This is a genomic window from Isoptericola sp. NPDC056578, assembly GCF_042793275.1.
Classification (GTDB): Bacteria; Actinomycetota; Actinomycetes; order Actinomycetales; family Cellulomonadaceae; genus Isoptericola.
Window position 1 is genome coordinate 56357 of sequence record NZ_JBHTVC010000005.1, and the last position, 56695, is coordinate 113051.

Genomic DNA, 56695 nt, shown 5'->3' on the forward strand with positions numbered 1-56695 from the left:
ACCACCTGCTGTCGGTACTGGTGGACGAGGGTTTCGTGACCCACCTGCCGGAGGAGCACCGGTACGGCCTCGGGACGGCGTCGCTGTCGCTCGGCTCGGCGTACGCGCGGCAGGCGCCCCTGGCCCGGCTGGCGCGCCCCGTCGTCGCGCGGCTGGTCGAGACGACGGGCGAGAGCGCGCACCTCGCCGTCCTGCACGGGCGGGAGGTGCTGTACCTCGTGGAGCAGCGCGCCCCGCACCGGCCCAGCCTCGTGACCGACGTCGACGTGCGCCTCCCCAGCCACCTCACGGCCAGCGGGCGCGCGGTGCTGGCGCTGCTGCCCGCCCCGCAGGTGCGGGCGCTGTTCCCGTCGGCCGCGGCGCTCGCCGACCGCACCGGCGTCGGGCCGCGCACCTTGCGCGACCTGCGCGAGGTGCTGCGTGACACCCGCCGCCGCGGCCACGCCACCGAGGACGGCGAGGTCACGACCGGCCTCGCGTCCGTCGCCCACGCGGCGCTCGATCACACCGGCCACCCCGTGGCGGGGGTCGCGCTGACGTTCTGGTCCGACGACGTCGACGCCGCCCGGCGCGACGAGCTCGCCGCCGCGGCCGGCCGTGCCGCCGCCGAGATCAGCCGCCGCCTGGGCGCGCGCTGACCCACCCGAGGAGCATCGAGCGGTTCAGTCCAGCCACTCCTGGGCGGCGGCGACGAGGGTCGCGACGCCGAGGTCGAGGGTCGGCTCGGGCGTGGGGGCGAAGAACGGCGAGTGGTTGGACGCGACGCCCTCGGGGAGCCGGCCGGCCGCCAGGTCGACGCCCGCGAACCGGGCCGGGTCGAAGCCACCCAGGAACCAGTACACGAGGGGCGCCCCGGCGTCGGTGGCCAGCTCGCCGACGTCCTCCGACGCCGCCATCGGCGGCAGGGTGAGGACGACGGGCCGGCCGCCGACGGCCTCGATCAGCGCCCGCTGCCCCTCGAGCGCGGCGGCCAGCACCGGCCGGGTGCGCTCGGCCGCCTCGGGGTCGTTGACCATGGCCGCGAAGGTGGTGATCGTCTCGACGTCGGGGTCCTCGGTGGCGCCCGAGGCGGCGGCCTCGGCCGCCACGATGCGACGGATCGCGCCGAGCACGCGCTCGCGCACCGGCTCCGTGAAGGTCCGCACGTTGACCAGCAGCTCGGCCCGGTCCGGGATGATGTTCGGCTGGGTCCCGGCGCGGATCGCGCCGACCGTCACGACCGCCGAGTCGCCCGCCGCGACCTCGCGGGACACGACGCCCTGCAGCCGCTGCACCGTCGCCGCGGCCATGAGCACCGGGTCCACGGTGGTCTCCGGCATCGACCCGTGCCCGCCGCGGCCGTGCAGCGTGATCCGCAGGGAGTCCGTGGCCGACATCGCGACGCCCGGGGTCACGCTCACCACGCCGGCGGGCGTGGGCATGACGTGCTGGCCGAGCACGACGTCGGGCGCGCCGCCGACGGTCGCGTACAGGCCGTCGTCGAGCATGGCCCGCGCGCCGTTGCCCAGCTCCTCCGCCGGCTGGAAGACGAGCAGGAGCGTGCCCGACCACTCGCCCCGGCGCGCGGCGAGCTCGGCCGCGGCACCGAGCAGGCAGGTGACGTGCACGTCGTGGCCGCAGGCGTGCATGACGCCGGTCTCCTGGCCGTCGGCGGCCGTCGTGACCTGGGTCGACGCGTACGGCAGGCCGGTCCTCTCGGTGACCGGCAGCCCGTCCATGTCTGCGCGCAGCAGCACGCGCGGCCCGGCGCCGTTCGCCAGGACCCCGGCGACGCCGGTCCCGCCGATGCCCTCGTGCACGTCGTAGCCCCAGCCGCGCAGCCGGTCGGCCACGATCCCGGCCGTGCGGTGCTCGGCGAACCCGAGCTCCGGGTGGGCGTGCAGGTCGGTGTAGAGGTCCGTCAGCTCGGGCGTCGTCAGCGCGGTCATGGCGTCATCCTGCCGCCGCGCGGCGCTGCCGTCCTGGTCAGCCGGGAGGGCCACCTGTGTGCAAGATCTCCACGGCCCTATAAGGGAATGTTCAGGTTGGCAGGGCAGAATCGTGGCCATGACGTCAGCGACGACGAGCACCACGAAGGGCAAGACGACGACCCGTCTCGCCGCGGCGAGCCTCCTCGCCCTCGCGATGATGCTCGGCGCGTGTTCCGCGCCCGCCGACGTCGAACAGTTCATCGCCGACGCGCAGAGCCAGGCGGAGGCCATCGACTCCGACCTGCAGCGCATCGAGGAGCAGGTGACCGGTATCCCCGACGAGCTCCGCACCGACGTCACGAACGCGATGGCCTCCGCCCAGGCCGCGACCGACGAGGCGCGCGACGCGCTCGCGCGGGCCGAGCAGTCCCAGGACGGCGCCGTGGTCGCGCTCGAGGACGCACAGGTGGCGCTCGAGGCGGCGTCCGCCGAGGTGAAGCACGTGACCGACGAGGCGCGGGAGAGCGGCTCCGAGAAGGTCGCCGACCTGCTGTCCACGCTGCAGGAGCAGATCGACGCCCTGCGCGGCGAGACGGAGAGCGCCGCAGCCTGACTCCTCGCCGGCTCAGTCCGGGTCGCTCGGGTCGAGGGGCAGGTGGTGGTCGAGGTTGACCGTGCCGCGCCGCCAGTAGCCGGAGACGTGCACCTGCTCGGCAGGCAGCCCCAGCTCGCGCCGGAGGTAGCGGCGCACGGGCACGAGGTCGTCCGCCTCGCCGAGCCCCACGAACAGCTCGTCGGGCTCCAGCCCGCCGAGCGAGCGCACGGCCTCCGCGAGCTGGCCGGGGCCGTCGGCGCGGTAGAGGATCTCGACGTCCGCGCGCCCCAGCTCCCCCTCGACGACGTCCTCCTCGACGTCGTCGCCGATCTCGACGATCGCGGTCACCGGCACGTCGGCCCCGACGGCGGCCACCCAGCGCGCGAGGGCCGGCAGGCCGGTCTCGTCGCCGGCCAGGGTCAGCCGGCCGATCCCGTCCGGCACGCCCACGCTGCCGCGCGGCCCGACGAGCACGACCTCGTCGCCAGCCGCCGCCCGCGCCGCCCAGGCGGACGCCGGCCCCTCGTCGCCGTGCAGCACCCAGTCGACGTCGACCTCGGCCGCGCCGTCGACCGTCCGCACGGCACGCACGGTGAGGTCCCGCGAGATGGAGACGACGCCGGTCGGGCGCTGCAACCCGCCGTCCGCGGCCAGGACCGGCGCGTGCAGCTCCCCGGTGGCGGGGTCGGGCAGGAAGACCTTGACGTGGTCCTCCGGTCCGGGCGCCCGGAGCGCCGCGAGCGACGTCGGCGCGCCCGGGTCCGCGCCGTCGACGTCGCGGAACGCGATGCGGCGCAGCGTGCCGGTCAGCTCGGTGACGGCGTGCACGCGCACGCGCCGGGGGACCAGGTCGAGCGGGGTGCGGGGTCGCGTGAACACCCGTCGATTCCACCACGACGATCTGCTCGGCAAGGAGTGGATCTGTTCGGCACGTCGCCCTGCCGAACAGATCCATTGCCTGCCGAAGTGACGGTCCGGCCGGCTCAGCCGAAGAACACCCGCAGGTCGGCGACGACGTCGTCGGGCACCTCCAGGGCGGCGTAGTGGCCGCCGCGGGGGAACTCCGACCAGTGCTCGATCCGCGCGTTGTCGCGCTCGGCGAGGGCCCGGATCGTCTGGAAGTCGTCCTTGAAGACGGCGACGCCGATCCGCCCGGTGCTCACGACCGGCTCGGCGCCGGAGCGCTGCTCCGCGTAGTGGTACCGCGCGGCCGTCGCATAGGTGTTGGTCAGCCAGTACAGCGTGGCCTGGGCCAGCACCTGCTCCGGGCGCACGAGCGACGTCCCGTTGCCGAAGCTCTCGAAGAGCTCGTGGTACGCCAGCGTCGCGACCGGCGAGTCGGCCAGGCCGGCCGCCATCGTCTGGGGGCGCGACGCGTTCATGACGTTGTACCCGCCGACCGACTGGAACCACTGGAGGTGGCCGAGGGCCGCGAACTCCTTCTCGCCGAACCCGTCCATCTCCCCCTCCGCGCCGGACGGGAACGAGAAGAGCTGCAGCACGTGCGCCCCGAGGAAGCCCTCGGGGTCGAGGACCGCCAGCTCGCGCGAGACCATCGCCCCGCCGTCGCTGCCGTGGATGCCGTACGCGTCGTAGCCGAGCCCCCGCATGAGCGCGTCGTAGGTGCGCGCGACGCGCGCCATCGTCCAGCCCTCGCCCACCAGCGGCGTCGAGAACCCGAAGCCGGGCATGGACGGCACGACGACGTCGAACGCGTCCTCGGCGCGCCCGCCGTGGGCGACCGGGTCGACGAGCGGGTCGATCATGTCGAGGTGGTCGAGCACCGAGCCGGGGTAGGTGTGGGCGAGCAGCAGCGGCGTGGCGTCCGGGTGCGGCGAGCGCACGTGCAGGAAGTGCAGCGGCTGGCCGTCGATCTCGGTGGTGAACTGCGGGAAGGCGTTGAGCCGGCGCTCGACGGCGCGCCAGTCGAAGGCCTTCCAGCGCTCGACCATGTCGCGCAGGTACGACTCGGGGGTGCCGTACTCCCACGAGTCGCCGGGGGCGGCCGGAGCGAAGCGGGTGCGCTCGAGGCGCTGCTGCAGGTCGTCCAGGTCGGCCTGCGGGACGGCGACGGTGAAGGGGCTGGTCTCGAGGCGGATGGCGTTCATGGCGTTCTCCCGAGGTCGTGAGCGGGGCCCGTGCCCCTGCTCCTGAACCCCACGATAGGAACGGTTCAGGAAGGGTTCTTTCCTCTACTCTGGACGAGTTCCGACGAGTTCTCGGCACGTCCCCGGCGACCCTCCCGGAGGTCACGATGGGCTCCACGTCCGCACGGCTGCTCGCCCTGCTCGGGCTGCTCCAGTCGCGTCCCGACTGGTCGGGCGCCGAGCTCGCCGAGCGCCTCGACGTCACCGGCCGCACGGTGCGCAACGACGTCGCCCGGCTGCGGGAGCTGGGCTACCCCGTCCACGCCGTGCGCGGCCCGGGCGGGCGCTACCGGCTGGGCGCGGGCGCGCGGCTGCCCCCGCTCCTGCTCGACGACGGCGAGGCGGTCGCCGTCGCCGTCGGGCTGCGCGCCGCGACCGGCACCGCGGGCTTCGAGGAGTCCGGGCAGTCCGCGCTCACCAAGCTGGAGCAGGTGCTGCCGGACCGGCTGCGGCGGCAGGTCTCGGCGCTCCGGACGGCGTCGACGGCCGGCCCGGCGAACACCGGCCCGTACACCGACGAGCCCGAGGTCGACCCGGAGGAGCTGACCGCGCTGGCCGCGGCGATCCGCGACCACCAGGGCGTGCGCTGCGACTACCAGGGCGAGCCGCTGGAGCTCGAGCCCCACCACCTGGTCGCGTGGCAGCAGCGGTGGTTCCTCGTCGCCCGCGACCCGGCCACCGGTGCCTGGGCGCCCTACCGCGTCGACTGGCTGCGGCTGCGCACCCCCGGCGGGCGACGGTTCGCCCCGGCCCCCTTCCCCGGCGACCTCACCACGTTCGTCGTGCAGGAGGTCGCGCGCACGGGGTGGGCGTTCCACGCGCGCGTCGTGGTCGACGCGCCGGCGCAGGAGGTGCTGGCGCGGATCAACCCCGCCGTCGGCACGGTGCAGCCCCTGCCCGACGGGCGGTCCGTGCTCGTCACCGGCGGCGACAGCGCAGAGGTCGTCGCGGTCTGGATCGGCCTGCTCGGCCTCGACTTCCACGTCACCGGACCGCCCGAGCTGGTCGAGCACCTGCGCGTGCTGGCGGCGCGCTACGCCCGCGCCGTCCCGGGCTGACGGCGCCCTCGACCTGCACCCCGCGCTGCGTCAGACTGTGCCGGTGAGCGATCCGTACCAGCCCGGCCAGCCGTACCAGGAGCCGAGCCAGCAGCAGCCCCAGCCCGGCTACGCCGAGCAGCCCTACCCGCAGCAGGCGTACGGGCAGCAGGGCTACCCGGCCGCACCAGGCCAGCACCCCCAGGGCCAGTACCAGGGCCAGTACCCCCAGGCGCCGTACCCGGCGTACCCGGCCTACGCCCCGGAGCCTCCGGGCCGCACGATGGGCATCGTCGGCTTCATCCTCGCCTTCGTCATCTCCCCCGCGGGCATCGTCGTGTCCGCGATGGCGCTGTCGGAGTCGAAGAAGGCCGGCGTCGACAACCCCCTCGGCAAGTGGGGCCTGTGGCTGTCGATCATCTTCACGTCGCTCGCGGTGCTCTACGTCGTGTTCGCGATGCTGTTCGTGTTCGGCGGGCTGCTCACCGTCTTCTCCACGGGCACCGCGACCCTCGACAGCGCGGGCATGTCGGTCTGACGCCTACGTCAGCACCCGTACCGGCGCGCCCGCCGCCCAGGCGGCGACGTCCTCCACGGCCTGGCCGTAGAAGGTGCGGTACGTCGCCTCGGTGACGTACCCGAGGTGCGGCGTGAGCACGGTGCGCGGAGCGGAGCGCAGCGGGTGGTCGGCGGGCAGCGGCTCGACGTCGTACACGTCGAGCCCGGCCCCGCCGAGGCGGCCGTCGTGCAGCGCGGCGAGCAGGGCGTCCGTGTCCACGAGCGGTCCTCGCGAGGTGTTGACGAGCACGGCGGTCGGCTTCATCCGGGCCAGGTCGTCGGCGCCCACGATGCCGCGGCTGCGGTCGCTCAGCTTGTAGTGCACGGTGACGACGTCCGACGTCGCGAACAGCTCGTCCTTCGCGACGGCGCGCACCCCCGCCTCCGCGGCCTTCGCCGGGTCGAGGCGCTGGCTCCAGGCGACGACGTCCATCCCGAACGCCCGCCCGACCCGCGCCACGCGCGCGCCGATGCGCCCGAGCCCGACGATGCCCAGACGTCGACCCTCCAGGTCGCCGCCGACGGTGTGCTGCCACCCGCCCTCGCGCATCGCCCGGTCTTCGGCCGGCACGTGCCGTAGGACGGCGAGGACCAGCGCCCAGGTGAGCTCGGGCGTCGCGTTCGCCGGCGACTCCGTGCCGCACACGACCACGCCGCGCTCGCGTGCCGCGTCGAGGTCGATCGCCGCGTTCTGCCGCCCCGTGGTCACGAGCAGCCGCAGGTCGGGCAGGCGGGCCAGCCGGGCGGCGGTGAACGGCGTGCGCTCCCGCATCGCGACGACGACGTCGTACCCCGCGAGCGCCGCGGCCACCGCGTCGTCGTCGGGCAGCGGGCGGTCGAGGAAGTCGACCTCGGCCCCCAGGCTCGCCCAGTCGGCGAAGCGGTGGGCGACCCGCTGGTAGTCGTCCAGGACGGCGACGCGCACGGTGACCTCCTCGTTCGGCCCGGCCCTCGGGCGGTGCCGACGCTACCGGGGAAATGGCGGCGCGCTCGCGGGCGTGCGTGGCTAGCCTCGCCGGATGACGACGACCGTGCCGACGACCGTGCCGACGACCTGGTGACCAGGCTGGTCGACCTGTACCGCCGCACGACCATGGTCGGCTGGGACTTCGCCGCCCTCGCGGGCGCGACGACCTCCGACGACCCGCCGTGGGACTTCGAGGCCGACTGCCTCGCCTCGATGCAGCACGCGGGGCGAGGCACCGTCGTGGACCTGGGGACGGGCGGCGGCGAGCGCCTGTCCGCGCTGCTGGACCGGCTGCCGACCGGGTCCGGGGCAACGGTCGTCGCGACGGAGGGCTGGGCGCCGAACGAGCCGGTCGCCCGGGAGCGGCTCGCGCCCTACGGCGTGCCGGTGCTCGCGTACGACGCCGAGGCGGACCCGCGGATGCCGTTCGCCGACGGCTCCGTCGACGTCCTCATGGCGCGGCACGAGGCGTACGACGCCGCCGAGGTGGCGCGCGTCCTGGCCCCGGGCGGCGCGTTCCTCACCCAGCAGGTGGACGGGCGCGACGCGTTCGAGCTGCGCGACGCGTTCGGTGCGGAGCCCCTCTACCCGCACGTCCGCCTCGACCGTGCGCGCCCTGACCTGGAGCGGGCGGGGCTGACCGTCGACGCCGCCGACGAGTGGCGGGGGCGGCTCCGCTTCGCCGACGTCGAGGCGGTGGTCGCCTATCTCGCCCTCACCCCGTGGACCGTGCCGGGGTTCGACGTCGCGACGCAGGTCGAGCGGCCCGTGGAGCTGCACGGCTCCGGCCCGGTCGACGTCACGCAGGTCCGCTTCCGCTGCACCGCCCGCAAGCCCTGACCTGCGGGCACCGCCGGCTCAGGCCGGCTGCGCCACCGCCAGGTTCGCCTCCCCGACGAGCTCCAGCAGGCGGGCGGCGGTCGGCTCGGCCGTCGGCGCCGCGATCGCGGCGACCACCCACTCGGGCGTCCCGCGCTCGGGCAGCTCCAGCACCGCGAGGCCCGCGGCCTGCGGCTTGGTCGCGACGTGCTGCGGGACGACGGCGATGCCGAGGCCGCGCTGCACGAAGTCGAGCAGCGTGTGCACGTCGTCGACGCTCATCCGCACCCGGCGCTCGAGGTGCCGGGCGCCGAACGCGTCGTCGGCGAGCCGCCGGATGGCCCACTGCTCCCGGAAGTCGACGAAGTCGCGGTCGACGAGGTCCTCCCACGCGACCTCGGGGGCCGAGGCGAGCGGATCGGTCGCGTGCGTGAGCAGCACGATCGGGCGGCGGCCGAGCTCGAGCCGGCGCAGGGAGCCGAGGTGCTCGGTGGCCGCGACGAACGCGACGTCGAGGTCGCCCGCCCGCACCTGCGCGGTGAGCTCGCGCGATCCGGCCTGGGTGAACTGGACGTCCACGAGCGGGTAGCGCAGGCGGAACCGCTCGAGCAGCGGCGCGACGTCGACCACGCCGAGGCACTGCTCGGCGCCGAGCCGCAGCCGGCCCGAGAGCTGGTGGCTCGCCCGCACGACGGCGTCGCGGCCCGCGGCGGCCTGGGCGAGCATCCGCCGCGCGAACGGCAGCAGCGCCCGCCCGGCGTCCGTGAGCGCGACCTGCCGCGTGGTGCGCGCGAACAGGTCGGCCCCGAGCTCGCGCTCGAGGTTGCGGATCGCGGCGGACAGGCCGGACTGCGTGACGCCGCAGAGCGCCGCGGCGTGCGTGAAGTGGCCCTCCTCCGCCACCGCGACGAGGTACTCCATCTGCCGCAGCTCCATTGATCGCTCCCGGTGCTGAAACCCATGACGTCCAGTTGTTGGACTCATCAACCGCCCTCTTCCTATCGTCGGAGGCACCGACGACACAAGGAGAGCCGTGGAAACTCGCACGATCGGAACCCAGACCGTCAGCGCGATCGGGCTCGGCGGCATGCCGATGTCCATCGAGGGCCGCCCCGACGAGGCACGCTCGGTCGCCACGATCCATGCGGCGCTCGACGCGGGCGTCACCCTGATCGACACCGCCGACGCCTACCACCTGCACGCCGACGAGGTCGGCCACAACGAGGAGCTCATCGCCCGCGCGCTGCGCTCCTGGGGCGGCGACGCGTCCGCCGTCCTGGTCGCCACCAAGGGGGGCCACCTGCGCCCCGGCGACGGGTCGTGGAGCCAGGACGGACGCCCCGAGCACCTCAAGAAGGCCGCCCGGGAGTCCGCGCGACGCCTCGGCGTCGACGCGATCGGGCTCTACCAGTTCCACCGCCCGGACCCCGCCGTGCCCTACGCCGAGTCGATCGGCGCGCTGGTCGAGCTGCTCGACGACGGCGTCATCGTCCAGGCCGGCATCTCGAACGCGAACGTCGCGCAGATCGACGAGGCGAACGAGGTGCTGGGTGGGCGCCTCGCGTCCGTGCAGAACCAGTTCTCGCCCGCGTTCCGCTCCAGCCTCGTCGAGCTGGAGCACTGCGCCGCCCTCGGCATCGCGTTCCTGCCCTGGTCGCCGCTCGGCGGGATCCGCCGGGCGGGCGACGTCGGCACCGCACACGCCGCGTTCGGCCGCGTCGCGGAGACCCACGGCGTCAGCCCGCAGCAGGTCAGCCTCGCGTGGGAGCTCGCGCTCGCGCCCGTCGTCGTCCCCATCCCGGGGGCGTCGCGGCCGGCGAGCATCGAGGACTCCGCGCGGGCCGTCGACCTCGTCCTCACCGCCGACGAGTTCGCCGAGCTCTCGGCCTCCTGACCTGGCCGCACCCCCACCGACCCACCTCTCCCCCCCGATCGAGGAGGATCCATGCGAACCGTCCCCCTGGGCCCCACCGGCCGCCAGGTCCCGAACGTCGTGCTCGGCCTCATGCGCATCCAGCAGCTGGACGACGACGCCGTCCGCGAGCTGGTCCGCACCGGCCGGGACGCCGGCATCGACTTCGTCGACCACGCCGACGTCTACGGCGACGACCTGCACGGCTGCGAGCGCCGCTTCGCCGAGGCCATGCAGCTGACGCCGTCCGAGCGCGAGCAGCTCACCATCCAGTCCAAGGCCGGCATCGTGCGCGAGGGGCCGTACTTCGACTTCTCGTACGAGCACCTGGTCGAGTCCGTCGAGGGCTCCCTCACGGCGCTCGGCACCGACTACCTCGACGTGCTCCTGCTGCACCGCCCCGACGCGCTCGTCGAGCCGGACGAGGTGGCCCGCGCGTTCGACGAGCTGGAGTCGTCCGGCAAGGTGCGCTCCTTCGGCGTCTCCAACCACACGCCCGGCCAGATCGAGCTGCTCAAGCGCTCGGTGCGGCAGCCGATCGTCGCCAACCAGCTCCAGCTCTCGATCACGCACGCGCCGATCGTGGCGCAGGGCGTGGCGGCCAACATGGCCGGCGAGGACCAGTCGCTCACCCTCGACGGCGGCGGCATCCTCGACTACTGCCGCCTGCACGACATCACCGTGCAGGCCTGGTCGCCGTTCCAGGCCGGGTTCTTCACCGGCGTGTTCCTCGGCTCGGACGACTACCCCGAGCTCAACGCGGTGATCGACCGCCTCGCGGCGAAGTACGACGTGCCGCCCATCGCGATCGCGGTCGCGTGGATCACGCGCCACCCGGCGGGGATGCAGGTCGTGCTCGGCACGACGACGCCGGAGCGCGTCGCGGGCGCGGCGCAGGGCTCGGACCTCCCGCTCACGCGGGCCGAGTGGTACGAGCTGTTCCGGGCCGCCGGGTACCGCGTGCCCTGAGCACGCGGGCGGGCCGGGGCCGTGCTCCCGGGCACGAGCCTGGCGCTGGAGGTCGCCCAGTACGCGCTTGCCGTCGGCAGCAGCGACGTCACCGACGTCGTCATCGGCTGCCGCGGCCCGGCGGCGGACGGGCACCGATCGCCGTGCGCGGGTCAGACCGGGGCCGCCGCGCGCGACGCTCTCGCCTCCGCGGACCGCGCGACGTGGCGGGAGTTCGCCCAGGCCACGTAGAGCAGCGGTGCGGCCAGGACGCCGACCGCCAGCGCCGGCCGCAGGGCGAACGCCCCCGCGAGCGTCGCGAGGCTCGCCGCGCTCAGGACGCCGAGGTACCACCGGCGCACGCCGAGGTAGAACGCGGCCGTGAGGACCGCGCGCAGGCGCAGCCCCGGCCGGTCCACCACGAGGACCAGCGCCACCGGCGCGCAGACGAGGGTCAGGACGACGAGCATCACCAGCACGGGGATCACGACGGCCCCCAGCCGCTCACCCCAGAGGCCCACGGCGTCGACGACCACCACCACGCCGACCGCCGCCACCGCCGCCCCCACGGCCGCCGCGCGGGCGCCGGAGTCCCGCAGGGCGCGCAGGTACGTCCGCACGACGCCGATCCGGCCCTGCGCGGAGAACTCGCGGAACACCGTCATCGCCGCCGCGACGCCGGGGAAGGCGAGCGCGAGCGCGACGGCCAGCGCCGGCCACGACGCCAGCGGGTCGGTCGTCACCAGGAGCACGAGCAGCGGGAACGACGACACCGCCAGGAGCGCGTTCGTCGCCAGGACGACGTACGCGAACTCGAACACGGTCGTCAGGGTCGCGTGCGAGAGCAGCGTGCGAGCGCGCATGGTCCGTCACCCCTTCAGGCCGCTGGTGGCGATGCCCTCGATGAAGTACCGCTGACCCAGCAGGAAGACGATCGCGATCGGCAGCACGGAGATCACCGAGCCGGCCATGATCAGCGCGTAGTCCGCGTTGTACTGGCCGATGAAGGTCTTCAGCCCGATCTGCAGCGTCCACAGCTCGGGGCTGCGCAGGTAGATCAGCGGCCCGAGGTAGTCGTTCCACGTGTTGGTGAACGTGATGAGCACGAGGCTGGCGATGGCCGGGACGGAGAGCGGCACCATGATGCGCCGCCAGATCCCGTACTCCGACAGACCGTCGATGCGTGCGGCCTCCGACAGCTCCTCCGGCACCGTCTCGTAGAACTGCTTCATGAGGAACACGCCGAACGCGCCGAACGTCTGCAGCGCCAGCATGGCCCACAGCGTGTTCGACAGCCCCATCTTCGAGAGCATGACGAACTGCGGGATCATGTACGCCTGCCAGGGCACCGCGATCGTGGCCACGTAGAGCAGGAACAGGGCGTCCCGCCCCGGGAAGCGCGTCTTCGAGAAACCGTAGGCGGCGAAGCTGCCCGTGAGCACCTGGAGGAACGTCACGCCCACCGACAGGATCAGCGTGTTCTTGATCCAGGTCGCCATGTCCGACCTCTGCCAGATCTCGACGTAGTTCTGCCAGACCACCGGGTCCGGGACCCACTGGATCGGGACCGTGAAGACGTCGTTGTTCTCCTTCAACGACGAGATCACCATCCACACGAACGGCAGCAGGACGGCCGCGGCGGCGACCACGAGCGCCACGTGCGCCAGCACACGGCCCGCGCCGGGGCGCGTGCGGGAGGGGGTGACGGGGACGGCGGGTGCCGCGGCAGGGGCCGGGCGTCGGACCTCGGTCGTCGTCGACATCAGTCCTGCCTCCTTCGGTTGATCACGAACTGCACTGCGGTGACCGCCAGGCAGAGGAGGAACAGGGCCACCGAGACGGCAGACGCGTAGCCGAACTCGTTCTCGACGAAGCCCTTCTTGTAGATGTACTGGGACAGCACGAGCGTGGACTGGCCAGGTCCACCGTCGGTCATCAGCAGGATGAGGTCGAGCACCTTGAGGCTGCCGATGGTGAGCATGACGGTGACGAAGAACATGGTCGGCCGCAGGCACGGCAGCGTGATGTTCCAGAACCGCTGCCACGCGCCCGCGCCGTCCATGCGACCGGCCTCGTACAGCTCCCGCGGGATCGTCTGGAGCCCGGCGAGGAAGAGCACCATGAAGTAGCCCATCTCCCGCCAGACGCCGACGATCACGATGGCGGGCATGGCCCAGGTGGCCGACGTCGTCCAGCCCGGTCCCTCGATCCCGAACAGCCCGAGGAACTGGTTGATCGGGCCGGACTCGGGGCTGAACAGCATGTTCCACACGACGGCGATGGCCACCATCGACGTGATGTAGGGGAAGAACGCGGCCGTCCGGAAGAACGCCACGCCGCGCAGCTTCTGGTTGAGCAGCAGAGCGAGCCCGAGCGACGCCACGAGGGTCAGCGGGATGTGCAGGCCGGAGTAGTACAGCGTGTTGAGCAGCGCGCGGTGGAAGCTCGCGTCGCCCAGCATCCGGGTGTAGTTGTCCAGCCCGACCCAGGGCGCCTTCCCGAAGACGTTCCACCCCGTGAGGGACAGGTAGAACACCGCGATGACGGGGATCAGGGTGAGGATCGCGAACCCGAGGAAGTTCGGCAGGACGAAGGTCCAGCCGATGAGGGCGTTGCGTCGCTTGAGCCGGGCGCCGGGGCGCCTGGCGCCGCGGACCGGCGTCGGCGCCGGGGCGGCGGGGGAGGTCGTGGTCGCCATGGGAAGCTCCTTCGAGAGCGCGTGGGGCCGGCGGGCCGGCCCCACGCTGCGTCCGGTCAGCCGGTGATGCCGGCCTCGTTCGCCGCGCGCTGCTCCGCCTCGGCGATGGCGTCGTCGACGGGCGTGCTCCCGGACATCACGGCCGAGTGGAGGTCGCCCAGGATGGTCTGCACCGCGGCGATCTTCGGGTCCACCGGGTTCTCCGGACGGGTGTCGTGCACCTGGAAGGCCTGCCGGGAGAGGTCGTCCTCGGGCGCTCCCTTCGCGCTGAAGTACGCCTCGGTGACGGCGTCCGACTGGTAGGCGGGCGTGATCCCGGTCGACGCGAGGGCGACGGCGGCGTCCTCGCCGGCGATGAAGGCGAGGAACTCCTTGGCCGCGTCGAGCTTGCCGTCGTCGATGGCGGCGTTGACCCCCACGGAGGTGGGGTCGCCGAACGTCACGGGTTCGTCGGTGGTGCTCTCGTCGTACTGCGGCACGGGGGCGATCCCCCAGGCGAAGTCGTCGGCGTCGCCGTCGGCCTGCTGCGACAGGAGCATCGCGACGTACCAGCTGCCCATCGGCATCATGGCGGCCTTCTGCTTCCCGAACTGGGCCTGGTAGGTGAGGCTGTTCGTCGTCGCCGTGCCGTAGTCGGTCTGCGCCCCGGAGTCCTGCATGGCCAGCGCGCGCTCGTAGTACGGCTTGAGATAGCCGTAGTCGCCCGAGAGCAGGTCGGCGCCCGGCGTCTGGTTGTTGGCGAAGCCCTGCACAGCGGCCTGCCACACGTGCTGGTAGGCGCCGTCGGCGTCGGTCGCGTCGCTGAGCTCCTGCGCCGCGTCGGCGTAGTCGTCCCAGGTCCAGGTGCCGTCGGGAGCGTCGACCCCCGCCTTCTCGAAGAGGTCCTTGTTGTAGAAGAGGAACCACGAGTCCTGCCGGAACGGGACGGCCCACGTGCTGCCGTCGACCTGCCACGAGCCGAGGCCGGTCGTGTGCTCGTCGAGGCCGTCGGCCACGTCCGAGACGTCCACGAGCTGGCCGCCCGCCTGGTAGGTGACGAACGCGGACACGGTCTTCTGGGCGTAGAGGTCCGGCGCCGCGCCGGCCGCCAGGTCGGCCGTCATCTGCGTCTCGTAGTTGTCGGTGTCGTACTCCCGGATCGAGACCTCGACGTCGTCGTGCGACGCGTTGAACTCGTCGACGAGCAGCTGGAACTCGGGCGCGTTGCTGAGGGCCCAGGTGCCGAGGGTCAGGTCGACGACGCCGTCCGCGTCGGCGGCGGAGTCGGAACCGCCGCACGCGGTGAGGGTCAGGGCGACCGCAAGGATCCCTGCGGTCGCGGTGAGGGGACGCTTCATGTCGATTCTCCTTCGAATGCGATCGGTGGTGCGGGTCACGGGCGACGTCGCCCGTGACCGTCCGACGACGTCTCGGACGCCAGGTCGTGGCGCGTGGTCCGGCCGTCGGGCCAGGTGACACGGATCTGGGTGCCGTCGAGGTCCGCTCGCGCCGGCCCCTCGGCGACGGGCGCCGCGGACAGCCCGAGCAGCACCGCGGACCAGGCCCCGGTCTCGGCGGGCCGGGACGCCCAGGGCACGGCGGCGGGGCCCAGCGGGGAGGCGTCCGGCCGGATGTCGACGCCGCACTCCCAGTTGCCGAGGACGGGCGCCAGGACGGACGCCAGCCCACCGGCGGTCGCGGCGACGGCACCGGGCGCGGCCTCCGCCGGTCCGGCGTCGTCCCCGGACACCGGCCACCCGCCGACCCGGAGCGTCGGGACGGCGGCGCCGGAGGCAGGCGCGAGGTGCTCGACCCGGACGAGCCGGACCTCCCACGGCCCGCGGACCAGGGAGACCACACGCACCTCACCCGCGGGCCGCGGCGTGCCCGGCACCCCGAGGGCGTGGCCCATGCCGAGACCGAGGCTCTCGTCCTCCTCCACCCGATGCACCGGCCCGTGGGAGGAGACGATGCCGACCGCGCCCTCGCCCGACCCGTCGAGCCGGGGGGCGCAGGAACGCATCCCCGTCCGGTGCGTCGGCCGGCCCGCGTCGTCGAGCAGGACGACGGCCTGGTCCAGCGGGGCGGACCAGGACTCGCGGTCGAGCAGAGGGAACGTCGCGGTCGAGTAGCCGAACCGGGCGTACAGCGGGGAGTCCGACCCCGCCTCCCCCTCGACGCCGTGGTCGGTGCCGTGGTTCACCACGCGCACGAGGCCGTCGGAGGCCGTGCCGGAGGCGATCCAGCCGGCCGGCTCGACCACCGTGAGCGTGTCCGCCGCCTCGACGGGCAGAGGCTCCGCGGGGACCGTCCACACCGGGTCGTCCTCGTCCAGCGCCAGACCGAGCAGGCCCTTGGCCGCCCAGTACGGCGACCCCGTGCCCGAGTAGGACTGGGCCAGCGGCCGCCACGGCCCGTACCAGCCGATCGGGAGCAGTCCGTCGGCGTCCGGCGCGCCCCGCGACACGAAGTGGTCGACGGTGCGCAGCGCCGCGTGCCGGAGCAGGCCGGGCGGCGTCGACGGCACGCGCGCGATCGCCCCGGCCCAGAGCGGGGCCGCGGACGCGAAGCGGTAGATGAGGCTGCGGCCCTGGACCAGCGGGGAGCCGTCGGCGCCCAGGAGCCGCACGGCGTCCTGGACGTAGCGGTCCAGGCGCTCGACGTCGGTCGCGCGCCGCGGCGCCGCCAGGTCGTCCGCGCCGCGCATCCGCGCCCACAGCACGGGGTACAGCTGCATGGCCCAGCCGGAGTAGTGGTCGAAGGCGCGACTCGCTCCGTCGGCGTACCAGCCGTCGCCGCGGTAGTAGGAGTCGTGCCGCGCCAGGTCCTCCTCGACGTCCTCGCGCGACCAGGGCCCGCCGACGGAGCGCAGGAACGTCTCCACGGTGATGCGGAACCAGAGCCAGTTGTTCGCCGGGTAGGTCCGGTCCCCGACGACCTCGGACAGGTAGTCGACGACGCGCTCCTGCACGGTGGGGCTCAACCGGTCCCAGAGCTGCTCGCGCGTCAGGTCCAGCACGAGCGCGAGCGAGGCGGCCTCGACCTTCGCCTGGCCGTGCTCCGCGGGGCGGACCCAGCGCTCGGGCGAGGCCGGGTCCGTCCCGGCGTCGAACCCCGCCGCGTACCACTCGGCCAGGCCGTCGGGGTCCTCGCCGCGGGAGCCGGCCAGCCGGAAGCCCGCCACCAGGAGAGTGCGCGCGAAGCCCTCGAGGCCGTCCACGTCGGTGCCGTACCCGCCGGGGTCGCCCGGGAGGGTGATCCGGGCGTGGCCGGGCGACCCGTGGGCGCGGGCCGCACGCAGCATCCGGTCGGCGAGGGCCGTGAGATCGGAGCGGTTCTCGACCCGCGTCGTCGGCAGGGTGCTCGTGCTGCTCACGCGCTGACCTCCAGGTGCTCACGGTGGACCGGGGAGAGGGGGGCGTCGTCCCGCACGAAGCGCTCGAGCTCCCCGAGGGCCGCGTCGCTCATGCGCCGCACCTCCGAGCCGAGCGAGCCGGCCACGTGCGGGGTGATCAGGACGTTCGGCAGCGACATGAGCGGCGAGCCGGCGGGCAGCGGTTCCGGGTCGGTGACGTCGAGCAGCGCCTGCAGGCGCCCCGTGACGCACTCGCGCTCCAGCGCCGCCGTGTCGACGAGCGACCCGCGGGCCGTGTTGACCAGAGTGGCGCCGTCCCGCATGAGGGCGAGCTCCGCGGCCCCGATCAGGTGGTGGGTCGACGGCAGCGCGGGGGCGTGCAGGCTGACCACGTCGGCGCTCGCCAGCAGCTCGGGCAGCTCGACCAGCCGGGCGCCGGCGTCCGCGACGTCCTCGGCGGCGACCGTCGGGTCGCTGACGAGGACGGCGCCGGGTTCGAGGACCTCCTGGACCAGGCGGGTCACGCGCCGGCCGATGCGCGAGAATCCGACGACGCCGATGGTCCGGCCGCGGTTGGACAGGTCGTCGTGCAGCCGCCACCCGCGCGGGGTGGCGCCGGCGCGGGCCGCGACCGCGGGCACGCCCTTGCCCGCCATGATGATGGCTGCGAGCGCGAACTCGGCGACGGGCCGGGCGTTCTCCTCGGCGGCCGTGGTCACGCGGATCCCCCGGTCCCACGCCTCCGGAGGCAGGAGGGACCGCACGCTGCCCGCGGCGTGCAGCACGGCGCGCAGCCGGGGCGCGGCGTCCAGGTGCTCGACGGTCAGCGCGGGAGCGCCCCACGAGGTGAGCAGGACGTCGGCGGTCGCGAGGCGCCGCCGGGCCTCCTCGCTGTCGAGGTCCTCGAGCACGATCGGGTCGCCGACGTGCCCGAGGGAACGCAGGCGCTCCACCTGAGGCGCGTGGAACTGGAGTCCGAAGGTGTGCCGGCTCATCAGGACCACGACCTCGTGCTCGCGTGGGACCACGCCTACCTCCTCGTCCGTGACGACCCCGTCCCGGCATGTTTGGTTTCGATCGACTGCGATCGAACGATGCGTTCAGATCGCTCATGCGATCATGATCGACGAGTGAACCGGAGCGTTTCGGTCCTGTCAAGGGGTCGACTCGCTCCTGTACGATCAGAATCGATCAAGCGTCGGCTGGGGCCGACGACGCCCGACCCGGAGGACCGACGTGACCGCACCCGCCCTCGCCAGCGAGCGCCGCGAGCAGATCCTCGGGATCCTCGCCCGGGAGGGCTCCGCCCGGCTCAGCACCCTCGCCCACCGGCTCGGGGTCACGCCCGTGACCGTCCGCCGCGACGTCGCCCAGCTCGCCGAGCAGGGCCTGGTCCAACGGGTGCACGGCGGCGTGTCGCTCACCGCCGACGTGCGTCCGGAGCCGACGTCGGGGGCCGACGAGCACGAGCCGCACGGCCGACGTGGGCAGGAGGGCACGACGATCGGCATCGTCGTGCCGTCGATGGACTACTACTACCCCGGGGTCCTCAGCGGCGCGCGAGCCGCCGCCGAGGAGCGCGGCATCCGCCTCGTGCTCGGGGTCTCGAGCTATCGGATCGACGAGGACCGTCGCCAGATCCAGCGGCTGGTGGAGGACATCGGGGTGGACGCAGTGCTCACGGCCCCCGCGATCGACCAGCCGGACGGCGGCGAGCTCGCCACGTGGCTGACGGAGCTGCGCACCCCGGTCGTGCTGCTCGAGCGGACCCCGCGGCGGCCGACGCAGCACGCCCTGCTGGAGTCGGTGGTCACGGACCACGCACTCGGTGCCGGCCTGGCCCTCGAGCACCTGGCGAGCCTCGGCCACCGGCGCATCGCCCTCGCGTCGCGCACCAGCCCGACGACGGCCGCCCTGCGGGAGGGCTGGCAGGCGGGCGTGCGCGACCTCGCGCTGCCGGAGGGGCCGGAGCTCGACCTCGTCACGTACAACGAGACGGGTAGCCGCGAGTCGATCGACCGGGCGCTCGACGCCCTCCTCGCGGCCCGGTCCACCGCCGTGCTCGTGCACGCCGACCCCGAGTCGATCGCCCTGCTGGAGCGGTGCGACGAGCGCGGGATCTCCGTCCCCGACGACCTGTCGGTGATCGCCTACGACGACGAGGTCGCGGCGATCGCGCCGCAGCCCATCACGGCCGTCCGCCCGCCGCGCCGCACCGTCGGGCGCACCGCCGTCCGCGTCGTCGCCGAACGTCTCGCCGACCCGGACCGGCCCTCCCAGCGGGTCGTCCTCAGCCCGCAGCTGCACGCGCGGGCGACCACGGCCCCGCCGCGGCGGTGACGCCGTCGCGTCATGCCCGGCCCGCGGCGCCGGCCGGTTCGGGCCGGTGCACCCCGCGCGGCCGGTAGCCGAGCTCGTCGGACAGACCCGCGAGGTCGGCGAGCAGCCACACGATCGCGAGCCACATCTCCGTGCCCTGGAGGCCGGGCGTCGTCGCGGGGGCGCCGGCGGTGGACGGGTGGGCGGCCTGGAAGGCGAACCCCTCGCCCGCCGCCCAGCGCCGCAGCGCGTGCCCGAGGAGCCCTCTCGCCAGCTCGACGACCTCGTCGCCGCGATGGCCGGTGCCCCGGGTGAGCCACAGCGGGTGGGCGACGTCGAGCACGTTGCACGCGTTGTGGCGCTCCGGCCGGAAGAACCGGGGGTCGCGGGCGTGCTCCAGCACCGTGTCGATCACGCGCTCCGGCGTGGGGACGGGCAGCCCGAGCTGCGCGAACGTGCCCCGCGACGCGCGGTAGTAGCCGTTGACGACCTGGAGCAGCCCGTCGGCCCCGCCCGGCTGGCCCCACATGCCCGTGCGCGGGTCCGCCCGGCTGAGCAGCCACCCGAGGAGGGCCTCCTGCGCCCCCGGGGAGCCGGCGACGCCGGCGCGGCGGTTCCAGTGCATCGCGGTGCCGAGGATGTCGACCCAGTGGCCGGCCGACCACGCGCCGGTGCGCCAGTCCTGCCGCTCCAGGCCGGCGATCACCTCGCCCGGGGTCGCGTCCGCCACGACGGCGACCGGGTGCGGGAACGCGCTGCCGAGCAGGTCGAGCGCGTACCCGACGGACAGGACGTGGTAGCCGGCGGCGGGGTCGAACAGGCCCGGCCGCGGGGTCGCGGGCGCGAGGTCGTCACCGTGCTCGCCCACCAGCCCGCCCACCAGCTCGCCCACGAGCCCGGTGACCGGGTCCTGCCAGGACCGCAGCCGCGCGACCTGCTCCTCGGCCGGCAGCTGCGGCGGAGGGCCGCCGAGCAGCAGGTCGGCGATCTCCACGGCGTCGCACTGGGCCCGGACCGTCGGCGTCCTGCCAGGCGCGTCGACGAACAGGCCGGCCGCGGGGTCCCAGCACCGGTCGAGCAGCGCGCGCGCCTCCTCGCGGGCCGTGGCGCCGAGGTCGCGCACCGCCTGCGCGAGGCCGCCGCCGGGCCGCGCCGCGGGTGCCGGCGGCACCCGCCAGCGGATCAGCCGCGCCGGGTTGCCGCCCACGACCGCCCCCGCGGGCACGTCCTTGGTGACGACCGCCCCGGCCGCCAGCACCGCCTTGTCCCCCACGGTGACGCCGTCGAGCACGACGACGTGCGAGCCGATCCACACGTCGTCCCCGACGGTGATCCCCGCGGAGGTCAGCGGCTGGCGGTGCACCTCCGGTTCCGGCTCCATCGAGTGGTTGAAGCCGAGCACGGACGTGTGCGAGCCGATGCGGACGGCGTCGCCGAGCCGCACGTCGCCCCGCACCACCGTGTAGGGGTTGAGGCTGCAGTCGCGGCCGGCCCGCAGCGTGCCGCTGACGTAGGCGCCGGCGGCGACGTAGGTGCGGTCGCCCAGCTCGAGGACCTCGTTCGTCACGGACGCCTGCTCCGACACGAAGCACCGCTCGCCGAGGACGTACCCGCGACCGCGGCCCAGCTCCGCCTGCAGGGCGAGCTGACGCTCCCGCTGCCCGTCGTCGGCGTCGGCCCAGAACCGCCAGGGCGTGAAGTCGAGCGCGCCCCGGTCGAGCTCGGCCGTCACCGGTTCCTGCGTGTGCGTTCGCACGGTCATCTCGACTCCTGTTCGTCGGCCTCCGTCGGCACGGACGTGCCCGAGTCTCGGACAGCGACGGACGGAGAGCTCGCACATCGGCTAGAAACGAACACACTCGAACAGGCAGTTCCGCCGCGCCGAGGAGGCACCCTTGCCACCCACCACGGGGCCCGCGTCCGGCACCGCGCGGCGCGAGCACATCATGCGCGAGCTGCGCACCCGCGGGACCGTCGCGGTCGGCGCGCTCGCCGCCCAGCTCGGCGTGTCCGCGATGACGGTGCGGCGCGACGTGAACGCGCTCGCCGCGAAGGGGCTCCTGGTCCGCGTGCACGGCGGCGCCGCGCTGCCCGAGCCGTCCGCGGGCGTCGCCCCCTCCCCCACGCCCGAGCCCACCGCCCGCGGGTCACGACTGACCGTGGGGCTCGTCGTCCCGCAGCTCGACTACTACTTCCCCCGGGTGGTGGCGGGGGCCCGGGCCGCCGCCGCGCGCGCCGGGGTCAGGCTCGTCATCCGCACCACGGCCTACGACCCCGACGAGGACCGCCACCAGTGCCGGCGGCTCGCGGAGGCGGGGGTGGACGGGCTCGTCGTGACCCCCACGCTGGACGGGCCGCGGGGTGGCGAGCTCCTCGGCTGGCTCGACCGGCTGCGCACGCCGGTGCTGCTCGCCGACCGCCGGCCGCCGGAGATCAGCCCGTTCCGGCGCCTGGAGTGGGTGGTGTCCGACCACGCGTCCGGCGCCGCGACCGCGGTGTGGCACCTGCACGCCCAGGGGCACCGCCGCATCGGGCTGCTGTCGATCGCGGGGACGACGACGTCGCGCGCCGTGGGCCGCGGGTGGCGCGACGCGCTGCGCGCCCTGGGGATCGACCCGGAGGATCAGGTCGTGGGGCACAGCGACGGCTTCGACCGTCCGGGCCGCGCGGAGCGCCTCGCGTCGACCCTCGACGACCTCCGCCGCACGGGGACCACCGCCCTGCTGCTGCACTCCGACCCGTTCGCGCTGACCTTCGCGCAGTACTGCCAGGACCACGGGGTCCGCGTGCCCGACGACCTCGCGATCGTCGCCTACGACGACGAGGTCGCCGAGCTGGGCGACCCGCCCCTCACCGCCGTCCGCCCCCCGACGTACGACGTCGGCCGGCTCGCCGTGGAGACCATGGTCGCCCGGCTCACGGAGGGCGACCGCCGCCCGACGCACCGCCTGCTGCTCGACCCGACGCTCACGGTCCGCGCGTCGAGCGTGAGCTCCCGGCGGTGACCGGCGGGCTCGCGTTCTGCATACGCTCTCGCAACATGGCGACGTGTGGGCTGGGGCGATGACCGCCCCCGTGCCGCGCCCGCGGCTCCTGCTGCCCCTGCTGTTAGCGGCGTACCTCGCCCTGGTCGCCTGGACCGTCCTGTGGAAGCTCGACGTGCCGTTCACCGGCGAGGCGGGACAGCGCGTCGTCAAGCTCGTGCCGTTCGCGGCCACCGCCCACGCGGGCGCCAGCGAACCCGTCGAGCTCGTCCTGAACCTCGTGATCTTCCTGCCGTTCGGCGTCTACCTCGGGCTCCTCGCGCCGTCGTGGCCGTGGTGGCGGGCGGCGGCCACGCTCGCGGGGGCGAGCGCGCTCCTCGAGGTCGCGCAGTACGTGCTGGCCGTCGGGAGCTCGGACGTCACCGACGTCGTCGTCAACACCGCGGGCGGCCTCGCCGGGCTCGGCGTCGTCGTCCTCGCGCGCCGCACGCTCCGGGCCCGGACGTCCACGGTCGTGACCCGGTGGTGCGTCGCCGGGACCGTGCTCGCGCTGCTCGCGGCGGCGCTCTTCGTCGCCTCGCCCGTACGCCTCACCGGGCCGCCGCCGGGCGACGTCGCGGTCAGCCGGATGCCCTGAGGTCCCGGTCGCGCGAGGCGCCGACCACCCCGACGATGAGAGCGCGGCGGCGCGGCCGTGCACGGTCCGGGAACGTCGAGCGGAAGGCGGTGGTGTCGTGCGCGTACGGCCTCGTGCATGGATCGGTGTGGCGGTGCTCCTGGGGTACCTGGTGATCGTCGTGGTGGTGGGCGCGATCGCCGGGGTGCCGTTCGACGAGGTCGGGACGAGTGCGGAGTCGATCTACCGCTCCACGGTGCCGTCGTTCGTGGTCGGCGCGGTCTACCTCGTCGCCGTGACGACCGCCCTCGGCTGGTGGCGGCCCGCCCTGCACGACCGGCACCCCAGCGCGCGCCGGTGGCCGATCGTCGTGCCTGTCCTCATGGCGCTGCTCGCGCTGGTGAGCTTCGCGCAGACCGAGTGGTCCGCGTTCGACGCGTCGTTCCTGATCGCGCTGGTGCTGCTCGGCGTCGGGGTGGGGTTCTGCGAGGAGCTGGCCGCGCGCGGCGTCCTGCTGGTCGCCCTGCGGTCGCGCTACCGGGAGGTCGGGGTGTGGCTGCTGAGCACCCTGCTGTTCGGCGCGATGCACCTGGCCAACTCGCTCTCCGGGCTGGCGCCCGAGAAGGCGCTGCTCCAGGCCCTGATCGCGGCCGGGTCCGGCACGGTGTTCTACATCCTGCGTCGCGTCACCGGCTCGCTGGCGTGGGCGATGGTGCTGCACGGGCTGTGGGACGTGTCGGTGTTCACGGTGAACTTCGTCGACGACGACACGGTCCCGGTCGCCGGGCTCGCCACCCCGCTGATCGGCCTGCTCGGGCTCGCCGTCGTCGCGTGGGTGATCCGCGGCGCCGACGAGCGCACGGGGGCCGACGCGCCCGCTGCCGTCGAGGCGGAGGGCGCCGACCGTGCGCGTCCGTGACCTGCCGTTCGTCCGCGCGATCGACGAGGGGCGACGCCGCACACCGATCTGGCTGACGTACGTCGTCGGCATCCTGCTCGCCGTGCTGGTGGTGCAGGTGCTGATCGGCGCCGGAATCCGGCTCGCGACCGGCCACAGCACCGACCTGTCCAGCTTCGCGTCGCAGGTGATCGAGGGCGTCACCGACCTGTGGCCCATCGTCATCGTGCTGCTGTGGGTGGTGCTCTACGAACGGCGCCCGGCGGGGTCGCTCGGCCTGCGCGACCGCCGGTGGTGGGCCCGCATACTGGTGGGTCTCGTGCTCGGCGGGGTGCTCGTCACGCTCGGTGCGCTGCCGTCGATCCTGTCCGGGCAGCTGGTCGTGACCGAGGGCGGGCCGGGCACCCTGGACGGCACCGCCGCGCTCGGCCTGGTGCTGGCCACCCTGCCGATCTGGCTGATCCAGGGCAGCAGCGAGGAGATCGTGTTCCGCGGCTTCCTGCTGCAGCGGCACCTGTACTCGTGGCCCGCCTGGCTGGCCGTCGTGTTCCTCGCGGCGCTGTTCGCGTTCATCCACCCCGGCGGCAACCTCCTGGCCAAGCTCAACATCACGCTGTTCGGCATCTTCGTGAGCCTGCTCGTGCTGCGGCAGGGCACCCTGTGGACGGCGATGGGGATCCACGCGGGCTGGAACATGGTGCAGGGCAACGTGCTCGGCATCGCGGTGAGCGGTGAGGGCCGGGACAACACCCTCGTGCGGCTCGCCCCCGCGGACGGGTCGAGCGCGGCCCTCACGGGCGGCGAGTTCGGCACGGAGGCGAGCGTGTACCTCACCGTGGTGCTGGTGGTCGTCGTCGCGGTCGCGTTCGTCGCGCTGCGCCGCCACCTGGCCCGGTCCGACGACGGCGCGGCCACGGGCCCGGCGGCCGGGGTGGCGGCCGCCGCGTAGCGGGGCACGAATCACCTTGCGGCGCTTGAGAGAATGGGACGTCGTGAGCACCGAGCCCAGCCCCGCACCGCAGTCGTCGTCGGACGACGGCGGTGCGCGTCGTCCCCAGGACCGGGAGCACGGTCGGGGTCGCGGCCGTGGTCGGAAGCCGGGGCAGGGCCGCGGGAACGCCGGGAACCGGCGCGGCCCGCAGCGCACCGGCCCGCGCCGGGTGAGCCGCGAGCAGCTCGAGAAGGCCGCCGCGCTGCGCGCCGCCGTCGAGGTGCCGCCGATCGTCTACCCCGAGCAGCTGCCGGTCTCGGCGCGGCGGGAGGACATCGCCGCCGCGATCCGCGACCACCAGGTCGTCGTCGTCGCGGGCGAGACGGGGTCCGGCAAGACGACGCAGCTCCCGAAGATCCTGCTCGAGCTCGGCCGCGGCCGGAAGGGCCAGATCGGGCACACGCAGCCGCGCCGGATCGCGGCGCGCAGCGTCGCCGAGCGCGTCGCGGAGGAGCTGGCCACCCCGCTGGGCGGCGTCGTCGGCTACCAGGTGCGGTTCACCGACGAGTCCAGCGACGACACGCTGGTCAAGGTGATGACCGACGGCATCCTGCTGGCCCAGATCCAGCGGGACCCGGACCTGCTCGCGTACGACACGATCGTCATCGACGAGGCGCACGAGCGGTCGCTGAACATCGACTTCCTGCTCGGCTATCTCTCGCGGCTGCTGCCGCGGCGGCCGGACCTCAAGCTCGTCATCACGTCCGCGACGATCGACTCGGAGCGCTTCGCCGCCCACTTCTCCCCGTCGCACCTCGCCGAGGTCGGCGGGGCACCCGAGGCCGTCGTCGACGTGCTGCCGGACGCCGCGCCCGTCGTCGAGGTCACCGGCCGCACGTACCCGGTCGAGATCCGCTGGCGGCCCCTGTCCCCGGACACCGACCCCGACTCCCCCGCCAAGAAGAAGGGCGAGGAGAAGGACCTGGTCACGGGCATCGTCGAGGCCTGCGACGAGCTGATGCGCGAGGGCCCCGGCGACATCCTCGTGTTCCTGTCCGGCGAGCGGGAGATCCACGACGCCGCGGACGCGCTCGAGGGCCACCTCAAGGGCCGCGTCCGGGACGCCAAGCGCCCCGACCACGTCGAGATCCTGCCGCTGTACTCGCGGCTGTCGGCGGCGGAGCAGCACCGGGTGTTCCAGTCGCACCCGGGCCGGCGGATCGTGCTGTCGACGAACGTCGCGGAGACGTCGCTGACGGTGCCGGGCATCCACTACGTCGTCGACCCGGGCACGGCGCGCATCTCGCGCTACTCCAAGGCGACCAAGGTGCAGCGGCTGCCGATCGAGCCGATCAGCCAGGCGTCGGCGAACCAGCGGTCCGGGCGCTCGGGCCGCGTGGCCGACGGCGTCGCGATCCGCCTCTACTCGCAGGACGACTTCGAGAACCGGCCGGAGTTCACCGAGCCGGAGATCCTGCGCACGTCGCTCGCGTCCGTGCTGCTGCAGATGATCTCGGTCGGCGTCGTCACGACGTCCGACGACGTGGCGAAGTTCCCGTTCGTCGAGCTCCCGGACACGCGGGCCGTGCGCGACGGCGTGCAGCTGCTGTCCGAGCTCGGCGCGCTGGAGACGACGGACGGCGCGACGCGCCTCACCGACGTCGGCCGCACGCTCGCGCAGCTCCCGATGGACCCGCGCCTGGCGCGCATGATCATCGAGGGCTCGAAGCGCGGCGTCGCGCGCGAGGTGGCGATCGTCGCGGCGCTGCTGTCCATCCAGGACCCGCGCGAGCGGCCCACGGAGTCGCGCGCGCAGGCCGACCAGCTGCACGCCCGGTTCACCGACCAGACGTCCGACTTCCTCACGGCCCTGAACCTGTGGGAGTACGTGCGCGGCCAGCAGCACGAGATGGGCTCGTCCGCGTTCCGCCGGATGTGCAAGGCCGAGTTCCTCAACTTCCTGCGCATCCGCGAGTGGCAGGACGTCGTCGCGCAGCTGCGCGAGATGGCCAAGCCGCTCGGCATCGACATGTCGTTCAAGCCCCGCGCTGCGTCCTCGGTCGAGGACGAGGCGGTCGAGGTGGACCATCGCCTCACCTGGGACGACGACACCATCCACCGGTCGCTGCTGGCCGGGCTGCTCAGCCAGATCGGCATGCAGGACACGGGCGAGATCAAGGCGTCGTCGGTGGCGCACCTGCGCGGCGAGGCCCGCGCCCGCGCGCTGCGGCAGGCCGCGAAGCGCGCCCGCAACGAGTACGTCGGCGCGCGCGGCGCCCGGTTCGCGATCTTCCCCGGCTCGCCGCTGAGCAAGAAGCCGCCGGAGTGGATCATGGCCGGCGAGCTCGTGGAGACGTCGCGCCTGTGGGCGCGCGACGTCGCCCGCATCAAGCCGGAGTGGGCCGAGGAGCTCGCGGGCCCGCTCGCCAAGCGCACGTACTCCGACCCGCACTGGTCCACCAAGCAGGGCGCGGCCATGGCCACGGAGAAGGTGCTGCTGTACGGCGTGCCGATCGTCGCCGACCGGCCCGTGCTCTTCGCCAAGGTGGACCCGGAGGCGGCGCGCGAGATGTTCGTGCGGCACGCGCTCGTCGAGGGGCAGTGGACCACGCACCACAAGTTCTTCGCGGAGAACCGGCGCCTCCTCGCCGAGGCGGAGGAGCTCGAGGCGCGCTCGCGGCAGCGCGGGCTCGTCGCGTCCGAGGACGACCTGTTCGCCTTCTACGACGAGCGCGTGCCCGACGACGTCGTCAGCGCCGCCCACTTCGACCGCTGGTGGAGGACGGCGCAGCGCGAGACGCCGGACCTGCTGACCTTCACGCTCGACCAGCTCGTCGACTCGGGCGCCGTGGACACGTCCGAGTTCCCGGAGACCTGGACGCAGGGCGAGGTCACGCTGCCCCTGACCTACCAGTTCCAGCCCGGCGCGGCGGCCGACGGCGTCACCGTGCACATCCCGCTGTCGATCCTCAACCGGGTGGCCCCCGAGGGCTTCGACTGGATGGTGCCGGGCCTGCTCGACGAGCTGTGCGTCGCGACCATCAAGTCGCTGCCCAAGGCCGTGCGCGTGCAGCTCGTGCCCGCGCCGGACGTCGGCCGCGCCGTCGCCGGCTGGCTGCGGGAGAACACGCCGGCGTGGGAGGACATGACCCGCGCGGGCGACATGGCCGAGCCGTTCCACGTCGCGTTCTCGCGCGCCGTCCGCGCGCTGCGGGACGTCGTCATCCCCGACGAGGTGTGGGACGCCGAGCGCGTCGAGCGGCTGCCCGCCCACCTGCGCATGACGTTCCGGGTCGAGGACGCCGCCCCCGCGCCGTCGAGGGGCGCCGCGAAGGGCAAGGGACGCGGCAAGGGACAGGGGCGGCGTCCCGCCCCGGCTCCGCTCGACGAGTCCAAGGACCTGCTGTCGCTGCAGAAGCGCCTCGCGGCGCAGGCCGAGGCGGCCGTCCGCGCGGCCGTGAAGGGCGCCGTCGGGCTGGCGCTCGAGGAGGCCCGGCGCTCGGCGGGCAGCCCCGCCTCGCCGACCCCCGCGCCGACGCCGGGACGCCCCGCGCCCCAGCCCGGCGCGTCGTCCTCCGCGCCAGGCGCGAGCTCCGTCGTCCCCGAGCAGACGGACCTGACGACGTGGCCGGAGGGCCTGCCCGACGGGCGCCTGCCCGACGCGGTGTCGACGGACCTCGGGGGCGGCGTCGTCGTGCGCGGCTACCCCGCCCTGGTCGAGGAGGAGGATGCGCGGCGCAAGCCGTCCGTCGCGCTGCGCGTGCTCGCCGACGCCTCGGGGCGCGACGCCGCCCACGCGCGCGGCGTCCGGCGCCTGCTGCTGGCCGAGACCGCCCTGCAGACGGGGCGCGTCACGTCACGCTGGTCGTCGTCGCAGTCGCTGACGCTGGCCGCGGCGCCGTACCGGAACACGGAGTCGCTGGTCGCCGACCTCCGGCTCGCCGCCGTCACCGCGCTGACCAGCCCCGACGCGGAGAAGGCCCCCGGCACACCCACCGGTGGCCCCGTGGCGGCGCAGGTCCGTGACGCGGACGCGTACGCCGAGGCGCGCGCGTTCGTGCGCCGGCACCTGGAGGACGAGGTGCACCGGGTCGTCGGGCACGTCGTCGCCGCGCTCACCGCCTGGCGGACCGTCGAGGGCGAGGTGCGCTCGTCGTCGTCGCTCGCCCTGCTCAACACGCTGCAGGACATCCGCGAGCACGTGGCCGGGCTGGTGCACGACGGCTTCATCGCCCAGACGCCCCCGCGCCGCGTGCCGCACCTGGTGCGCTACCTGCGCGCGGCGTCGTACCGGCTGGAGAAGGCGCAGACCAACCCGGCGCGCGACGCCGAGCTCGCCTGGCGCGTGCACGACGTCACGGAGGCCTACGACAAGGCCCGTGCCGCGTACGCCGCCGGCCCCGCCGACCCGGTCCGGGCGGCGGAGCTGGCCGACGTGCGCTGGCTGATCGAGGAGCTGCGCGTCTCGCTGTTCGCCCAGCAGCTCGGCACCGACGGCGCCGTCAGCGAGAAGCGCATCCGCAAGGTGCTCAGCCCGAACGGCTGGTGACCCGGCCCCGACGCCGCGTCAGCTGCGGTAGGCGGCCCTCCCGTACCCGCTGCGCGGCGCGGCCTCGCCCTTCGGCACCAGGAGCACCTGCACCGCCGTCGGCCGCGCGGTGTACGACGACGTGCCGGACGCCGCGCCGTCGTGCGCCCAGCCCAGCCAGCCGACGCCCTGGACGTACGTGCGGTAGTAGAGGCGGTAGTGGTCCGCCATGCTCCCCGTGAGGCGCATGCGGTAGGCCGAGGTCGGCGAGCCGTAGCCGGTCGACCCGGCCGTGCGGTCGTTGCCGACGTACGGCCGCCATCCGTCGCCCTTGACCTTGGCGGAGACCTGCACGCTGCCGGAGTACCGGCCGTCGAGGTCCACCCGCACGGCGTTGAGCCGCTGGGGCGCGCTGACGCTGTCGGCGCGACCCGCCGTCGAGCCCCCGCCCATGGGCACGCGCCACACGTTGCTCGGGTGCATGAACGCCTCGACGTGCACCTGCTTCTGCGTCGACCGCGAGTAGTAGGGCGCGTTGCCCGTCCCGGACGCCGTGGGCGTCGTCCCGTGGCGCAGCACCTTGATCTGCACCGCCTCGATGCGGCTGCCGTAGCCGATCGTGCCCGACGTGCCGCCGTTCGTCGCCCAGCCCAGCCAGCCGCGCCCCGGCACGTAGACGCGGTAGAAGACGTCGTAGTACGGCGAGACCGGCCCGGCCGTGTCGATGCGGATCGCCTCGAGCCGGCGCTTCCCACCGATGCTCCCGACGTAGGGCACGTTGTCGGTCTTCTGGATCTTCTGCCCCGACCACCCCTGCCCCTGGACGTAGCCGCTGATCTCGAACCACATCGCGGAGTATTCGCTGGGGCCAAAGCTCGTGGCGTAGGCCCGGGATCCCGGCGTCGCCGACAGCATCTCGACGGTGTACCCGCTGCCGGGCCAGCCCGCCGTGTCGCCGTCGCGGGTGGTCCGGTAGGTGAACCGGTGCTCCCAGTCGAACCTCGTGAACTTCACGCCGTAGTCGACGTGCATCTCGTCGCGGTCGCCCACCAGGACGGACGACGACGTCACGGAGCGCGGCGTCATGCGCGGGCCGTGCGCGGTCACCCTCACCAAGAGCCGATGGCCCTGATCGGTCGGGACACCGAAGTAGTCCTTCGTCGTCGCGCCCTTGATCGCCTTGCCGTCGCGCAGCCACTGGTAGGTGTAGGACGCCGGAGCGGGCGAGAACCCTGACACCCGGGCCGTCAGGTCGGTGGTCACGCTGACCTTGCCGCTGTCCGAGCCGACGGAGACCTTGCCGCCGCTGAAGGGGCACGAGCCGGCGCACACCCGCGCCGTCGTGACGACGGGCGCGGCCCCGGTGAACTGCCGGTACTCCACCTGCAGGTCGCGGAACCCCGTCCCGAGGGCCGCCTCGTCGACCAGCACCGGCTCCGACATCGAGTCGAAGGTGGTGCGCCCGAGCTCCGCCCCCGTCGACGAGCGGACGATGGCCTCGCCCATCGGGAACGATTGGCCGTCCCTGCCCCTGAGGTCGGCGGAGAGCCTGACGTTGACTGGGACGCGTCCGTCATCCGGCGCGGTGTCGTTCCCCACGTTGAGGGTGACAGCCGGTGCGGGTCTGACCGCGCTGCCTGCGGCGACCTTGAACCTCCGCGTCTCCCAGGCCCCCCGCACCCCGTCGGCGTCGATGCCCGCCACCACGAGGAAATGGGTCCCGGGCGTCGACGGGACGACGGGGATCTCGGCGGTCCCGTCCTCGCTCGCCTCGATCTGCGTCAGCTCGGTGGGCTGGGTGCCGTCCGCGTCGGTGAAGCCGTACTCGAACGCGACGGCGTCACCTCGCACCTTCGGGACCGCCACGAACGCCCCGGGGGCGCCGACGCCTCCGCTGTTCGCGGAGGTGTACACCCCGGGCTTGCCGAGCACCGGGAGGGCCTCCGGCCAGTGCGGGCCGCCGTGCAGCTCGAAGGCGCAGTCGAGCGCTTCCTCGGAGAGCCCCTCGGCCGACACGCCGCGCACCCGGTACGTGTACCGCTCGCCCTCCACGATCCCGTGCGTACCGCGGACGAGACTCACGCGACCCCGACGGTCGCGCACCTCGACCTGCGTCGCGTCCATCCGGACGTCGCCGTCCTGCTCGAGCACCTCGACGCGTGCGGTCGTCACCTGGGCGTCGGCGAACGCGAACTCGAGGAGGACCGTGTCGTCGGCCTCGCCCTCGAACGTCGTGACCAACGGCTCGGAACGGCACACCTCGCCGTTCACCGCCAGCACCGTCGGCGCAGGCGGCAACCCTGCGGGCGTCGCTGCCGTCGCTGGCCCGAGCCCGGCCGTCACGACCGCCAGCGCGGCCGCGCCGACCCACACCAGTCGTAGCCGCCGAGCCGCTCTCGTCAGGCGCCCGCGCGCCACGCCCCGCTGCTGCATCGTGCTCCCAGCTCCCGACGGAACACCCGGACGGCGACGTCCGAGGGCGATGCCGCACGCTCGCCGAGCGGGAGCATAGCGCCAGGTCAACGGCTGCTGGAAGAGCTCTGGAGCGAGACGGCCGGGATGGGGTCGCGGGTCCCCGCCGGCTTCTCCGTCGGCAGCAGCACGCCGGTGACGACCAGCGCGAGGGCGGTCAGCCCGTGCACGGCCAGCGCGGTGACGACGGACCCGCCGGTCGACAGGATGAGGACGGCGTCGGCCAGCGGGACCACGGCCCAGAGGGTGAGCACCCACCCGAGCGCGCGGCGCTGGCCCGTGAGCAGGAGCGCGAGCGGGACGAGCCCGGACGCGAGGTCGCGGGCGCCCTTGGTGGCGAGGAAAGACGCGGCGTCGCCCTCCGGCCAGACGGCCATGCCGAACTGCGGCGCCGTGGCCGCGGGGAAGAACAGGTAGCTGATGCCGACGTAGCCGATGCCGAGGGCGAGCAGCACGGTGAGGCCGGTGGCCAGGTGCCGGCGCATCAGGCGCGCCCGCCCCGGGAGAACGGACCGAGCACGCGGACGGCGGCGCGGGTGACGGCCGACGTGGGCCGCATGACGTCGCGATAGGCGTGCAGCACGCCGGCGAGCGGGACCAGGCCGGCCCGGCCCTCGCGCTGCAGCCGGTCCATGGCGGTGAAGAACTCCTCGACGCGGCCGGCCGGGGTGCTGAGCCAGCGCAGCACGGCCGGCTCGTCCCCCGGGTTCCACATGTGGTGGGCGGTGCCGCGCGGGACGACGAACGCCTCACCCGCGGCGTAGTCGCGCTCGTCGTCGGCGAACCCCACACGGATGCTGCCGGAGAGCACCGTGAACTCCTCGTCGTGGTGCGGGTGCACGTGCTTCGGGGGTCGCTCGCCCCGGGGCTCGTAGGTGGCCTCGACCTCGAAGCGGTCGGCGGCGGAGTCGAGCACCACCAGGGACTCGGACCCGTTGAGCGTCAGCGTCGTCGTCATTGCTCCTCCTCAAGTTACTTGCGCACGAGTGACTTGGAACGAAGCTAGACCCCAAGTAACTCGCGCGCAAGCTAAAGTGGCCGGGTGGACGACAACGACCGCATCGACGCCCTGGTCCAGCAGTGGGCCGACCAGCGCCCCGACATCGACCGCGACACGATGGCGCTCCTCGCGCGGCTGACCCGCGCGGCGGCGCTCGTGGACGCCCGGACCGAGAGCGTCGCGGCGGGCTACGGCGTGAACCGCGGCGACGGGGACGTCATGTTCGCCCTGCGCCGCGCGGGCGAGCCGTACCGCCTGTCCCCCACCAGCCTCGCCCGGGCGCTCCTCATGACCACGGGCACGATGACGGGCCGCCTCGACCGGCTGGAGAAGCGCGGCTGGATCGTGCGCGTGCCGAGCGCCCACGACCGGCGCAGCCTCGACGTCGAGCTCACCCCCGAGGGCAGGCGCCTGGTGGACGAGGCCGTCACGAAGCACGCCGCCGGACAGGCCGAGGCCGTCGCCCCGCTCACCAGCCGCGACCGCGCCGACCTCGACCGCGTCACGCGCAAGCTCGTCGCCCACCTCGCGCAGGGCTGAGGCCGCGCGACGACGTCAGCAGGCGTCGTACAGGTAGCCGTCCTCGCCGGCGGCGACGAGGTCCCGGTCGCGCAGGATCGTCAGCGGCGCGCGGTCGTCCCGCGCGCAGACGTCGTCGAAGGTCAGGCCGGCCTCGTCGAGGGCGTCGGGGTACTCGACCTGCAGCACGTGGTCGCCGTAGACGTCGGTGTACGCGGCGCACTCGTCCCACGCGGCGCACTCCTCGGTGACGGCGAGGTCGAAGCCGAGGTCCTCCTTGGCGGTCCGGGCGATCTCGGCGGCGTTCTTCTGCGCGACCGCGAGCCCGGCGCCGTGCGCGAGGTCGACGTACGCGCGGGCCAACGCGTGCGCCCCCGCCTCGTCGATCTCGTCGAACCGCGTCCACGTGTCGAGGTTGTCGAGCTCGACGGCGTCGAAGCCGGCCTCCGCGCACCCCGTCACCACCGGCCCCAGCACCTCGAGGATCCCCGCGCGCTGCTCGGCCGTCGACGGGTCCAGCACGTGCTCGTCCGGCCAGTCCGGGTCGACGACGAGCTCGCCGTCGGCGTCGTGCAGCAGCAGGTCCTCGTGGCCGGCCCACAGGTCGTCCTCGCCGGGCTGCGTCTGGAAGCCGTTGACGTAGCAGACGGAGTACGCCCCGGGCAGCGGGTCGGCCGTCGCGTCACGGACGACGAAATCGATCGCCGTCGGCCCGTCCCCGGCCTCCACCTCGTCGTACGCGCCGCCGAGCTGGTAGTCGAAGGTGCCGCTCGTCGGCGGCAGCGCGACCTCCGGCGCCGTGCCGGAGGTCGCGGGCGACGACGAGGCCGCCGGCCCGGACGTGCAGGACGACGTCGCCGCGAGCGCCAGCGCGCCCGCCAGCACAGGTGTGAGCACCGCCCTCGTCCGTCGCATGCCCCGAGTATCACCTGGCTGCGGCGGGTGACGCGCGCCTACGGTCGGCCCATGCCGCTGCACGACGACGAGGTCCCCGTCACCGCCGACGACGTGCGCCGCCTGGTCGCGGCGCAGCACCCGCGGTGGGCCGCGCTGCCGGTGACGCCGGTACGGGAGTCCGGCACCGACCACCTGCTGTTCCGCCTCGGTGACGAGCTCGTGGCGCGGATGCCGAAGGTGGGATGGTCCGGGGAGCACGCGCTCGCCGACGCCCGGTGGCTGCCGCGGATCGCCCCCCACGTCCCGCTGACGGTGCCGGCGCCGCTCGCCGTCGGCGAGCCCGACGACGCGTACCCGTTCCACTGGTCCGTGGTGCCGTGGGTGCCCGGCACGGCCGCGTCCGACCCGCTCGACCCGGACGCCGTCCCGAACCTAGACCCCGCCCGCGCCGCCGTCGACCTCGGCGCCTTCGTCACCGCGCTGCGCGCCGTCGACCCCACGGACGGGCCCGTCAAGGAGGGCACCGGCCGCGGCGTCCCGCTCGCCCGCCTGGACGACGACGTCCGCCGCGCCACCGCCGAGGCCGGCGACCGCGTCGACGGTCCTGCGGTGCTCAAGGCGTGGGACCGCGCGCTGGAGGCCGCGTCCGCCCCCGTGCCCGGCGCGTGGCTGCACGGCGACCTCATGCCCGGCAACCTGGTCACCGAGGGCGGCCGCCTCACCGCCGTCATCGACTGGGGCGCGCTCGGGGTCGGCGACCCGGCGGCGGACCTGCCGCCCGCGTGGTGGCTGTTCGCCGGCCGCGACCGTGACGCGTTCCGCGAGGCGGCCGGCGCCGGTCCCGGCGGCGACCTGGACGACGGCGCCTGGGAGCGCGGGCGCGGGTGGGTGCTGGTGCAGGGCATCATCGCCCTGCCGTACTACTGGGACCGCTGGCCCCAGTTCGCCCGGGCGTCCCAGCGGCGCGTCGCGGCCGCCGTCGACGGCTGACGCCAGGAGCTCACCGGAGGTCGAGCACGCGCCGCATCGCCGCCGGCACCGGCTCGACCACGGTCCCGATCCCGCTCGCGGCGATACGCCGCGCCGCGCCGCTGAGCGGGCCGCCCGCGATGATGACGGCCTCCGCGCCGTCCTCCTCGAAGCACGCCCGGGCCGCCTGCTCGAGCTCCAGGTCCTGGAGCTCGGGTCGCTCGGCGAGGGCGGTCGGACCGGTCCGCGTCAGCCGGATGCCGGCGAACCCCGCCGCGACGTCGTGCCGGCGCACCATGGCCTCCAGCGAGCCCACCAGGCCCGGGGTGGTGGTCGCCATCCCGAAGCGACGGCCCCCCGCCGCGGCAGCCATGAGGGAGGACTGCCCGATGCCGACGACGGGGACGTCGACGGCCGCCGCGAGCGCCTCCCGACCGGGGTCACCGAACGCGGCGACCACGATCGCGACGACGCGGCCTTCGTCGTCCGCCAGCCCGCGGCGGGCCGCGTCCAGGACCTCGCCGGCCGAACGCTCCAGGTCGGTAGCGCCGACGATCATGGCAGGCCCGGACGCGGCGGTCACGCCGCGGACCTCCAGGCCGACGGGATCGAGGGTGGTCCGGGCGACGTCGACCATGAGCGCCGTCGTCGACGCGTTGCTGTTGGGGTTCACCAGGAGCACGAGCGGGCGGCTTGTCTGCGACAACGCGGTTCCTCCAGGCGTACGGCACGAAGTCCGAACGCTAGCCTGACTCCCGACACGGATGGTCGGACGAGGGGCGGCGACAGTTGGCAAGGCAGGCTTCGAGCCGTCTGTACCGCAACAGCAAGCCGCTGCGCGACATCGTGGGGGACGCGCTCCGCACCGAGATCTTCGACGGTCGGCTGCAGCCGGGGGATCGCCTGGTGGAGCGCGACCTCGCTGAACGGTTCTCCGCGTCGCGCCACCCGGTGCGCGAGGCGCTGCGCATGCTGGCGCGCGAGGGGCTGGTCGAGAGCCTGCCGTCGCGCGGTCTCGTGGTCAGCGGGCTGGGCGAGAAGCAGGTCTCGGAGCTGTTCGGCATCCGCGAGGCGCTGGAGGTCCTCGCCGTCCGCGAGGCCACGGTGCGGATCGCCGCCGGGGAGCCGCACGGGCTCGGCGAGATCGTCGAGGCGGCGTCCCGGGCCATCGCCGACGGCGACGACGACGCCGCGCACGCGGCCAACGCCCGCTTCCACGACGAGATCATCGCGCTGGCCGGCAACGAGCTGTTGCAGGACATCCTCCAGCCCCTGCTCGGCCGGCTGCACTGGCTGTTCCGTCAGATCCTCGACCTGGATCTGGTCAACCAGGAGCATGCCGCCCTCTACGAGGCGATGACGGCGGGCGACCCCGAGCGCGCGGCGGAGCTCGCCCGCGACCACGTCACGGCTTATCGCGCGCGAACCATGGCGTACCTCTTCGGCGACGACGCCGAGAAGTCCTGACGCACCGCTGAGACCACCGGGGACACACCCCGGGAACCCCGACGACACATCGCCGTAACTTGGGCTCCCAAACTCTTGACAGATGGGATCCCGAGTTGCCACGATCGCCGCACAACTTCATGCACGGGTCCCGGCGGACGGAAACCGCCGCGACCCGTGACCGGTAGATCCGCACGACGCCCGCAACGCCGCGGGCAGACGGCCGCCCGTCGCTCCCGTGCCACCTCGACGACGAGGTCACCCCGCACCGAGGCATCCGAACACCCGGTTGGAGAGACTCGCATGAACGCACTTCCGTCCACCGACGTCACCGACGTCCGGACCGACAAGAAGACCCTTCGACGCGTCGTCGGCGCCAGCGCCGTCGGCACCACGCTGGAGTGGTACGACCACTTCATCTACGGCTCGGCCGCAGCACTCGTCTTCCCCCAGCTCTTCTTCCCCGAGGGCGACCGCCTGACCGCGACGATGCTCTCGCTCGTCACGTACGCCGTCGCCTTCGTCACCCGGCCGCTGGGCGCCGCGATCTTCGGCCACTTCGGTGACCGGTACGGCCGCAAGAACGTCCTCATCGTCACGCTCGTGCTCATGGGCACCGCGACCGGCCTCATCGGCGTGCTGCCGACGTACCACACCGTCGGCATCCTTGCCCCGCTCCTGCTCACGATCCTGCGCTTCGTGCAGGGCGTCGGCCTCGGCGGCGAGTGGGGCGGCGCGGCGCTGATGGTCGGCGAGTACAGCAGCTCGGGCAAGCGCGGCTTCCTCGGGTCGCTGGTGCAGATCGCGAGCCCGCTCGGCCTGCTCATCGCCAACGCGGTGTTCTCCGTGACCACCTACCTCGTCTCCGAGGACGCGTTCTTCGCCTGGGGCTGGCGCGTGCCGTTCCTGCTCAGCACGCTGCTCGTGGCCGTCGGCCTGTGGATCCGCTCCCAGGTGCAGGAATCCCCGTTGTTCGAGGAGGAGGCGTCCGACAAGGACGAGAAGACGCCGCTGCGCACCGTGCTCACCGAGCACTGGCGCCCGCTGCTCATCGCCATCGGCTCCCGCGTGGGCAGCGACGTCGCGTTCTACGTCGTCAACGTCTTCATCCTCGTCTACGGCACCACCCAGCTCGACCTGCCCCGGCAGCTGCTCCTCAACGCCGTGCTCGCGGGCGCGGCGAGCCAGGCGCTGTCGATCCTCTTCTGGGGCCGGCTGTGCGACCGGCTCGGCCGCCGCCCTGTCCTCCTGCTGGGCGCGGTCGGGTCGATCGTGTGGGCGTTCGCGTACTTCCCGCTGCTCGGTTCCGGGAACACGGCGCTGATCGTCCTCGCGCCGGTGGTCGGCAACTTCTTCATCGCCGCCATGTGGGGCCCGCTCGCCGCCTACGTCCCCGAGCTGTTCCCGACGAAGGTCCGCTACACCGGGGCGGGGCTCGGCTTCCAGAGCGCCGGCGTGTTCGGCGGCGCGGTCGCCCCGATCATCACGACCGCGATGATCGCCCGCTTCGACTCCTGGGTGCCCGTCGCGATCTACCTCGCCGCGACGCTGCTGGTCCTGGTCGTCTGCGTGCTCCTCGCGAAGGAGACGGCCTCGACCGACCTGCGGGAGGTGGGCCGGTGACCGTTCCCACCGTTCCCACCGGTCGCGACGACGAGCGGTTCCTGCGTGCCGCCCTCGCCCAGGCCCGGCGGGCGGGGGACCGCGGGGACCTCGCGGTCGGCGCCGTGGCCGTCGTCGACGGGGACGTCGTGGCCGCCGGCGGCAACGAGGTGATCACGAGCGGCGACCCGTCCGCGCACGCCGAGGTGGTGGTGCTGCGTGCCCTCGAGGCCACCGGCCTGCCGCCCGGGGACGCCGTCCTCTACACCACCTTCGAGCCCTGCCCGATGTGCCTGGGCGCGTGCCTGGTGCACGGCGTCGGCGCGGTCGTCGTCGGCGGCACGCGCCGGGCCGGCGACCGCGCCTGGGGCGGGTACACGCCCGCCGGGCTCGCCGCGCAGGTCGCCGACGGCGGCCCGCGCGTCGAGGTCCGCGAGGGCCCCCTCGCCGACGAGTGCCGCGAGCTCCGCGCGGCGTCCTTGCCCTGGGCCGACCCGGCCCGAGAGAGGAAGCACGCATGACGACGGCCACGAACACCGCCCGCGACCTGGTCGGCTACGGCCGCGAGGGTGCCGCGATCGAGTGGCCCGGCGGCGCGCGCGTCGCCGTCTGCCTGGTCATCAACTACGAGGAGGGCAGCGAGCTCTCCTACCCGGTCGACGGGCGCAACGAGGTGCCCCAGGAGTTCGACTACCCGCCGCTGCCCGTGCGCGACCTCGGCAACGAGTCGATCTTCGAGTACGGCTCCCGCGCCGGAATCTGGCGGCTTCAGCGGATCCTCGACGAGCGCGGGCTGCCCGCCACGATCCAGGGCTGCGCCGAGGCGCTCGAGCTCAACCCCGAGGTGGGCGCCTGGATCGCGGAACGTGGCCACGACGTGTGCTGCCACGGGTACCGCTGGGAGAACGTCAGCGTCCTGGAGCGGGACGTCGAGCGCGAGCGCCTGCACATGGCGGTCGAGTCGATCGAGGCCACCTGCGGGGAGCGGCCACGCGGCTGGTACAGCCGGCAGCCCGCGTCGGTCAACACGCGCGAGCTGCTCGTCGAGGAGGGCGGGTTCCTCTACGACAGCGACTCGTTCGCCGACGACGTGCCGTTCTACACGCCGGTCCACGGACGCGACCACCTCGTGGTGCCGTACTCGTTCACCCTCAACGACGGCCTGTTCCTCCCGGGCCAGTCGTACTCCAGCCCGGACTCGTTCCTGGACTACGGGCGGCGGGCGTTCGACCTCCTCTGGGAGGAGGGCGCCACGCGGCCGAAGCTCATGAGCATCGGGCTGCACGCGCGGCTCATGGGGCAGCCCGCCCGGGCGCACGTGCTGCGGGAGCTGCTCGACCACCTGCTCGACCACGAGGGGGTCTGGTTCACCCGACGGCTCGACGTCGCCCGCTGGTGGCTCGACCGCTACCCGACCGCCACCTCGCGACCCGCCTGACCACACCACCCCACGAGCGAAGGAGCACACCGTGGACACAGTCACCCTCCTGACCCACGCGACGGTCGTCACCGTCGACCCGCAGCGCACGATCCACCAGGACGGCGCCGTCGCGATCTCCGGCCGGCACGTCCTGGCCGTCGGGAAGACGGCGGACCTCGAGGCCGCCTACCCCGACGCGACGCGTGTCGACGCCCGCGGCCAGATGGTGCTGCCCGGCTTCGTCAACCTGCACGTGCACTGCGCGATCGGCGTCACCCGAGGGATCGGCGACGACATGGGCGGCGCGCCCATCTACCGGCGCGACATCCCCCAGGGCGTGATGATGTCGCCCGACGACACACTCACGATGTCGCGGCTCGGGGCGATGCAGGCCCTGGCGATGGGCTCCACGACGATCGTGGAGAACTACATCCACGCCGAGAGCAACGTCGAGGCGCTGGCCGAGGTCGGGATCCGTGCCGTCGTGAGCGAACGGGTGCACGACGCCGACCTGTTCAGCGTCCGGCACGGGCAGTACACCTACGACGAGACGCGTGGCCGCCGGCTGCTCGCCGCGAACGCGCGACTCATCGAGGACTGGCACGGCTACGACGACGGCCGGATCACGTGCCATGTCGGGCCGCACGGCCCGGACACCGCCTCGCCCGACCTGCTGCGCCGCGCCCGGGCGCTGGCCGACGAGGCCGGCGTCGGGATGTTCGTCCACCTCGGGCAGAGCGCGGGCGAGGTGGACCAGGTCCGCGCGCTCACCGGGCGGGGCTCGGTGGAGCACCTCGCCGACGTCGGCGTGCTCGGCCCGGACCTGGTCGCCGGGCACTGCGCATTCCTCGGCGACGGCGAGGCCCAGCTCCTCGCCGACTCCGGCGCCACCGTGTGCCACCTGCCGGCGGTGAACGCGAAGAGCGGCTGGATCGCACCGGTCCCCGAGCTCCGCAGGCTCGGCGCCCGGGTGGGGCTCGGCACCGACAACATGGCCCACGACATGATCGAGGCCATGCGCTTCGCCGTCGCCGTGAACCGCGTCGCGGCGGCCGACGCCGGCACGATCAGGGCGATGGACGCGCTCGAGATGGCGACGATCCAGGGCGCCCGGGCCCTCGGGCGCGAGCACGAGCTGGGGTCGATCGAGCCGGGCAAGCTCGCGGACCTGATCCTGGTGGACCTGGACGGCCCGCACGTGGCTCCCGTGCTCGACCCGGTCGCCTCCATGGTCTACGCCGGGCACGGCTCGGACGTACGGTCCGTGCTGGTCGGCGGGCGGTTCGTGGTCCGCGACCACGAGGTGCTCACCGTCGACGCCCGCACCGTCGTCGCCGACGCCCAGAAGCGGGCCGAGCACCTCTGGGCGCACGTGGCGGGCTGGGCGCCCGCCGACGGGCCGACCGGGCACCGGTGCTGACGTGTCCGTCGTGACCCCGCCCGTCCCCACCCTCACCGACGCCGCCGCGCGCCTCGCCGACGGCACGCTGACCAGCGCCGCGCTGGTGGACGCCGTCCTCGACGTCGCCGCCGCCACCGAGGGCGACGTGCACGCCTACGCCGCCCTCGACCCCGGTGCGGCGCGCGCCGCCGCCCGGGCTGCGGACGCCGCCACCGGGCCACGCGGGCCGCTGCACGGTCTCCCGGTCGGCGTGAAGGACCTGATCGCGACGGCCGGCCTGCCCACGCGGGCCGGGTCGGCGTCCTGGACCCCGCCCGGGCCCCCGCGGGACGCGGCGGTCGTGCGGGCGCTCCGGGCCGCCGGGGCGGTCGTCGTGGGCAAGCAGCACACCCACGAGTTCGGCTACGGCACCAGCGAGCCGCCCACGCGCCGCCCCGACCGCCCCGACCTGTATGCGGGCGGGTCCACCGTGGGGGGCGCCGTGTCCGTGGCCGTGGGGTCGTGCCTCGCTGCGATCGGCACCGACGGCGGCGGCTCGGTCCGTAAGCCCGCCTCGCTGCTGGGCCTGGTGGGCCTCAAGCCGACGCACGGCGCGGTGAGCACCGACGGCCTCCTGCCCGGCGCGACGTCGAACGACCACGTCGGCTGGATCACGCGGGACGTCGCCGGGTCGGCGCTGCTGCTCGACGCGCTCACCCCGCTCGGCGGCACGCTGGAGCGCACCGTCGGCGGGCTCCGGATCGGCTGCCCCGGCGCCCTGTTCCGGGACCTGGAGCCCGGGATCGAGGCCGCCGTGCGCCGCTGCCTCGGACTGCTGGCAGCCGCGGGCGCGGAGGTCGTCCCGGTCGAGATCCCCGAGCTCGACCTGGCGGCGGACGCGCACGGCACCCTCGGCGCGTTCGAGTCGGCCGCCATGCACCGCGACGTCGCGGCGGCGGTGCGGGACGGGTACCACCCCGGCACCCGACGCTTCCTCGACGAGGCCGCCCGCGTGACGCCGGAGCAGGCCGCCGGCGCCCGCACCGTCCGCGCGCGGGTGCGCGCCGCGGTCGACGCGACGCTCGACGACGCCCAGCTGGACGTCCTGTGCTCCCCGACCCTCGCGCTCGGCGCGGTGCCGCTGGCCGGGATGCGACCGGAGGCGGACCTGCCCCGCTACTGCCGGCTCACGATGCCGTTCAACCTCACCGGCCACCCTGCCGTCAGCGTCCCCTGCGGGGTCGACGGCCCCACCCCCGTGGGGTTCCAGGTCGTGGCCCGGCACGACGCCGACCTCCTCGCCCTCCGGGTGGCCGCCGCCGTCGAGGACCTCGTGGCCCCCGGCTGACCCCGCCCGTCGCCCACCCCGTCCCCGAACCCCACGGAGCCCTCGTGCAGCTGCTCGTCGTCAACCCCAACATCAGCGAACCCGTCACCGACCTCGTCGCCGCCGAGGCCCGCCGCGTCGCGAGCCCCGGCACCGAGGTCGTCGTCCGGACGGCGGCCAGCGGCGTCGCCTACATCGAGACACCGCTCGAGGCCGTGCTCGCCGGGGCCGCGGTCGCGGAGGTGCTCGCGGCCGACGGGCGCACCGCCGACGCCGTCGTCGTCGCCGCGTTCGGCGACCCCGGGCTGCCCGGGCTCAAGGAGCTCCTCGACGTGCCGGTCGTGGGCATCACCGAGGCCGCGCTCGCCACCGCCTCCCTGCTCGGCGCCCGGTTCTCGATCATCGCCATCTCGGAGCGGATCACCGCCTGGTACCGCGACTGCGTGGAGCGCCACGGCCTCGCCGGCCGGCTCGCCTCGATCCGGTCGCTGCGCGACCCTCTGCGCGGCATCGGCACCGTGCAGGAGGACTTCGGCCCCGAGCTGGTGCGGCTGGCGAACGAGGTCGTCTCCCGCGACGGCGCCGACGTCGTCGTCCTTGCCGGCGCGCCCCTCGCCGGGCTGGCCCGCGCCGTCGCCGACCGCATCCCCGTGCCCGTCGTCGACGGCGTCTCCGCGGGCGTCGCGCAGGCCGAGGCGCTGGTCCGCCTCGCCCCCGGCGCCGCCCGCGCCGGTTCGGCCGCCCCGCCGCCCCGCAAGGACACCGCCGGCCTCTCGCCCGCCCTCCGCGCGGCGCTGCGCCGCGAACCCCGCCCCTGACCACCCGCCCACGGCACCGCCGCCACCGGCCCTAGGAGGACCTGTGCTCCACGACCTGCTCATCACCCACGCCACCATCGTCAACGCCGACGGCACCACCCGGGGGCACATCGGCGTCACGGGCGGCACCGTCACCGCGATCTACGCGTCGGAGGTGACGGACCTGCCGCCCGCCGTCCGGACCGTCGACGCCACCGGCATGCTCGTGATCCCGGGAGGGGTCGACGCGCACTGCCACGTGGAGCAGGTGACCGGGGCGTACAGGTCGCTCGACACCTACGAGACGGCCACGACCGCGGCGCTGCACGGCGGCACCACGACGATCGTCGACTTCGGGATCCCCGCCGACGCGAGCGAGAGCCCGCTCGCCGCGCTGCGGAACAAGCTCGGGCTCGTCGACGGCGCCCGCTGCGACGTCGGGCTGCACGGCGCCGTCGTGGCGTGGGACGACGACGTGCCCGCCCAGCTGCAGGAGATGGCCGACCTGGGCGTGCCGTCCGTGAAGGTGTACACCACCAACCGCGGCACCACGATGGCCGACGAGGACACGATCCTGCGGGTCATGAAGGAGACGGCCCGCCGCGGCGGGCTCGTCTACGTCCACTCGGAGCACGACGCGATCGTCGTCGACCGCACCGCCGCCTGCGCCGCCGACGGCCGCATCGGCATCGAGGACCTGCCGCGCTCGCGGCCGGAGATCTCGGAGGACGCCTCGGTGCGCGAGATGCTGGCCGTCGCCGCCTACACCGGCGCCGCCGTCTACTTCGTGCACCAGACCACGCCCGCCGCGGTCGAGGCCGTCCGGGAGGCGCGCGCCCGGGGCCAGATCGTGTACTCCGAGACCTGCCCGCACTACCTCCTGCTCGACGAGTCCGTCTACGCCTCCGCGGCTCCGGAGAAGTTCGCGTGCTGCCCGCCGATCCGGCCCGCGTCGGCGGCCGCCGGCCTCCTGAACCGGCTCGCGCGCGGGCAGGTCGACACCGTCTCCTCCGACCACTCCTGCTACGACCTCGCCCAGAAGCAGCGGTCCCGCCACGACGTGCGCCGCATGCCCCACGGCCTGCCGGGGGTCGAGACGCGGATGCCGGCCGCGTTCACCGCGCTGGTCACGCGCGGGGGCCTGCCGGTGGAGCGGTTCGTCGAGGTCTTCGCCACCGATCCCGCCCGGATCAACGGCCTGTCCACGAAGGGAGTCGTCGCCGTCGGCTACGACGCGGACCTCGTCCTCGTCGACCCCGCGGAGCGCAGGACCGTCGACGGGGCGGCCCTCCACCAGGGCACCGACTTCTCGCCCTTCGACGGGATGATGCTCTCTGGCTGGCCGCGGACGGTCGTGTCCGGCGGTCGGGTCGTGCTTGACGAGGGCACCTTCCACGACCCCGGCCCCGTCGGCCGGTTCCTGCCCCGCACCGGCCCGGGTCAGGGTTCCTCAGGGTCGAACGGGGGGACCACCCGATACCGAGCGCGCGGCGCCGCTCGTACCGTCGAAGCATGACCACACCGACCTCGACCCCCTACGTCCAGCCCTCCCCGGCACCGAGGCGCAAGCTGTTCCGCCCGAAGCACGGCCGCGTGCTCGGCGGCGTCTGCGCCGGCCTCGCCGACTACCTCGGCTGGAGCCGCGGCCTCGTCCGCGTGCTCTCCGTGGCGTCGATCCTCATCCCCGGCCCGCAGGTGCTCGCCTACATCGTGCTGTGGATCCTCATGCCCGACGAGGACAAGGCCCTGCGCACGGCCTGACGCCGGACCCGTTCCCGACCCACCAGGAGGAGCCGTGGAGCTCACCCTCGAACGCGGCGACCTCACGACCGTCGCCACGGACGCGATCGTCAACGCCGCGAACTCGTCGCTGCTGGGCGGCGGCGGGGTCGACGGCGCCATCCACGCCGCCGCGGGCCCGCGCCTGCTGGAGGCGTGCCGCGAGCTGCGCCGCAGCACCCTGCCCGACGGCCTGCCGGTGGGCGACGCCGTCGCGACGCCCGGCTTCGACCTGCCCGCCGCGTGGGTGATCCACACGGTCGGCCCGAACCGGCACGCCGGCCAGACCGACCCCGCGCTGCTCGCCTCCTGCTTCACGCGGTCGCTGGACGTCGCGGCCGACCTCCGCGCCCGGACCGTCGCGTTCCCCGCCGTCGGCGCCGGCGTGTACGGCTGGTCGCCCGAGGACGTCGCGCGGGCCGCGCTCGACGCCGTCCGCGCGTGGGACGACGCCAACCCGGCCGCGATTGACGAGGTCCGCTTCGTCCTCTTCAACGCGCCCGTGCTGGCGGCCTTCGAACAGGCGCTCGCGACCGCCTGACCTGCGAGAACGGTTGTCCACAGGCGGTCGTCCACAGCCTTGTGGCGGCACCTCGCGAGCGGTAGGTTCGAACACGTGTTCGAGACCGTGTCCGGCTCCCCCGACCCGCCCCCGGCGGCGCCGTCGCTCGCGACCGTGTCGACGGCCATCGACGAGGTCGTGGAGCTCCAGCGGCAGGTCGACGCGCTCGAGGCACGCAGGCTCGCCGCCGTGGCGCGGGCCGGGATCGCCGCAGAGCGCGCCGAGTCGGCGCTGCTCGTGCACGACGACGTGGAGCTGGGCCGCGCCGGTGCAGGACGGCGCCGCGACCTCGCCCGGCGCGCCTTCACGGCCGACCTCGCGACGGCGCTGCGCCTCACCGAACAGGCGGCCGCCCACCTCGTCGACACGGCGCACACTCTGGCGGTGCGCGCCGGAGAGGCGGGGCACGCCACCCTCGACGGGCTCCGGCAAGGCCGCCTCTCGCTGGCCCACGCCACCGCGATCGCGGACACGCTGGCAGAGCTCCCGACCACGGAAGCGCGCGCCCTGGTCGAGGCCGCCGTGCTGCTCCGCGCCGCGGCCTGCACCGTGCCGCAGCTGCGTCGGCACCTGCGTCGCGCACGAGATCCTTGAGCCCCTGAATCTGACCCGCAGCGTGCCCTTCCCTGTGCCGGGTCTCCCCCTGCGCGCAGGCGCGGGCCGACCAGGAGGGACACCACGCGGACCGCCCGGCCCCGGTGTTCTCTGACGGGCGCTCCCGGCCGGGCGGTCCTGCGGCCAAGGCGGCGAGTCGGGCCTACATCTCGGCGGCGAGCGCCGCAGCGATCCGCTGGAGGGCCTCCTCCTTGGAAGTCTCGGTGAGGTCCGCGATCATGTTGACCATCATCTCCGCCGTGCGAAGAAGCAGCGCGACCGCGTAGCCCTCTGGCATCTCCTCCGTGATGGCGATGTACCCCTCCCGGTCGCCGTTCATCCGAGCAGTGAGCATCGCGAGTCCGAGTTGGGCGTCCGGGTGGTTCGGCATCGCCCGAGTATGCCCGCCCCTACCCCACTCGTCACGCGCCGCGTCCGGCGGCGACGGTTCATCCGCCCCGCGGTGCACACCTCCCGAAGCGGCGGCTCGTCATCGGCGAGAATCGGCCCGTGAAGATGCACCCCAACACAGCGCGGGCGTTCTGGAAGGCGCTCATGGACAACGCCTCCGGGCTCATCGCCGACGCCGACGCCCTGCTTGAGCGTGGATCGTTCGGCCGCGCCCGCTCGCTCACCGTCCTCGCGCAGGAGGAACTGGGGAAGGCGCTGTGGATCTACGAGACCTTCGAGCACTCATGGAGCACAGGCGCGGACGAGGCCCGAGAGGTCGCGCGGCTCACGTCGGACGGTCGCCGCCACGCCGTGAAGTACATGGAGGCCTTCGTCTTCAGCCAGGAACTCGCGATGTTCTGGGGCGACTACGGGTCCATCGAACTCCCGGAGGACGAGTCGCGGGAGGGCTGGCAGGCGTACCACGCGAAGAAGCGGAGCGAGGCGGAGGCGGCCGGGAAGCGGGCCAACGAGGAGAAGATGGCCGGGTTCTACGTCGACCTGGACTCCTCGGGCGAGGCCGTCGTCTCCCCGGCCGACATCTCCGCAGGGTCGATCGCCGACGACCTCCAGATCGGGGCTCAGGTGGTCGAGATGCTGCTGATCAAGGACCACACCCGAATGAAGCACGACGCCACAACGCCCTACGACAGCACGCACGAGCAGCAGTTCAGGCTGCTGCCGATCTCGCACCCCGAGGACTGGGCTGCGGCGTCGCAGGAGTTCAGGGACGGCGGCGACATCGACGGCGCGGAGGACTGAGCAGCGCCGTTCGCCCGTCCCTTCGGGGCGTCCTCACCCCACCTACGCACCGACTGCGGGGCGCTCCAGGCGAGTGATGCGACAAGACGTTAATTTGTCATCACGTGATCAAGCACCAGTCGACGTGGCATGGCGTGCTCGGCCCGGACGGCACCCTCACCTGGACCTCGCCGACCGGGCGGGAGCACCACGACCCTCCGGCGGAACCCACCGGCCCCGACGGATCCGGTCCCTCGACACCGAGGCCCAGTGCACCCCGACCGGGCGCACCCGTGCGCCCTGATGCCGACCCGCCTGAGGCCGAAGCACCAGAGCCCTGGTCCTGAGGCGACGCCTGAGGGTCGGTGCACGGGCGCGGCGACGAGCGTCTGCCGCAATGCGCGTGCGCCGCCCGCCCGCGACCTGCCACGATCCGTCCGTGAGCACCCCGGAGGGCACCCCCGAGACCTTCGTCCGTGTCCAGGCGACCTACCGCGGCCGACTGGGTGTCGAGGTCGGGATCTTCGTGGCCGTCGACCATCTCCGTCGTGCGGGCGTGCTCACCGACGGGGAGGTGGCGGAGTATCTCGACCTCCACGACTGGTTCCTCGAGCACCTGCAGAACCCGGACTTCTACGCCGACGGCAACACGGTCGGCGCGGTGACATGGTTCCGCACCCCGCTCCCGGTTGCCGTGCAGGACGGCGTGGACCGGCTGTGCGCGATCCTGGCTGCGCACGGCGTCGCGGTCGACGTCGTGCGCAGCACCGACCCGGGCACGCGCGTGTACGAGGACGAGCTCCAGGTCGGCGTCGTGCCGTACGTCCGTCACGACCCGACGCCGCTGCCCGACGGCCTCGTGCAGGCGCCCACCAGCCCGGGGTCGCTGCGCGCCGTCGCGGAGTCGCCGATCCGGCACGTGCTGTTCGACGCCGACGACGTGCTGCAGGTCGTACCCGGCGGGTGGTACGCGCTGATGGAGCCGCACGCCGGGGAGCGTGCACGCGACGTCGTGCACCGGGCGTGGAAGGCCGAGCGGCCCACGCTCGCAGGCGAGGGCGACCTGCTGCTCCTGCTGGCCGAGGTGCTCACGGAGCAGGGCGTGACCGCGCCGGTCGAGCAGGTGTTCGCCGACGTCTGGTGCCGCGTCGAGACGGCGCCGCAGACGTTCGCGGTCGTCGACGCCCTGCGGCGCAACGGCTACGGCATCCACCTGGGCACCAACCAGGACCGCCACCGGGCGGCCTACCTGCGCGGGACGCTCGGCTACGACGACCTGTTCGACGTCAGTTGCTACTCCCACGACCTGGGCGTCGCGAAGCCGGACCCGGCGTTCTTCGTCGAGGCGGCACGCCGGATCGGCGCGGACCCCGCGTCGATCCTGTTCGTCGACGACCGGCCGGCGAACGTCGAGGGCGCCCGCACGGCCGGTCTCGCGGCGGTGTGCTGGACGGTCGACGACGGCATCCCTGCGCTCGTCGACCTGCTGGCCGAGCACGGCGTCGACGGCCGGGTGACTCCTTGAGTCGGCCGACCGCCGGACGCGCCCGTCAGCGCTTCGGGTAGCCCGCCTGCGGCCGGTCCTCGTCGAGCTCCTCGACGTGCTCGAACTCGGTGGGCTCGTGCCGCACGGTGCGGTTGTACAGCCAGGTGACGAACGACAGCACGATGCCGACGGCGAGCAGCCCGCCGGCGATGACGTACTGCTCCTGCTGCTCCTCGTTGCGCGCCCACGGACCCGCGAGGAAGGCACAGGTGACGGCGCCGAGCAGCGCGATCCACGTCTTGGTGCGGAAGTGCTCGTGCTGCACGGGCTTGCGGCGCAGCACCAGCAGCGCCACGTTCACCACCGCGAACACGGTGAGCAGCAGCAGCGACGTCGTGCCGCCCAGCAGGCTGATCGCGTCCGAGCCGGCCTCGGTCGCGCTGGCACGGACCACGTAGATGATGAGCCCGAACGAGATGAGCGTGGTGACGATGATCGACACCCACGGCGTCTTGCGGGTGCGGTGCACCCTGCCGAAGCTGCGCGGCAGCACGCCCTGGTGCGCCAGCCCGTACAGCAGGCGGGACGCCATGAGCATGTTGATCAGCGCGGAGTTCGCGACGGCGAACATGCCGATGAACGGGAAGATCGTGTCGAACGGCAGGCCCGGCGCCCCGGCGGCCACCACCTGGGTGAGGGCGGAGCCCTTCGAGTCGTCGGCCAGGTCGCCGACCGGAACCAGCGCGACCGCGGTGATCGCGACGAGCACGTAGATGAGCCCCGTGATGGACAGGCCCGTGAGCATGGTGCGCGGGAAGTCCTTCACGGGGTCGCGGCACTCCTCGGCCATGTTCACGGAGTCCTCGAAGCCCACCATCGCGAAGAACGCGAGCGTCGTCGCCGCCGTCACGGCGAGGAAGACGCTCTTGTCGTCGGCGCTCTCGAAGACGACCACGCGGGAGAAGTCCGCCCGCCCCTGGGTCATGCCCCACATTCCGACGAAGATGACCATGAGCAGGCCGGACAGCTCCACGAGGGTGAGCACCACGTTCGCCTTGACGCTCTCGCCGACGCCGCGGAAGTTCACCAGCGCGACGAGGGTCATGAACCCGAGCGCGATGAGCAGCAGCCCGGAGCCGCCGGGCTCGAGGCCGAGCCCGAAGCCGTCGTTGAGGAAGCCCGCGAACGCGTTCGACGCCGTCGACGCCGACGTGATGCCGGAGCACATCACCATGAACGCGATGATGAACGTGACGAAGTGGATGCCGAACGCCTTGTGCGTGTACAGCGCGGCGCCGGCGGCCTGGGGGTACTTGGTGACCAGCTCCAGGTACGAGAACGCGGTGAGGGTCGCCACCAGGAACGCGATGAGGAACGGCGCCCAGGCCGCGCCGCCCACCTCGCCGGCGACCTGCCCGGTGAGGGCGTAGACGCCGGTGCCGAGGATGTCCCCGACGATGAAGAGCAGCAGGAGCTTGCGCCCCATCACCCGCTTGAGGCCCGGTTCGGGGGCGGTGCCGCCCGCCCCGCCGCCCGCCTGGTCGATCGTCTGACTCATCGCGACCTCCTGGATCCTGCAGTGGATCGTGCTCTCGCGTGGATCGTGCTCTCGCACGGTTCGTCCGTGCCCCTCGCCTCGTCGCGCGGGCCTGGCCGTCCTTCAGTCCCCTCATGGAACCGCGCCGAGGCCTGACCTGCATGGGCGACGCGCGGGCGGGCAGGGCAGAGTTGCGCGCAACAAGGTCTCGCACGGTGCGGGTGCAGGGGGCAACCGGACTGACGAGGTGCATGCGGGTGCGACGAACGGTGGTCACGGGAGCGGGGGCGGTCACGCCCGTCGGCGGCACGGTCGAGGAGACGTGGGCGGCCCTGCGGGCCGGCGCGAACGGCGCCGGCGCGATCACGGAGGAGTGGGCCGGCACGCTGCCGGTGCGCATCGCCGCGCGGGCGGACGACTCCTTCGCCGCCGGGCTGAGCGTGCCCGAGCGCCGCGCTCGCGACCGGGTGGAGCAGCTGACGCTGGTCGCGGGCCGGGAGGCCTGGGCGTCGGCGGGGTCGCCGGACGTAGACCCCACCCGGGTCGCCGTGGCCGTCGGCACCGCGCACGGCGGCATCGCGACGACCGTCGCCATGCAGGACGTCCTCGGGACGGCCGGCTACCGCCGCGTGTCCCCGCACACCATCACGATGGCGATGGCGAACGGCCCGGCCGCCTACCTCTCCCTCGACCTGCGGGCCAAGGCCGGGGCCCGCGCCCCGGTGAGCGCGTGCGCCGCGGGGGTGGAGGCGATCGCCCAGGGCCGCGACCTGATCCGGTCGGGGGCGGCGGACGTCGTCGTGTGCGGCGGGGCGGAGGCCAGCATCGTGCCGCTGTCCCTCACCGGGTTCGGCCGGGTCCGCGCCCTGTCGACGCGCAACGACGAGCCGCTGCGCGCCTCGCGCCCGTTCGACGTCCACCGCGACGGCTTCGTCATGGGCGAGGGAGCCGTGCTCGTGGTGCTCGAGGCCGAGGAGCACGCCCGCGCGCGGGGCGCGACGGTCCTGGGGGCCGTGGACGGCGCGTCCCTCACCTCCGACGCGTTCGACATCGTCGGCGGCGACCCGGCCAACCAGGCCCGGACCATCACGCTCGCGCTGCGCGACGCCGGCCTGGAACCGGGCGACGTCGGGCTGGTGCACGCGCACGCGACGTCCACGCCGATGGGCGACGTCAACGAGGCCGCGGCCCTGCGCGCCGCGCTCGGCAGCCCGCCCGCCGTGACCGCCACGAAGGCGTCCACGGGTCACCTGCTCGGGGCGTCCGGCGCCCTGGGCGCGCTGGTCGCGCTGCTGGCGCTGCGCGACGGCGTCGTGCCGCCGACCATCAACCTCGACGACCCCGACCCGGCCGTCGACCTCGACGTCGTCACCGCTCCCCGGACGACGACGGCGCGGCACGCGCTCGTCGACGCCTTCGGCTTCGGCGGGCACAGCGCCGCGCTGGTGCTGTCGCGGGGATGAGCGCCGGAACCGGCGCCGGAACCGTCAGGAGAGGGCGGAGGCCAGGAAGCCCTCGACCGCCTCGAAGTAGGCGTCGGGCTGGTCGCGGCGCACGCAGTGGCCGGCGTCGGCGACGACGACGGTGCGCAGCAGCGGGTTGGTCGGGCCGGGTTCGTCGGGCGCCGGGCCGACGCTGTCCCGGTCGGGCAGGACCAGCAGGGTCGGCACCGTCAGCCGGGACACGAGGTCGGCCCAGCTCTCGCGACCGAGGTGCAGCCCCCGGCGCAGGTAGTCGCGCTGGACCTGCGGCTTGCACCGCGCCCAGGCCCGGGCCTCGGGCGGGCTCCACGCGCTCTCCGTGACGAGCGCGTCGAGCTCGCCCTGCGCGACACGCGCGCTCACGCCCTCGACGAACGCGAGGAACCCGGCGGCGTGCTCGGCCGGGCTGGGGCCGCCGTCCGCACGCGGCGGGTCCTCGAGCACCAGCGCGCGCACCGCCGCCGGCCGGGCGACCGCCGCCCGCAGCGCGAGCGCGCCGCCCATCGAGTGCCCCAGCAGCACGACAGGCTCCGGCTGGTCGTCGAGGACGGCGAGCACGTCGGCGAGCATCAGCTCGGCCGTGCCGCCCAGCTCGTCGTCGCGGAACCGTGGCGACGTGCCGTGGCCGCGCATGCTCGGCGCGACGATGCGCCAGTCCTGCTGCCAGCGGTGCACCAGGTCGGGGAAGTTGTCGCCCGCGTCGGTGAGGCCGTGCAGCACCACGACCGTGGGGGAGGCGGCGTCGCCGGCGGTGTGGATCGTCAGCTCTGAGGTCACGGCCCGGGAGCCTAGCGTCCCGGAGTTCACCCGAGCCCGGCGTTCCGGGGCTGCGTCTCCTCCCACTTCTTCGGTACGTCGACGACGATGTCCGACGGGTGACTTCCGGTCACGATTCGGGCGAAGGTTCCCCGGGTGCCTTGACACCGTGACCGCGCCGGTCGTGCGATGAGAGCGAGACCGGGGCGCAAGGATGCGCCAGGCCGGTGCCGCGCGCACCGACCCCCCACCGGCCCGAGGGCGTAGGGGTGAGGCACATGCGAGGAGCTCCCAGGACGTCGGCGGTCGCCGCGGTCGCGGCCGTGGCGGCGTTGGCGTTGGCCGCGTGCGGCAGCAACGGCGGTGAACCGGAGAGCGGCGGCAGCGGCAGCGGCGGTGCGGACGAGGTGGAGGTCTTCACCTGGTGGGCCGCCGGGTCGGAGAAGGCCGGCCTGGACGCGCTGGTCAAGGTGTTCGACGAGCAGCACCCGGACGTGACGTTCGTCAACGGGGCCGTGGCCGGTGGCGCAGGGTCGCAGGCGAAGGACCTGCTGCAGACCCGCCTGCAGGCGCAGGACCCGCCGGACACCTTCCAGGCCCACGCGGGCGCGGAGCTGCAGGACTACATCGACGCCGCGCAGATCGAGCCCGTCTCCGACCTCTACGACGAGTTCGGGCTGACCGACGCCTTCCCGCCCGACCTCGTGGACCGGCTGAAGGCCGACGACGGCGAGATCTACTCGATCCCGTCGAACATCCACCGCGCCAACGTGGTGTGGACCAACCGGCAGGTGCTCACCGACGCCGGTCTCGACCCGGACGCCACCTACCCCGACCTCTCGTCGTGGATGGACGACCTGGCCAAGCTGAAGGACGCGGGCGTCACGCCGCTCGCGATCGCGCAGGCGTGGACGCAGGTGCAGCTCCTCGAGACGGTGCTGCTGTCCGACCTGGGTGCCGAAGGCTACTCCGGGCTGTGGGACGGCTCCACCGACTGGAGCGGCCCCGAGGTCAAGGCGGCGCTGGAGGACTTCGAGACGCTCATGGGCTACACGAACACCGACCGGGACGGCCTCGACTGGCCGGAGTCGCAGCAGCTCGTCATCGACGGCAAGGCCGGGTTCACCGTGATGGGCGACTGGGCTGAGGCGTCGTACGTGGAGCAGAAGCAGGAGCTCGGCACCGACTACTCGGCGTACGCCGTGCCGGGCACGGACGGCGTCTTCGACTTCCTCGCCGACTCGTTCACGCTGCCGGTGGGCGCCCCGCACCCCGGCGGGGCCAAGGCGTGGCTCGAGACGGTGGGTTCGGCCGAGGGGCAGGAGGCGTTCAACAAGGCCAAGGGCTCCATCCCGGCCCGCACCGACATCGACATGTCGACCTTCGGCGAGTACCAGCAGTCCGCCGCGGAGGCGTTCAAGAGCGACACCATCGTGTCCTCGTTGGCGCACGGTGCCGCCGTCCCGGTGGCGATCTCGACGGCCATCACGGACGCCACGAGCAAGTTCACCTCGGGGGCGTCGGACCTGGCGACGTTCCAGTCGGAGCTGGCCGCCGCGGTCGCCGGCTGAGGCGCGATGCCCGCCGCCACGCGCAGGCGGACGGGGGTGCGCCGGGCGGTCCGCCGCGCCGGCGCGCCCCTGCTCCTGCTGCTGCCCTCCCTCGTCCTGGTCGGGGTGTTCGTCTACGGCCTCATCGTGGCGAACGCGCGCCAGTCCGCGACCGACAACCACACCGCCGCCCAGGCGACGGGCCAGGCGCCGACGACGGGCGTCGGGCTGCGCAACTACCTCGACCTGCTGGCCAGCGACGAGTTCCAGCACTCGCTGACGAACCTCGTGCTCTACACCGTGGTGTTCCTGGTGGGCACGATGATCATCGGCTTCCTGTGGGCCTGGCTGCTCGACAAGCCGCTGCGGGGCGAGGGGTTCTTCCGGTCGATCTACCTGTTCCCCATGGCGGTCTCGTTCATCGCGTCGGGCGTGGTGTGGCGGTGGCTGCTCAACTCCAACCAGGGCGAGCAGGCGTCGGGCCTCAACCGGCTGTTCCAGATGATCGGGCTGGACGCGCTGCAGAACAACTGGTGGAACAACGTGTCCGTGGGCATCGTCGCCATCGCGATCCCCGCGATCTGGCAGCTCTCGGGGTACGTGATGGCGCTGTTCCTCGCGGGCTTCCGCGGCATCCCCGTCGAGCTGCGCGAGGCCGCCCGGGTGGACGGCGCGAGCGAGTGGAAGCTGTACCGGCACGTGCTGTTCCCGCAGCTGTCGCCCATCGCGCTGTCGGCGCTCATCATCATCGGCCACATGTCGCTCAAGGCGTTCGACCTCATCATGTCGATCTCCAAGCCGGCGAACTACCAGACCAAGGTGCCCGCCGTGGACATGTACGTGTTCAAGTCGGCCTTCGACTACGCCAACGCGGCCGCCGTCGGCACGATCCTGCTGGTCATCGTGGCGATCGTCATCGTGCCGTACCTGGTCCACACCCACCGGCAGGACAAGCGATGACCACCGTCGTCGAGGAGGCCGGACGCCCCATCGACCTCGGCCGCCGTGCCGCGCCGCGGGGCCGCTTCACCGTGGGCCGCACGCTGCGCTACCTGGTGCTGCTGCTCTTCGTGCTCGTGGTGCTGGTGCCGGTGTACGTGCTGCTCGTGACCAGCTTCAAGGGCCCGGGCGACGCCGCCCCCACCCGGGCGTGGAACCTGCCGCAGGTGTGGACCACGGCCAACTGGGAGACCGCGTGGAGCACGCTCTCGCCCGCGATCGCGCGCACCGTGCAGATGGTGGTGCCGGCCGCGCTGATCTCGGCCTTCCTCGGGTCGCTCAACGGGTTCGTGCTGTCGCGGTGGCGGTTCCCCGGCGCCGACCTCGTGTTCACGCTGATCCTGTTCGGCATGTTCATCCCGTACCAGGCGGTGATGATCCCGCTGAACCAGCTGGTGCTCGGGCTGGGCGTACCGAGCGGCGTCCCGGCCCTGATCCTGCTGCACGTCGTCTACGGCATCCCCATCACGACGCTGATCTTCCGCAACTACTACATGACCGTGCCGCAGGAGCTGATCGAGGCGGCGCGCGTCGACGGCGCGGGCATGCTGCGCACGTACGCGTGGATCGTGCTGCCGATCTCCGTGCCGAGCTTCGTCGTCGTGCTCATCTGGCAGTTCACGTCGGCGTGGAACGACTTCCTGTTCGCCGTGTTCTTCTCGTCCAGCCAGAACGGGCCCGTGACCCTCGCGCTGAACAACCTCGCCAACGGCGCGCTGCTGCAGGACTACGGCGTCTCCATGGCGGGCGCGCTGTTCGCCTCGCTGCCCACGCTGCTCGTGTACGTGCTGCTGGGCCGGTACTTCATGGGCGGACTGATGTCCGGGTCGGTCAAGGGCTGAACGGACCACGCGGGCCTGTGGACGACCGCGGCCGGGTGTCGGGAGCACCGGGCAGGCTGGGGGCATGACGACGACCACCCCCGCCGCCCGGTGCTTCGGCGACGGCGACCCCCTGTACGAGGCGTACCACGACACCGAGTGGGGCGTGCCCGTGCACGGCGAGGCCGCGCTGCTGGAGCGGATCGCGCTGGAGGGCTTCCAGTCCGGCCTGTCGTGGATCACCGTGCTGCGCAAGCGCCCCGCGTTCCGGGAGGTGTTCGCCGAGTTCGAGCCGGAGAAGGTCGCGGCCCTCACCCCCGACGACGTCGAGCGCCTGCTCGGCGACGCCCGGATCATCCGCAACCGGCAGAAGATCGAGGCCACGATCGGCAACGCCCGCGCCGTGCTCGCCCTGCACGACGACGGCCGCACGCTCGACGAGCTGTTCTGGTCGTTCGCGCCGGAGCCGCGCGTGGCACGACTCGCGTCCTGGCAGACGGTGCCCGCCATGACCGACGAGTCGAAGGCCATGGCCAAGACCCTCAAGAAGGAGGGGTTCCGCTTCTTCGGCCCGACGACGGCGTACGCGGCCATGCAGGCCTGCGGGCTCGTGGACGACCACCTCGCGACGTGCCCGGTGGTCACGGGCCAACGGTCAGTGGCGGGCGGCGCGGCGTAGGGCGGCGAACGCCCCCGTCGACCAGAGCGCGAGCGCGACGAGAGCCGGCTGGAAGAACAGCCGGGCGAACCGCTTGGCGTCGGTGTCGAGGCCGAACCCGTCCTTCCGTTCGAGCCACTGGCCGACGTTCCCGGGGAAGATCACGACGAAGAAGGCTGCGACGACCAGTCCCACCGCGACCTTCCATCGGGCGAGCGCCACGAGCGACCCGCCCAGCACGATCTCCACG

General features: G+C 73.8%; 54 protein-coding genes (2 of these 54 cut by a window edge). 33 read left to right on the top strand and 21 right to left on the bottom strand.

Features of this window, described 5'->3' with window-relative positions:
* Positions 1–638: the 3' portion of an IclR family transcriptional regulator gene (locus ACFQ80_RS03505; protein ID WP_430550870.1), read on the top strand. The gene continues 121 nt to the left of window position 1, outside the view; the window shows 638 of its 759 coding nt (coding positions 122–759); its start codon lies off the left edge, out of view; its stop codon occupies positions 636–638.
* Between the two features lie 24 nt (positions 639–662).
* Here ACFQ80_RS03505 and ACFQ80_RS03510 read toward each other — a convergent pair whose 3' ends face one another.
* Positions 663–1928 (bottom strand): amidohydrolase, encoded by a 1266-nt coding sequence (locus tag ACFQ80_RS03510; protein ID WP_430562570.1) that lies wholly within the window; start codon positions 1926–1928, stop codon positions 663–665.
* A gap of 118 nt (positions 1929–2046) precedes the next feature.
* Here ACFQ80_RS03510 and ACFQ80_RS03515 point away from each other — a divergent pair, with 118 nt between their 5' ends.
* A complete protein-coding gene (locus ACFQ80_RS03515) occupies positions 2047–2523 on the top strand; it encodes a hypothetical protein (protein ID WP_430550868.1) in 477 nt (158 codons plus the stop codon).
* A 12-nt stretch (positions 2524–2535) separates the two neighbouring features.
* Here ACFQ80_RS03515 and ACFQ80_RS03520 read toward each other — a convergent pair whose 3' ends face one another.
* Positions 2536–3384, bottom strand: coding sequence for a siderophore-interacting protein (locus ACFQ80_RS03520; protein WP_430562571.1), 849 nt, complete (start codon positions 3382–3384; stop codon positions 2536–2538).
* A 104-nt stretch (positions 3385–3488) separates the two neighbouring features.
* Positions 3489–4613, bottom strand: coding sequence for an epoxide hydrolase family protein (locus ACFQ80_RS03525; RefSeq protein ID WP_430562572.1), 1125 nt, complete (start codon positions 4611–4613; stop codon positions 3489–3491).
* A 146-nt stretch (positions 4614–4759) separates the two neighbouring features.
* Between ACFQ80_RS03525 and ACFQ80_RS03530 the strand changes: the two genes are divergently transcribed.
* Together ACFQ80_RS03530 and ACFQ80_RS03535 are read left to right on the top strand one after the other, a co-directional pair.
* On the top strand, positions 4760–5710 hold the full coding sequence (locus ACFQ80_RS03530) for a helix-turn-helix transcriptional regulator (protein WP_430550865.1): 951 nt from the start codon (positions 4760–4762) through the stop codon (positions 5708–5710).
* A gap of 43 nt (positions 5711–5753) precedes the next feature.
* Positions 5754–6227: a hypothetical protein gene (locus tag ACFQ80_RS03535; protein ID WP_430550864.1), complete on the top strand. Its 474-nt coding sequence runs from the start codon at positions 5754–5756 to the stop codon at positions 6225–6227.
* A 3-nt stretch (positions 6228–6230) separates the two neighbouring features.
* Here the strand turns inward: ACFQ80_RS03535 and ACFQ80_RS03540 are convergent, their stop codons facing one another.
* The gene (locus ACFQ80_RS03540) at positions 6231–7172 is read right to left on the bottom strand and encodes a D-2-hydroxyacid dehydrogenase family protein (protein ID WP_430562573.1); all 942 of its coding nucleotides are present in this window, start codon (positions 7170–7172) and stop codon (positions 6231–6233) included.
* A gap of 132 nt (positions 7173–7304) precedes the next feature.
* Here ACFQ80_RS03540 and ACFQ80_RS03545 point away from each other — a divergent pair, with 132 nt between their 5' ends.
* Positions 7305–8054: a class I SAM-dependent methyltransferase gene (locus ACFQ80_RS03545; RefSeq protein ID WP_430562574.1), complete on the top strand. Its 750-nt coding sequence runs from the start codon at positions 7305–7307 to the stop codon at positions 8052–8054.
* Positions 8055–8072: 18 nt separating this feature from the next.
* Here the strand turns inward: ACFQ80_RS03545 and ACFQ80_RS03550 are convergent, their stop codons facing one another.
* A complete protein-coding gene (locus ACFQ80_RS03550; RefSeq protein ID WP_430562575.1) occupies positions 8073–8969 on the bottom strand; it encodes a LysR family transcriptional regulator in 897 nt (298 codons plus the stop codon).
* Between the two features lie 97 nt (positions 8970–9066).
* On the opposite strand from ACFQ80_RS03550, the gene ACFQ80_RS03555 reads away from it, so the two are divergent.
* Both ACFQ80_RS03555 and ACFQ80_RS03560 read left to right on the top strand, forming a co-directional pair.
* Positions 9067–9927: an aldo/keto reductase gene (locus tag ACFQ80_RS03555; protein WP_430562576.1), complete on the top strand. Its 861-nt coding sequence runs from the start codon at positions 9067–9069 to the stop codon at positions 9925–9927.
* 51 nt (positions 9928–9978) lie between these two features.
* A complete protein-coding gene (locus ACFQ80_RS03560; RefSeq protein ID WP_430562577.1) occupies positions 9979–10914 on the top strand; it encodes an aldo/keto reductase family oxidoreductase in 936 nt (311 codons plus the stop codon).
* 152 nt (positions 10915–11066) lie between these two features.
* Here the strand turns inward: ACFQ80_RS03560 and ACFQ80_RS03565 are convergent, their stop codons facing one another.
* From ACFQ80_RS03565 to ACFQ80_RS03590, 6 genes are read right to left on the bottom strand one after another with little or no spacing between them, the layout of a single operon-like run.
* The gene (locus tag ACFQ80_RS03565; RefSeq protein ID WP_430562578.1) at positions 11067–11756 is read right to left on the bottom strand and encodes a ferredoxin-NADPH reductase; all 690 of its coding nucleotides are present in this window, start codon (positions 11754–11756) and stop codon (positions 11067–11069) included.
* 6 nt (positions 11757–11762) lie between these two features.
* Positions 11763–12656 carry a carbohydrate ABC transporter permease gene (locus ACFQ80_RS03570; protein WP_430562579.1) on the bottom strand — a complete coding sequence of 298 codons (894 nt, stop codon included), beginning with the start codon at positions 12654–12656 and terminating at the stop codon, positions 11763–11765.
* On the bottom strand, positions 12656–13591 hold the full coding sequence (locus ACFQ80_RS03575) for a carbohydrate ABC transporter permease (RefSeq protein WP_430562580.1): 936 nt from the start codon (positions 13589–13591) through the stop codon (positions 12656–12658). The genes ACFQ80_RS03570 and ACFQ80_RS03575 overlap by 1 nt, the downstream gene beginning before the upstream one ends.
* A gap of 56 nt (positions 13592–13647) precedes the next feature.
* Positions 13648–14928 (bottom strand): ABC transporter substrate-binding protein, encoded by a 1281-nt coding sequence (locus tag ACFQ80_RS03580; protein WP_430562581.1) that lies wholly within the window; start codon positions 14926–14928, stop codon positions 13648–13650.
* Positions 14929–14963: 35 nt separating this feature from the next.
* Entirely contained in the window at positions 14964–16946 is a 1983-nt protein-coding gene (locus ACFQ80_RS03585) for a DUF2264 domain-containing protein (RefSeq protein WP_430562582.1), read from the bottom strand.
* Entirely contained in the window at positions 16943–17953 is a 1011-nt protein-coding gene (locus tag ACFQ80_RS03590) for a hydroxyacid dehydrogenase (protein ID WP_430562583.1), read from the bottom strand. Before ACFQ80_RS03590 ends, ACFQ80_RS03585 begins: the two co-directional genes overlap by 4 nt.
* 208 nt (positions 17954–18161) lie before the next feature.
* Here ACFQ80_RS03590 and ACFQ80_RS03595 point away from each other — a divergent pair, with 208 nt between their 5' ends.
* On the top strand, positions 18162–19265 hold the full coding sequence (locus tag ACFQ80_RS03595) for a substrate-binding domain-containing protein (RefSeq protein ID WP_430562584.1): 1104 nt from the start codon (positions 18162–18164) through the stop codon (positions 19263–19265).
* Positions 19266–19275: 10 nt separating this feature from the next.
* Here ACFQ80_RS03595 and ACFQ80_RS03600 read toward each other — a convergent pair whose 3' ends face one another.
* Positions 19276–21006, bottom strand: a complete 1731-nt coding sequence (locus ACFQ80_RS03600) for an acyltransferase (protein ID WP_430562585.1) — start codon at positions 21004–21006, stop codon at positions 19276–19278.
* 133 nt (positions 21007–21139) lie between these two features.
* Between ACFQ80_RS03600 and ACFQ80_RS03605 the strand changes: the two genes are divergently transcribed.
* The 5 genes from ACFQ80_RS03605 to hrpA all read left to right on the top strand — a co-directional run bounded on the left by ACFQ80_RS03605 (position 21140) and on the right by hrpA (position 29222).
* Positions 21140–22249: a substrate-binding domain-containing protein gene (locus ACFQ80_RS03605; RefSeq protein ID WP_430562586.1), complete on the top strand. Its 1110-nt coding sequence runs from the start codon at positions 21140–21142 to the stop codon at positions 22247–22249.
* 58 nt (positions 22250–22307) lie between these two features.
* Complete coding sequence (locus ACFQ80_RS03610) at positions 22308–22865, top strand: VanZ family protein (RefSeq protein ID WP_430562587.1); 558 nt, start codon at positions 22308–22310, stop codon at positions 22863–22865.
* Between the two features lie 127 nt (positions 22866–22992).
* On the top strand, positions 22993–23763 hold the full coding sequence (locus tag ACFQ80_RS03615) for a CPBP family intramembrane glutamic endopeptidase (protein ID WP_430562588.1): 771 nt from the start codon (positions 22993–22995) through the stop codon (positions 23761–23763).
* A complete protein-coding gene (locus ACFQ80_RS03620) occupies positions 23750–24691 on the top strand; it encodes a CPBP family intramembrane glutamic endopeptidase (RefSeq protein WP_430562589.1) in 942 nt (313 codons plus the stop codon). The genes ACFQ80_RS03615 and ACFQ80_RS03620 overlap by 14 nt, the downstream gene beginning before the upstream one ends.
* Before the next feature lie 43 nt (positions 24692–24734).
* Positions 24735–29222 (top strand): ATP-dependent RNA helicase HrpA, encoded by a 4488-nt coding sequence (gene hrpA / locus ACFQ80_RS03625; RefSeq protein ID WP_430562590.1) that lies wholly within the window; start codon positions 24735–24737, stop codon positions 29220–29222.
* 18 nt (positions 29223–29240) lie between these two features.
* Here the strand turns inward: hrpA and ACFQ80_RS03630 are convergent, their stop codons facing one another.
* The 3 genes from ACFQ80_RS03630 to ACFQ80_RS03640 form a co-directional block, all read right to left on the bottom strand.
* Entirely contained in the window at positions 29241–31634 is a 2394-nt protein-coding gene (locus ACFQ80_RS03630; protein WP_430562591.1) for a hypothetical protein, read from the bottom strand.
* 86 nt (positions 31635–31720) lie between these two features.
* A complete protein-coding gene (locus ACFQ80_RS03635) occupies positions 31721–32158 on the bottom strand; it encodes a DUF4267 domain-containing protein (protein ID WP_430562592.1) in 438 nt (145 codons plus the stop codon).
* Positions 32158–32631, bottom strand: coding sequence for a cupin domain-containing protein (locus tag ACFQ80_RS03640; protein WP_430562593.1), 474 nt, complete (start codon positions 32629–32631; stop codon positions 32158–32160). Before ACFQ80_RS03640 ends, ACFQ80_RS03635 begins: the two co-directional genes overlap by 1 nt.
* An 84-nt stretch (positions 32632–32715) precedes the next feature.
* Between ACFQ80_RS03640 and ACFQ80_RS03645 the strand changes: the two genes are divergently transcribed.
* Positions 32716–33213: a MarR family winged helix-turn-helix transcriptional regulator gene (locus ACFQ80_RS03645; protein ID WP_430550849.1), complete on the top strand. Its 498-nt coding sequence runs from the start codon at positions 32716–32718 to the stop codon at positions 33211–33213.
* Positions 33214–33228: 15 nt separating this feature from the next.
* Here the strand turns inward: ACFQ80_RS03645 and ACFQ80_RS03650 are convergent, their stop codons facing one another.
* Positions 33229–34107, bottom strand: a complete 879-nt coding sequence (locus ACFQ80_RS03650; RefSeq protein ID WP_430562594.1) for an endo alpha-1,4 polygalactosaminidase — start codon at positions 34105–34107, stop codon at positions 33229–33231.
* A gap of 51 nt (positions 34108–34158) precedes the next feature.
* On the opposite strand from ACFQ80_RS03650, the gene ACFQ80_RS03655 reads away from it, so the two are divergent.
* Entirely contained in the window at positions 34159–35079 is a 921-nt protein-coding gene (locus tag ACFQ80_RS03655) for an aminoglycoside phosphotransferase family protein (protein WP_430562595.1), read from the top strand.
* 10 nt (positions 35080–35089) lie between these two features.
* Here ACFQ80_RS03655 and ACFQ80_RS03660 read toward each other — a convergent pair whose 3' ends face one another.
* On the bottom strand, positions 35090–35764 hold the full coding sequence (locus tag ACFQ80_RS03660; RefSeq protein ID WP_430562596.1) for an aspartate/glutamate racemase family protein: 675 nt from the start codon (positions 35762–35764) through the stop codon (positions 35090–35092).
* 83 nt (positions 35765–35847) lie between these two features.
* Between ACFQ80_RS03660 and ACFQ80_RS03665 the strand changes: the two genes are divergently transcribed.
* From ACFQ80_RS03665 to ACFQ80_RS03715, 11 genes are all read left to right on the top strand, one after another.
* The gene (locus ACFQ80_RS03665; protein WP_430562597.1) at positions 35848–36525 is read left to right on the top strand and encodes a GntR family transcriptional regulator; all 678 of its coding nucleotides are present in this window, start codon (positions 35848–35850) and stop codon (positions 36523–36525) included.
* Between the two features lie 282 nt (positions 36526–36807).
* Positions 36808–38127 (top strand): MFS transporter, encoded by a 1320-nt coding sequence (locus ACFQ80_RS03670; protein WP_430562598.1) that lies wholly within the window; start codon positions 36808–36810, stop codon positions 38125–38127.
* A complete protein-coding gene (locus ACFQ80_RS03675) occupies positions 38124–38627 on the top strand; it encodes a deaminase (protein ID WP_430562599.1) in 504 nt (167 codons plus the stop codon). Before ACFQ80_RS03670 ends, ACFQ80_RS03675 begins: the two co-directional genes overlap by 4 nt.
* Positions 38624–39544 carry a polysaccharide deacetylase family protein gene (locus ACFQ80_RS03680; RefSeq protein WP_430562600.1) on the top strand — a complete coding sequence of 307 codons (921 nt, stop codon included), beginning with the start codon at positions 38624–38626 and terminating at the stop codon, positions 39542–39544. Before ACFQ80_RS03675 ends, ACFQ80_RS03680 begins: the two co-directional genes overlap by 4 nt.
* 31 nt (positions 39545–39575) lie before the next feature.
* A complete protein-coding gene (locus ACFQ80_RS03685; RefSeq protein ID WP_430562601.1) occupies positions 39576–40946 on the top strand; it encodes an amidohydrolase family protein in 1371 nt (456 codons plus the stop codon).
* Positions 40947–40956: 10 nt separating this feature from the next.
* On the top strand, positions 40957–42255 hold the full coding sequence (locus tag ACFQ80_RS03690) for an amidase (protein ID WP_430562602.1): 1299 nt from the start codon (positions 40957–40959) through the stop codon (positions 42253–42255).
* A 44-nt stretch (positions 42256–42299) separates the two neighbouring features.
* Positions 42300–43052 carry an aspartate/glutamate racemase family protein gene (locus ACFQ80_RS03695; RefSeq protein WP_430562603.1) on the top strand — a complete coding sequence of 251 codons (753 nt, stop codon included), beginning with the start codon at positions 42300–42302 and terminating at the stop codon, positions 43050–43052.
* Positions 43053–43095: 43 nt separating this feature from the next.
* Entirely contained in the window at positions 43096–44547 is a 1452-nt protein-coding gene (locus ACFQ80_RS03700; protein WP_430562604.1) for an amidohydrolase family protein, read from the top strand.
* Positions 44544–44792 (top strand): PspC domain-containing protein, encoded by a 249-nt coding sequence (locus tag ACFQ80_RS03705; protein WP_430550844.1) that lies wholly within the window; start codon positions 44544–44546, stop codon positions 44790–44792. The genes ACFQ80_RS03700 and ACFQ80_RS03705 overlap by 4 nt, the downstream gene beginning before the upstream one ends.
* A 34-nt stretch (positions 44793–44826) precedes the next feature.
* A complete protein-coding gene (locus tag ACFQ80_RS03710; RefSeq protein ID WP_430562605.1) occupies positions 44827–45351 on the top strand; it encodes an O-acetyl-ADP-ribose deacetylase in 525 nt (174 codons plus the stop codon).
* Positions 45352–45426: 75 nt separating this feature from the next.
* The gene (locus ACFQ80_RS03715) at positions 45427–45966 is read left to right on the top strand and encodes a hypothetical protein (RefSeq protein WP_430562606.1); all 540 of its coding nucleotides are present in this window, start codon (positions 45427–45429) and stop codon (positions 45964–45966) included.
* A gap of 163 nt (positions 45967–46129) precedes the next feature.
* Here the strand turns inward: ACFQ80_RS03715 and ACFQ80_RS03720 are convergent, their stop codons facing one another.
* Positions 46130–46357, bottom strand: a complete 228-nt coding sequence (locus ACFQ80_RS03720; RefSeq protein WP_430562607.1) for a hypothetical protein — start codon at positions 46355–46357, stop codon at positions 46130–46132.
* A 125-nt stretch (positions 46358–46482) separates the two neighbouring features.
* Between ACFQ80_RS03720 and ACFQ80_RS03725 the strand changes: the two genes are divergently transcribed.
* Complete coding sequence (locus tag ACFQ80_RS03725; protein ID WP_430562634.1) at positions 46483–47178, top strand: AbiV family abortive infection protein; 696 nt, start codon at positions 46483–46485, stop codon at positions 47176–47178.
* A 418-nt stretch (positions 47179–47596) separates the two neighbouring features.
* Positions 47597–48682 carry an HAD family hydrolase gene (locus ACFQ80_RS03730; RefSeq protein ID WP_430562608.1) on the top strand — a complete coding sequence of 362 codons (1086 nt, stop codon included), beginning with the start codon at positions 47597–47599 and terminating at the stop codon, positions 48680–48682.
* 25 nt (positions 48683–48707) lie between these two features.
* Here the strand turns inward: ACFQ80_RS03730 and ACFQ80_RS03735 are convergent, their stop codons facing one another.
* On the bottom strand, positions 48708–50201 hold the full coding sequence (locus ACFQ80_RS03735; RefSeq protein ID WP_430550840.1) for an APC family permease: 1494 nt from the start codon (positions 50199–50201) through the stop codon (positions 48708–48710).
* Positions 50202–50431: 230 nt separating this feature from the next.
* On the opposite strand from ACFQ80_RS03735, the gene ACFQ80_RS03740 reads away from it, so the two are divergent.
* Entirely contained in the window at positions 50432–51643 is a 1212-nt protein-coding gene (locus ACFQ80_RS03740) for a beta-ketoacyl-[acyl-carrier-protein] synthase family protein (RefSeq protein ID WP_430550839.1), read from the top strand.
* Between the two features lie 24 nt (positions 51644–51667).
* Here ACFQ80_RS03740 and ACFQ80_RS03745 read toward each other — a convergent pair whose 3' ends face one another.
* A complete protein-coding gene (locus tag ACFQ80_RS03745; RefSeq protein ID WP_430562609.1) occupies positions 51668–52438 on the bottom strand; it encodes an alpha/beta fold hydrolase in 771 nt (256 codons plus the stop codon).
* Positions 52439–52695: 257 nt separating this feature from the next.
* On the opposite strand from ACFQ80_RS03745, the gene ACFQ80_RS03750 reads away from it, so the two are divergent.
* The 4 genes from ACFQ80_RS03750 to ACFQ80_RS03765 all read left to right on the top strand — a co-directional run bounded on the left by ACFQ80_RS03750 (position 52696) and on the right by ACFQ80_RS03765 (position 56466).
* A complete protein-coding gene (locus ACFQ80_RS03750; protein ID WP_430550837.1) occupies positions 52696–53988 on the top strand; it encodes an ABC transporter substrate-binding protein in 1293 nt (430 codons plus the stop codon).
* 6 nt (positions 53989–53994) lie between these two features.
* Positions 53995–54927 carry a carbohydrate ABC transporter permease gene (locus ACFQ80_RS03755; RefSeq protein WP_430562610.1) on the top strand — a complete coding sequence of 311 codons (933 nt, stop codon included), beginning with the start codon at positions 53995–53997 and terminating at the stop codon, positions 54925–54927.
* Positions 54924–55808 (top strand): carbohydrate ABC transporter permease, encoded by an 885-nt coding sequence (locus ACFQ80_RS03760; protein ID WP_430562611.1) that lies wholly within the window; start codon positions 54924–54926, stop codon positions 55806–55808. The genes ACFQ80_RS03755 and ACFQ80_RS03760 overlap by 4 nt, the downstream gene beginning before the upstream one ends.
* Before the next feature lie 64 nt (positions 55809–55872).
* Positions 55873–56466 carry a DNA-3-methyladenine glycosylase I gene (locus ACFQ80_RS03765; protein WP_430562612.1) on the top strand — a complete coding sequence of 198 codons (594 nt, stop codon included), beginning with the start codon at positions 55873–55875 and terminating at the stop codon, positions 56464–56466.
* On the opposite strand, the gene ACFQ80_RS03770 is transcribed toward ACFQ80_RS03765, so the two are convergent.
* A protein-coding gene (locus ACFQ80_RS03770) for a hypothetical protein (RefSeq protein WP_430562613.1) crosses the window boundary here: on the bottom strand, positions 56443–56695 show its 3' portion. 188 nt of this gene lie beyond the right edge of the window; the window shows 253 of its 441 coding nt (coding positions 189–441); its start codon lies off the right edge, out of view; the stop codon is at positions 56443–56445. The two genes, ACFQ80_RS03765 and ACFQ80_RS03770, sit on opposite strands and share 24 nt — an antisense overlap.

Coding starts and splice junctions, on each gene's coding strand:
- ACFQ80_RS03570 (WP_430562579.1), bottom strand. CDS start 12,656: ATGTCGACGACGACCGAGGTCCGACGCCCGGCCCCTGCCGCGGCACCC.
- ACFQ80_RS03720 (WP_430562607.1), bottom strand. CDS start 46,357: ATGCCGAACCACCCGGACGCCCAACTCGGACTCGCGATGCTCACTGCT.
- ACFQ80_RS03670 (WP_430562598.1), top strand. CDS start 36,808: ATGAACGCACTTCCGTCCACCGACGTCACCGACGTCCGGACCGACAAG.
- ACFQ80_RS03600 (WP_430562585.1), bottom strand. CDS start 21,006: ATGACCGTGCGAACGCACACGCAGGAACCGGTGACGGCCGAGCTCGAC.
- ACFQ80_RS03755 (WP_430562610.1), top strand. CDS start 53,995: ATGCCCGCCGCCACGCGCAGGCGGACGGGGGTGCGCCGGGCGGTCCGC.
- ACFQ80_RS03650 (WP_430562594.1), bottom strand. CDS start 34,107: ATGCGACGGACGAGGGCGGTGCTCACACCTGTGCTGGCGGGCGCGCTG.
- ACFQ80_RS03530 (WP_430550865.1), top strand. CDS start 4,760: ATGGGCTCCACGTCCGCACGGCTGCTCGCCCTGCTCGGGCTGCTCCAG.
- ACFQ80_RS03760 (WP_430562611.1), top strand. CDS start 54,924: ATGACCACCGTCGTCGAGGAGGCCGGACGCCCCATCGACCTCGGCCGC.
- ACFQ80_RS03580 (WP_430562581.1), bottom strand. CDS start 14,928: ATGAAGCGTCCCCTCACCGCGACCGCAGGGATCCTTGCGGTCGCCCTG.
- ACFQ80_RS03655 (WP_430562595.1), top strand. CDS start 34,159: ATGCCGCTGCACGACGACGAGGTCCCCGTCACCGCCGACGACGTGCGC.
- ACFQ80_RS03765 (WP_430562612.1), top strand. CDS start 55,873: ATGACGACGACCACCCCCGCCGCCCGGTGCTTCGGCGACGGCGACCCC.
- ACFQ80_RS03575 (WP_430562580.1), bottom strand. CDS start 13,591: ATGGCGACCACGACCTCCCCCGCCGCCCCGGCGCCGACGCCGGTCCGC.
- ACFQ80_RS03640 (WP_430562593.1), bottom strand. CDS start 32,631: ATGACGACGACGCTGACGCTCAACGGGTCCGAGTCCCTGGTGGTGCTC.
- ACFQ80_RS03510 (WP_430562570.1), bottom strand. CDS start 1,928: ATGACCGCGCTGACGACGCCCGAGCTGACGGACCTCTACACCGACCTG.
- ACFQ80_RS03750 (WP_430550837.1), top strand. CDS start 52,696: ATGCGAGGAGCTCCCAGGACGTCGGCGGTCGCCGCGGTCGCGGCCGTG.
- ACFQ80_RS03550 (WP_430562575.1), bottom strand. CDS start 8,969: ATGGAGCTGCGGCAGATGGAGTACCTCGTCGCGGTGGCGGAGGAGGGC.
- ACFQ80_RS03705 (WP_430550844.1), top strand. CDS start 44,544: ATGACCACACCGACCTCGACCCCCTACGTCCAGCCCTCCCCGGCACCG.
- ACFQ80_RS03565 (WP_430562578.1), bottom strand. CDS start 11,756: ATGCGCGCTCGCACGCTGCTCTCGCACGCGACCCTGACGACCGTGTTC.
- ACFQ80_RS03735 (WP_430550840.1), bottom strand. CDS start 50,201: ATGAGTCAGACGATCGACCAGGCGGGCGGCGGGGCGGGCGGCACCGCC.
- ACFQ80_RS03515 (WP_430550868.1), top strand. CDS start 2,047: ATGACGTCAGCGACGACGAGCACCACGAAGGGCAAGACGACGACCCGT.
- ACFQ80_RS03630 (WP_430562591.1), bottom strand. CDS start 31,634: ATGCAGCAGCGGGGCGTGGCGCGCGGGCGCCTGACGAGAGCGGCTCGG.
- ACFQ80_RS03525 (WP_430562572.1), bottom strand. CDS start 4,613: ATGAACGCCATCCGCCTCGAGACCAGCCCCTTCACCGTCGCCGTCCCG.
- ACFQ80_RS03740 (WP_430550839.1), top strand. CDS start 50,432: ATGCGGGTGCGACGAACGGTGGTCACGGGAGCGGGGGCGGTCACGCCC.
- ACFQ80_RS03725 (WP_430562634.1), top strand. CDS start 46,483: ATGCACCCCAACACAGCGCGGGCGTTCTGGAAGGCGCTCATGGACAAC.
- ACFQ80_RS03560 (WP_430562577.1), top strand. CDS start 9,979: ATGCGAACCGTCCCCCTGGGCCCCACCGGCCGCCAGGTCCCGAACGTC.
- ACFQ80_RS03635 (WP_430562592.1), bottom strand. CDS start 32,158: ATGCGCCGGCACCTGGCCACCGGCCTCACCGTGCTGCTCGCCCTCGGC.
- ACFQ80_RS03680 (WP_430562600.1), top strand. CDS start 38,624: ATGACGACGGCCACGAACACCGCCCGCGACCTGGTCGGCTACGGCCGC.
- ACFQ80_RS03610 (WP_430562587.1), top strand. CDS start 22,308: ATGACCGCCCCCGTGCCGCGCCCGCGGCTCCTGCTGCCCCTGCTGTTA.